This window comes from Rhodopseudomonas parapalustris (genome assembly GCF_053772255.1).
Genome location: NZ_JAMKBZ010000018.1, coordinates 57,412 through 113,663, shown reverse-complemented (window position 1 = coordinate 113,663; position 56,252 = coordinate 57,412). Strand labels below are relative to the sequence as shown.

At 64.9% G+C, this 56,252-nt stretch carries 52 protein-coding genes (1 of these 52 running past the window's edge); 29 read left to right on the top strand and 23 right to left on the bottom strand.

Annotated features, from left to right (window positions below; translation table 11 throughout):
• The first annotated feature begins 80 nt into the window (after nt 1–80).
• The 6 genes from M9H71_RS16595 (at nt 81) to M9H71_RS16570 (ending at nt 5,714) form a co-directional block, all read left to right on the top strand.
• Nucleotides 81–941 carry a MaoC/PaaZ C-terminal domain-containing protein gene (locus M9H71_RS16595; RefSeq protein WP_455406061.1) on the top strand — a complete coding sequence of 287 codons (861 nt, stop codon included), beginning with the start codon at nt 81–83 and terminating at the stop codon, nt 939–941.
• Between the two features lie 223 nt (nt 942–1,164).
• Complete coding sequence (locus M9H71_RS16590) at nt 1,165–2,409, top strand: ABC transporter substrate-binding protein (RefSeq protein WP_455406060.1); 1,245 nt, start codon at nt 1,165–1,167, stop codon at nt 2,407–2,409.
• A 7-nt stretch (nt 2,410–2,416) separates the two neighbouring features.
• A complete protein-coding gene (locus M9H71_RS16585) occupies nt 2,417–3,136 on the top strand; it encodes an ABC transporter ATP-binding protein (protein ID WP_455406059.1) in 720 nt (239 codons plus the stop codon).
• On the top strand, nt 3,129–3,833 hold the full coding sequence (locus M9H71_RS16580) for an ABC transporter ATP-binding protein (protein WP_455406058.1): 705 nt from the start codon (nt 3,129–3,131) through the stop codon (nt 3,831–3,833). The genes M9H71_RS16585 and M9H71_RS16580 overlap by 8 nt, the downstream gene beginning before the upstream one ends.
• Before the next feature lie 10 nt (nt 3,834–3,843).
• On the top strand, nt 3,844–4,707 hold the full coding sequence (locus M9H71_RS16575) for a branched-chain amino acid ABC transporter permease (RefSeq protein ID WP_164607784.1): 864 nt from the start codon (nt 3,844–3,846) through the stop codon (nt 4,705–4,707).
• Nucleotides 4,704–5,714 (top strand): branched-chain amino acid ABC transporter permease, encoded by a 1,011-nt coding sequence (locus M9H71_RS16570; protein WP_455406057.1) that lies wholly within the window; start codon nt 4,704–4,706, stop codon nt 5,712–5,714. The genes M9H71_RS16575 and M9H71_RS16570 overlap by 4 nt, the downstream gene beginning before the upstream one ends.
• 26 nt (nt 5,715–5,740) lie before the next feature.
• Here M9H71_RS16570 and M9H71_RS16565 read toward each other — a convergent pair whose 3' ends face one another.
• The 4 genes from M9H71_RS16565 to M9H71_RS16550 all read right to left on the bottom strand — a co-directional run bounded on the left by M9H71_RS16565 (nt 5,741) and on the right by M9H71_RS16550 (nt 11,281).
• Complete coding sequence (locus M9H71_RS16565; RefSeq protein ID WP_455406056.1) at nt 5,741–8,899, bottom strand: efflux RND transporter permease subunit; 3,159 nt, start codon at nt 8,897–8,899, stop codon at nt 5,741–5,743.
• Nucleotides 8,896–10,290 carry an efflux RND transporter periplasmic adaptor subunit gene (locus tag M9H71_RS16560; RefSeq protein WP_455406055.1) on the bottom strand — a complete coding sequence of 465 codons (1,395 nt, stop codon included), beginning with the start codon at nt 10,288–10,290 and terminating at the stop codon, nt 8,896–8,898. Before M9H71_RS16560 ends, M9H71_RS16565 begins: the two co-directional genes overlap by 4 nt.
• Nucleotides 10,291–10,380: 90 nt before the next feature.
• Nucleotides 10,381–10,776 (bottom strand): FixH family protein, encoded by a 396-nt coding sequence (locus tag M9H71_RS16555; RefSeq protein ID WP_455406054.1) that lies wholly within the window; start codon nt 10,774–10,776, stop codon nt 10,381–10,383.
• A 97-nt stretch (nt 10,777–10,873) separates the two neighbouring features.
• Nucleotides 10,874–11,281, bottom strand: a complete 408-nt coding sequence (locus tag M9H71_RS16550; protein WP_455406053.1) for a hypothetical protein — start codon at nt 11,279–11,281, stop codon at nt 10,874–10,876.
• Nucleotides 11,282–11,821: 540 nt separating this feature from the next.
• Here M9H71_RS16550 and M9H71_RS16545 point away from each other — a divergent pair.
• The 6 genes from M9H71_RS16545 to M9H71_RS16520 all read left to right on the top strand — a co-directional run bounded on the left by M9H71_RS16545 (nt 11,822) and on the right by M9H71_RS16520 (nt 18,595).
• Entirely contained in the window at nt 11,822–12,766 is a 945-nt protein-coding gene (locus M9H71_RS16545; RefSeq protein WP_455406052.1) for a family 2A encapsulin nanocompartment shell protein, read from the top strand.
• Nucleotides 12,753–14,732 carry a family 2A encapsulin nanocompartment cargo protein cysteine desulfurase gene (locus M9H71_RS16540; protein ID WP_455406051.1) on the top strand — a complete coding sequence of 660 codons (1,980 nt, stop codon included), beginning with the start codon at nt 12,753–12,755 and terminating at the stop codon, nt 14,730–14,732. The genes M9H71_RS16545 and M9H71_RS16540 overlap by 14 nt, the downstream gene beginning before the upstream one ends.
• Nucleotides 14,733–14,891: 159 nt before the next feature.
• Nucleotides 14,892–15,839, top strand: coding sequence for a serine O-acetyltransferase EpsC (gene epsC, locus M9H71_RS16535; RefSeq protein ID WP_455406050.1), 948 nt, complete (start codon nt 14,892–14,894; stop codon nt 15,837–15,839).
• A gap of 189 nt (nt 15,840–16,028) precedes the next feature.
• Nucleotides 16,029–17,135: a methionine ABC transporter ATP-binding protein gene (locus tag M9H71_RS16530; protein WP_455406049.1), complete on the top strand. Its 1,107-nt coding sequence runs from the start codon at nt 16,029–16,031 to the stop codon at nt 17,133–17,135.
• Nucleotides 17,125–17,793 carry a methionine ABC transporter permease gene (locus tag M9H71_RS16525; RefSeq protein WP_107343465.1) on the top strand — a complete coding sequence of 223 codons (669 nt, stop codon included), beginning with the start codon at nt 17,125–17,127 and terminating at the stop codon, nt 17,791–17,793. The genes M9H71_RS16530 and M9H71_RS16525 overlap by 11 nt, the downstream gene beginning before the upstream one ends.
• Before the next feature lie 28 nt (nt 17,794–17,821).
• Nucleotides 17,822–18,595, top strand: coding sequence for a MetQ/NlpA family ABC transporter substrate-binding protein (locus M9H71_RS16520; RefSeq protein WP_455406048.1), 774 nt, complete (start codon nt 17,822–17,824; stop codon nt 18,593–18,595).
• Nucleotides 18,596–18,939: 344 nt separating this feature from the next.
• Here the strand turns inward: M9H71_RS16520 and M9H71_RS16515 are convergent, their stop codons facing one another.
• The 4 genes from M9H71_RS16515 to M9H71_RS16500 form a co-directional block, all read right to left on the bottom strand.
• Complete coding sequence (locus tag M9H71_RS16515; RefSeq protein WP_455406047.1) at nt 18,940–20,277, bottom strand: phenylacetate--CoA ligase family protein; 1,338 nt, start codon at nt 20,275–20,277, stop codon at nt 18,940–18,942.
• A 93-nt stretch (nt 20,278–20,370) separates the two neighbouring features.
• Nucleotides 20,371–21,156 carry a MetQ/NlpA family ABC transporter substrate-binding protein gene (locus M9H71_RS16510; RefSeq protein WP_455406046.1) on the bottom strand — a complete coding sequence of 262 codons (786 nt, stop codon included), beginning with the start codon at nt 21,154–21,156 and terminating at the stop codon, nt 20,371–20,373.
• A gap of 244 nt (nt 21,157–21,400) precedes the next feature.
• Entirely contained in the window at nt 21,401–21,592 is a 192-nt protein-coding gene (locus tag M9H71_RS16505) for a hypothetical protein (RefSeq protein WP_110784744.1), read from the bottom strand.
• A 71-nt stretch (nt 21,593–21,663) separates the two neighbouring features.
• Nucleotides 21,664–21,816 (bottom strand): hypothetical protein, encoded by a 153-nt coding sequence (locus M9H71_RS16500; protein WP_455406045.1) that lies wholly within the window; start codon nt 21,814–21,816, stop codon nt 21,664–21,666.
• A 461-nt stretch (nt 21,817–22,277) separates the two neighbouring features.
• Here M9H71_RS16500 and M9H71_RS16495 point away from each other — a divergent pair, with 461 nt between their 5' ends.
• Nucleotides 22,278–23,111: an NAD(+)--dinitrogen-reductase ADP-D-ribosyltransferase gene (locus M9H71_RS16495; RefSeq protein WP_455406044.1), complete on the top strand. Its 834-nt coding sequence runs from the start codon at nt 22,278–22,280 to the stop codon at nt 23,109–23,111.
• 171 nt (nt 23,112–23,282) lie between these two features.
• Here M9H71_RS16495 and M9H71_RS16490 read toward each other — a convergent pair whose 3' ends face one another.
• From M9H71_RS16490 to M9H71_RS16435, 12 genes are all read right to left on the bottom strand, one after another.
• Complete coding sequence (locus M9H71_RS16490) at nt 23,283–23,813, bottom strand: pyridoxamine 5'-phosphate oxidase family protein (RefSeq protein WP_455406043.1); 531 nt, start codon at nt 23,811–23,813, stop codon at nt 23,283–23,285.
• Nucleotides 23,814–23,870: 57 nt separating this feature from the next.
• On the bottom strand, nt 23,871–24,461 hold the full coding sequence (locus tag M9H71_RS16485) for a gamma-glutamylcyclotransferase family protein (RefSeq protein WP_455406042.1): 591 nt from the start codon (nt 24,459–24,461) through the stop codon (nt 23,871–23,873).
• Nucleotides 24,458–25,150 (bottom strand): Fe-only nitrogenase accessory protein AnfO, encoded by a 693-nt coding sequence (gene anfO / locus M9H71_RS16480; RefSeq protein ID WP_455406041.1) that lies wholly within the window; start codon nt 25,148–25,150, stop codon nt 24,458–24,460. The genes M9H71_RS16485 and anfO overlap by 4 nt, the downstream gene beginning before the upstream one ends.
• Nucleotides 25,151–25,232: 82 nt before the next feature.
• Complete coding sequence (gene anfK, locus M9H71_RS16475) at nt 25,233–26,618, bottom strand: Fe-only nitrogenase subunit beta (protein WP_455406040.1); 1,386 nt, start codon at nt 26,616–26,618, stop codon at nt 25,233–25,235.
• Between the two features lie 13 nt (nt 26,619–26,631).
• The gene (gene anfG / locus M9H71_RS16470) at nt 26,632–27,072 is read right to left on the bottom strand and encodes a Fe-only nitrogenase subunit delta (protein ID WP_455406039.1); all 441 of its coding nucleotides are present in this window, start codon (nt 27,070–27,072) and stop codon (nt 26,632–26,634) included.
• A 12-nt stretch (nt 27,073–27,084) separates the two neighbouring features.
• Nucleotides 27,085–28,653 (bottom strand): nitrogenase iron-iron protein, alpha chain, encoded by a 1,569-nt coding sequence (gene anfD / locus M9H71_RS16465; RefSeq protein ID WP_455406038.1) that lies wholly within the window; start codon nt 28,651–28,653, stop codon nt 27,085–27,087.
• Nucleotides 28,654–28,702: 49 nt separating this feature from the next.
• Nucleotides 28,703–29,530, bottom strand: a complete 828-nt coding sequence (gene nifH / locus M9H71_RS16460) for a nitrogenase iron protein (protein WP_455406037.1) — start codon at nt 29,528–29,530, stop codon at nt 28,703–28,705.
• Between the two features lie 527 nt (nt 29,531–30,057).
• Nucleotides 30,058–31,743: a sigma-54 interaction domain-containing protein gene (locus M9H71_RS16455; RefSeq protein ID WP_455406036.1), complete on the bottom strand. Its 1,686-nt coding sequence runs from the start codon at nt 31,741–31,743 to the stop codon at nt 30,058–30,060.
• Nucleotides 31,744–31,746: 3 nt separating this feature from the next.
• Nucleotides 31,747–32,268, bottom strand: coding sequence for a hypothetical protein (locus M9H71_RS16450; protein WP_455406035.1), 522 nt, complete (start codon nt 32,266–32,268; stop codon nt 31,747–31,749).
• 174 nt (nt 32,269–32,442) lie between these two features.
• Nucleotides 32,443–33,273, bottom strand: coding sequence for an amino acid kinase family protein (locus M9H71_RS16445; RefSeq protein WP_455406034.1), 831 nt, complete (start codon nt 33,271–33,273; stop codon nt 32,443–32,445).
• A gap of 9 nt (nt 33,274–33,282) precedes the next feature.
• Entirely contained in the window at nt 33,283–34,095 is an 813-nt protein-coding gene (locus M9H71_RS16440) for an amino acid kinase family protein (protein WP_455406033.1), read from the bottom strand.
• Nucleotides 34,096–34,408: 313 nt separating this feature from the next.
• Complete coding sequence (locus M9H71_RS16435; protein WP_455406032.1) at nt 34,409–35,224, bottom strand: GntR family transcriptional regulator; 816 nt, start codon at nt 35,222–35,224, stop codon at nt 34,409–34,411.
• 93 nt (nt 35,225–35,317) lie between these two features.
• Between M9H71_RS16435 and M9H71_RS16430 the strand changes: the two genes are divergently transcribed.
• The 9 genes from M9H71_RS16430 to M9H71_RS16390 all read left to right on the top strand — a co-directional run bounded on the left by M9H71_RS16430 (nt 35,318) and on the right by M9H71_RS16390 (nt 47,175).
• On the top strand, nt 35,318–35,542 hold the full coding sequence (locus M9H71_RS16430) for a hypothetical protein (protein ID WP_455406031.1): 225 nt from the start codon (nt 35,318–35,320) through the stop codon (nt 35,540–35,542).
• A 9-nt stretch (nt 35,543–35,551) separates the two neighbouring features.
• Nucleotides 35,552–36,592: an ABC transporter ATP-binding protein gene (locus tag M9H71_RS16425; protein ID WP_455406030.1), complete on the top strand. Its 1,041-nt coding sequence runs from the start codon at nt 35,552–35,554 to the stop codon at nt 36,590–36,592.
• A complete protein-coding gene (locus M9H71_RS16420) occupies nt 36,589–37,638 on the top strand; it encodes an ABC transporter ATP-binding protein (protein ID WP_455406029.1) in 1,050 nt (349 codons plus the stop codon). The genes M9H71_RS16425 and M9H71_RS16420 overlap by 4 nt, the downstream gene beginning before the upstream one ends.
• Nucleotides 37,629–39,182, top strand: a complete 1,554-nt coding sequence (locus M9H71_RS16415) for an ABC transporter substrate-binding protein (RefSeq protein ID WP_455406028.1) — start codon at nt 37,629–37,631, stop codon at nt 39,180–39,182. Before M9H71_RS16420 ends, M9H71_RS16415 begins: the two co-directional genes overlap by 10 nt.
• A 52-nt stretch (nt 39,183–39,234) precedes the next feature.
• Nucleotides 39,235–40,191, top strand: a complete 957-nt coding sequence (locus tag M9H71_RS16410) for an ABC transporter permease (protein WP_455406027.1) — start codon at nt 39,235–39,237, stop codon at nt 40,189–40,191.
• Complete coding sequence (locus M9H71_RS16405) at nt 40,188–41,072, top strand: ABC transporter permease (RefSeq protein WP_455406026.1); 885 nt, start codon at nt 40,188–40,190, stop codon at nt 41,070–41,072. Before M9H71_RS16410 ends, M9H71_RS16405 begins: the two co-directional genes overlap by 4 nt.
• A gap of 26 nt (nt 41,073–41,098) precedes the next feature.
• Entirely contained in the window at nt 41,099–42,814 is a 1,716-nt protein-coding gene (locus M9H71_RS16400; RefSeq protein ID WP_455406025.1) for an AMP-binding protein, read from the top strand.
• Between the two features lie 61 nt (nt 42,815–42,875).
• Complete coding sequence (locus tag M9H71_RS16395; protein WP_455406024.1) at nt 42,876–46,184, top strand: carboxyl transferase domain-containing protein; 3,309 nt, start codon at nt 42,876–42,878, stop codon at nt 46,182–46,184.
• Between the two features lie 37 nt (nt 46,185–46,221).
• A complete protein-coding gene (locus M9H71_RS16390; protein WP_455406023.1) occupies nt 46,222–47,175 on the top strand; it encodes a hotdog fold domain-containing protein in 954 nt (317 codons plus the stop codon).
• A gap of 6 nt (nt 47,176–47,181) precedes the next feature.
• Here the strand turns inward: M9H71_RS16390 and M9H71_RS16385 are convergent, their stop codons facing one another.
• A complete protein-coding gene (locus M9H71_RS16385) occupies nt 47,182–47,337 on the bottom strand; it encodes a hypothetical protein (RefSeq protein ID WP_012495088.1) in 156 nt (51 codons plus the stop codon).
• A gap of 136 nt (nt 47,338–47,473) precedes the next feature.
• Here M9H71_RS16385 and M9H71_RS16380 point away from each other — a divergent pair, with 136 nt between their 5' ends.
• From M9H71_RS16380 to M9H71_RS16355, 6 genes are all read left to right on the top strand, one after another.
• Nucleotides 47,474–48,082 carry a cytochrome c oxidase subunit 3 family protein gene (locus M9H71_RS16380; protein WP_455406022.1) on the top strand — a complete coding sequence of 203 codons (609 nt, stop codon included), beginning with the start codon at nt 47,474–47,476 and terminating at the stop codon, nt 48,080–48,082.
• A gap of 26 nt (nt 48,083–48,108) precedes the next feature.
• On the top strand, nt 48,109–48,357 hold the full coding sequence (locus tag M9H71_RS16375; protein ID WP_455406021.1) for a cytochrome C oxidase subunit IV family protein: 249 nt from the start codon (nt 48,109–48,111) through the stop codon (nt 48,355–48,357).
• Between the two features lie 111 nt (nt 48,358–48,468).
• Complete coding sequence (locus M9H71_RS16370; RefSeq protein WP_455406020.1) at nt 48,469–48,921, top strand: c-type cytochrome; 453 nt, start codon at nt 48,469–48,471, stop codon at nt 48,919–48,921.
• A gap of 37 nt (nt 48,922–48,958) precedes the next feature.
• The gene (locus M9H71_RS16365) at nt 48,959–50,305 is read left to right on the top strand and encodes a cbb3-type cytochrome c oxidase subunit I (protein WP_455406019.1); all 1,347 of its coding nucleotides are present in this window, start codon (nt 48,959–48,961) and stop codon (nt 50,303–50,305) included.
• 55 nt (nt 50,306–50,360) lie between these two features.
• Nucleotides 50,361–51,173, top strand: coding sequence for an AAA family ATPase (locus M9H71_RS16360; RefSeq protein ID WP_455406018.1), 813 nt, complete (start codon nt 50,361–50,363; stop codon nt 51,171–51,173).
• A gap of 125 nt (nt 51,174–51,298) precedes the next feature.
• Nucleotides 51,299–53,209, top strand: a complete 1,911-nt coding sequence (locus M9H71_RS16355) for a VWA domain-containing protein (RefSeq protein WP_455406017.1) — start codon at nt 51,299–51,301, stop codon at nt 53,207–53,209.
• Nucleotides 53,210–53,225: 16 nt separating this feature from the next.
• Here the strand turns inward: M9H71_RS16355 and M9H71_RS16350 are convergent, their stop codons facing one another.
• Both M9H71_RS16350 and zigA read right to left on the bottom strand, forming a co-directional pair.
• Nucleotides 53,226–54,104 carry a formate/nitrite transporter family protein gene (locus tag M9H71_RS16350; RefSeq protein WP_455406016.1) on the bottom strand — a complete coding sequence of 293 codons (879 nt, stop codon included), beginning with the start codon at nt 54,102–54,104 and terminating at the stop codon, nt 53,226–53,228.
• A 190-nt stretch (nt 54,105–54,294) separates the two neighbouring features.
• The gene (gene zigA, locus M9H71_RS16345) at nt 54,295–55,503 is read right to left on the bottom strand and encodes a zinc metallochaperone GTPase ZigA (protein ID WP_455406015.1); all 1,209 of its coding nucleotides are present in this window, start codon (nt 55,501–55,503) and stop codon (nt 54,295–54,297) included.
• 325 nt (nt 55,504–55,828) lie between these two features.
• Here zigA and ilvD point away from each other — a divergent pair, with 325 nt between their 5' ends.
• Nucleotides 55,829–56,252, top strand: partial view of a dihydroxy-acid dehydratase gene (gene ilvD, locus M9H71_RS16340; protein WP_455406014.1) — the beginning only. It continues 1,427 nt past the right edge of the window; only the first 424 of its 1,851 coding nucleotides appear in the window; its start codon is at nt 55,829–55,831; its stop codon lies beyond the right edge, outside the window.

Below are 56,252 nucleotides of genomic sequence, written 5' to 3'. Positions count from 1 at the left end.
CAGCGCGAAAATCGATTTCGCATATTGTGCGACCGTCGCCGCGGTGGCAAGCTGCACAAAAAACAAGAGGAAGCGGAAGGATGCCCATCGACCCCGCGCGCTTGCGCAACTGGCCCATTCCCGAGATCGAGCAGAGCTACACCGAGCGCGACACCATGCTGTACGCGTTGGGCGTCGGCTATGGCGACGATCCGCTCGCCGCCGGGCAGCTTCGTTACGTGTACGAGCAGAATCTGCAGGTCCTGCCGTCGATGTCGGTGGTGCTGGGCTATCCGGGATTCTGGCTCGGCAATGAAGAGACCGGCGTCGATTGGCGCAAGGTGCTGCACGGCGAACAGGGCTTCGAGATCTTCAAGCCGCTGCCGCCGAAAGCGACGGTGGTCGGCCGCTCGCGTGTCACCGGTCTGTTCGACAAAGGTGCCGGCAAAGGCGCCGTGCTGCTGTCGGAGCGTGATGTGGTCGACAAGGCGACCGGCGAATTGTTGTGCCGTCTGAGTGCGACCACGATGTTGCGCGGCGACGGCGGATTCGGCGGGCCGTCGGGGCCACTGCCTGTGCCGCACGCACTGCCGGAGCGCGCACCCGATTTGTCATTGCGGATCGCGACCTCGCCGCGCGCCGCGCTGTTGTATCGGCTTTCCGGCGATTACAATCCGCTGCACGCCGATCCTGAAGTTGCGCGCAAGGCCGGCTTCGACAAGCCGATTTTGCACGGGCTGTGCAGTTTCGGCGTGGTGTGCCGCGCGCTGGTCGAGCTGTGCTGCGACGGCGATCCGACGCGTCTGACCAAGATGCAGGCGCGGTTCTCGTCGCCAGTCTATCCGGGCGAAACCATCGTCACCGAAGTCTGGAGCGAGGCGGAGGCGCAAGTTTCATTCCGCGCCAAAGTGGCTGAGCGCGATGTCGTCGTCATCAACAATGGCCTCGCCACCGTTCGGTGACGCAACCGGCATTATTCCGTGTGCAGGGAAATGTCTGCACTAACCTAAGGCGTGTGACGAAGGCGTTTCGCACTCGCAGTCGCGCGAGAACTGCGTCGCCACAACGCTGACTGGTAGTTCGGTCGAATATGTAGTTCGCCGGAGTTTAGAGATGACTTTCGTCGGGCATTGCGTATAAGTCCGCCGACTTCGCAGCAGTAATGAACAACAAAGAGGAACGCCCGTGTCCATTTCCCGACGTTCATTTGGAATCGGTGCGACCGGTCTGGTGCTCGGAACGGTCGCAGCACCTTGGGTTCGCAACGCCAGTGCGGAGCCAGCGCCGATCAAGATCGGTGTGATCAATTCGATGAGCGGCGGGCTGTCCGCCTATGCGCAGGAAGGCAAGCCTGCGTTCGATTACATCATCGATCAGATCAACAAGAACGGCGGCATCAAGAGCAAAGATGGCGCGAAGATTCAGTTGTTGCAGGCCGACGATGCCAGCCAGCCGGCGCGGACCGCGACCGAAGCACGCCGACTGATCACTGAAGAGAAAGTGCCGCTGCTCACCGGTACCATCCTCAGCGCGCAGATGCTGGCCCTGACGCCGGTGCTCGACGAGCTGAAGGTTCCGACGCTGTCGATCTGGGCCGGTGGCGCCAAGTCGACCTACATGTACTCGCTCGGCTATCCCTACGACCGCGGCTACGCCCAGTCGATGCACGACTTCATCGTGTCGCTGCGCGACAACGACAAGTTCGCGATCAAGACCGCGGTGATGTGCTATTCGAACTACGAGGCCGGCCAGCAGGTCAACAAGTTCCTGGTCGAGAAGCTGAAGGCGAGCGGCATCGAGGTGATCGGCGAGGCGCCGCTTGACACCAAGGCGCAGGACCAGACCTCGGCGATGATCCGCATCCGTTCGCTGAAGCCCGACGTCGTCACCGGGCTGGTGACGCCGCGCGACGGCATCCTCATGCATCAGGCGCGCTACAACCTCAACTACCAGGGCAGCCTGTTCGTCGGCGGCACCGGCGGCTATTCGGACCTGTCGCTGTGGAAAGACCTCGGGCCCGAGATCGGCAAGGCGGTGCTGACCCGCAATCTGTTCGGCATGACCGGCTTCAGCCCCGGCGCCAAGATGGAGTCGATGCAGAAGATCATCGCCGAGCTGCGCGACGTCGCCAAGCTCGATCGCATCGGCCAGGGTGCGATCCAATATGCCCAGGGCGCGCGCGTGCTGCAGCAGGTGCTGGAGAACGCCAAGTCGCTCGATCCCGACGCGCTGCTCGACGCGTTCAAGAGCTTCAGGATTCCGTTCGGCGACCCGCATCTCTACGTCGCCAAGCCGAAGGGATTGCAGTTCGCCGACGACCGGCTGCTCACCGACGGTTCGGCGATGATGATCCAGTGGATGCCGGATCAGAGCCAGGAAGTCGTGTACCCGAAGGAGTTCGCGCAGGCAGCTCCGCGTCCCAAGAGCTGATCCGGCCGTGGCCCTTCTCGAAGTCGACAATGTCAGCAAACGCTTCGGCGGCCTGCTCGCGCTGAACGACGTGTCGTTCAGCGTCGAGAAGGGCGAGATCCTCGGCATCATCGGGCCGAACGGCGCCGGCAAGACGACGCTGTTCAGCGTCATCTCCGGCTTTGCGCCGCCGTCGAGCGGCGAGGTGCGGTTCGACGGCCAGCGCATCACCGGCATTTCGCCGGACCGGCTGACGCGGCGCGGCCTGGTGCGCAGCTTCCAGCTCGTCCAGACTTTTGCCGACATGACGACGCTCGAGGTCGTCACCACCGCGGCACTGACGCGACGGCCGATCCGCGAGGCGACCGACTACGCCGCAGCGGTGCTGGCCCGGGTCGGGCTCGGCGGCAAGCTCGACGAGACGCCGGCGACGCTGTCGCTGCAGGACAAGAAGCTGCTCGAAGTCGCCAAATGCGTCGCGACCGATCCGCAGTGCATCCTGCTCGACGAGGTGATGGCCGGCCTCACCATGGCCGAGACCGAAGCGCCGATGCAGATCATCCGCGAGCTCAACCAGTCCGGCGTCACCATCGTGATGGTCGAGCACGTCATGCCGGTGATCATGCGGATGGCCACCCGGATGGTGGTGATCAATTTCGGCGAGAAGATCGGCGAAGGCACGCCGGACGAGATCATCAAAGATCAGAAAGTCATCGACGCGTATTTCGGGGAGCACCTCGATGCTTGAGGTCGAAGGGCTGGTCGCCGGCTATGGCGGCACGCCGATGCTGCGCGACGTCTCGGTGCGGCTCGCCGCCGGCGAGATCGTCGGCCTGCTCGGCGCCAACAATGCCGGCAAGACCACGCTGATCAACTGCCTGTCGGGGATCGTGCAGCCGATGTCCGGTCGGCTCGTGTTCGACGGCCAGGACGTCACCCGCGCCACCGCGCGCGAACGCGTCGAGCTCGGCATCATCCAGGTGCCGGAAGGGCGGCTGGTGTTCCCGGAGATGAGCATCCGCGAGAACCTGCTGCTCGGCGGCTTCTGCGATCGCGCGCGGCCGCATCGGCCGGCGCAGATGGAAAAGGTGCTCGAACTGTTTCCGCGGCTGAAGGAGCGGCTGACGCAAGCCGCCGGCACGCTGTCCGGCGGCGAGCAGCAGATGCTGGCGATCGGCCGCGGGCTGATGGCCGAGGCACGCGTGCTGATGCTGGACGAGCCGTCGCTCGGCCTGTCGCCGCTGTTCGTGCAGTACATTTTCGAGATCATCGACAAGCTGCACAAGGATGGCCTGACCATGCTCCTGGTCGAACAGAATCTCAATCTGACGCTGCGCCACGCCCAGCGCTGCTACGTGCTCGAGCGCGGGCAGATCGCGGTCGAAGGCGACGCCGACATCGTGAAGAACGACCCGCGCACGCGGCAGGCCTATCTGGGACTGTGAGGAGAATGAAGTGAGCGAGTTCTGGCAGGCCTTGGCGCAAGGCGTTCTGATCGGCAGCACCTACGGGCTGCTGGCGCTGGGCATGGGGCTGGTGTACGGCGTGTCCGGCATCGTCAACTTCGCCCATGGCGACTTCATCTCGCTGGCGATGTTCATGTCGCTGGCGCTGTTCTCGGCATTCGCGCTGGATCCTTACGTGTCGGCGCTGATCACCATTCCGGTGATGGCGCTGATCGGCGGCCTGGTCTACCGCTATCTGTTACGGCCGATGGCCGGGCACCAGTTCCTGATGATCGTGCAGCTCACGCTGGGCCTCAGCCTGGTGATTCAGAACGGCATTCTGATGGTGTTCGGCGGACAGCCGGCGCGGACGCCGTCGATCGTCGAGTCCAAGCTGATCATCCTCGGCGACGTCGTGTTGCGGCTGCCGCATCTGATCGCGTTCGTCGTCGCTTTCGCGATGGCGATCGGGTTGTACGTGATGCTGCGCTCGACCGATTTCGGTCGCTCGATCCGCGCGGTGCACCAGAATGCGCGGGCGGCGGCGCTGATGGGCGTTGATGTCGGCCGCGTCCAGGTCGTCACCTTCGCGATCGGCGTCGGCATTCTCGCGGTCGCCGCGGCGCTGCTGCTGCCGGGTACGCCGATCACGCCGACCCAGGGCTTGCAGTACACGGTGATCACGCTGCTGGTCGTGGTGCTCGGCGGCATGACCAATTTCGTCAGCATCATGCTCAGCGGGCTGGTGATCGGTCTCTCCGAAGCGTTCGGTCAGATCTACGTGTCGGACACGCTCGGGCGGTTGGTGCCCTATGCGATCTTCGTGCTGATCATGCTGTTCCGGCCGCAGGGCTTGACCTGGAGGACGTCATGATCGGCAAAGGCTTCTACCAGACCCTGGCGTCGCCTTGGCTATGGGGTGTGTTGGCCGTCGCGGCCTGCCTGCCACTGGTGTTGAACAGCTACCATCTGCATCTTTTGACCCTGGCGCTGGTCTATGTGGCGCTGGCGTCCGCGTGGAACATCGTCGGCGGCATGGCAGGCCAGATCTCGCTGGCGCACAGCCTGTTCATCGGCACCGGCGCGATGCTGTCGACAGCTCTGCTGCTCAAGTTCGGCATCAACATGTGGGCGGGGCTGGTGATTTCCGCGGCGATCTCGGGCGCGCTCGGTGCGATGATCGCCTGGATCGATTTTCGGTTCCAGCTCGGCCATTTGTCGTTCGTGCTGATCACGCTGGCGTTCGCCGAGATGGGGGCGATCATCGTCGAGGGCTGGGAATTCCTCGGCGGCGCTTCCGGCCTGCTGCTGCCGCGTGACACCGGCGACTTGCTGGCGTTCCAGTTCGGTGGCGGCCACGGTGCGTTCTGGGTGATGCTCGGGCTCGCGGCCATCATCGTGCTGGTCAACGTCGCGATCCTCAACGCGCCGCTCGGCTACTATTTGCGCACGATCCGCGATAACGAGAAAGCCGCGCAGGCGATCGGCGTCAACGTGCTGCGCCACAAGATCACCGCGATGACGATCTCAGCGGTGCTGACTTCGATCGTCGGCACCTGCTATGTGCGCTACCTCACTTTCGCGGATCCGTATCTGTTGGCGACGCCGACCATCACCATCGAGATCGTGCTGTTCGCCACGGTCGGCGGGCTTGGCCGCGCCTTCGGTCCGGCGCTCGGAGCGCTGCTGTTGGTGCCGCTCGGCGAGGTGCTGCGCGGCCAGCTCGGCGGCGCGGTGCCGGGGCTGCACTACTTCATCTACGGCGTTGTCGTGATTGTAGTGATCCTTGCCACTCCGCGCGGCCTGTTGCCGCTCGCCGAGCGGGCGTGGCGCGGCCTGCGCCGCCGCGGCTCCGAGCCGCGGTCGGCGTCTGTGTCGTAAAGCCCGAGAGGCTGCGGGCCGGGAGATTATTCTCCCGGCAGCAGTGCTGCTCCCGCGGTGCGGCGGCTCGCGGCGCGGTTCAGTTTGAAGCCTTCGATGAGGCCGTAGATCGCCGGGATCACGATCAGCGTCAGCAGCGTCGACGACACCATGCCGCCGATCATCGGCACCGCTATCCGCTGCATGATCTCCGATCCCGTGCCGCTGCTCCACAGGATCGGCAGCAGGCCGGCCATGATCGCCACCACGGTCATCATCTTCGGCCGGACGCGTTCGACCGCGCCCTCCATGATCGCCCCCTGCAGATCGCGCTGCGTCAGGCTTCGGCCCTCGGCTGCGCACTTCGCCTTGGCGGCGGCGAGCGCGTGGTCGAGATAGATCAGCATCACGACGCCGGTCTCGGCGGCGACGCCGGCCAACGCGATGAAGCCGACCGCCACCGCCACCGAGAGGTCGAAGCCGAGCCCCCACATCAGCCACAACCCGCCGACCAGCGCGAACGGCAGCGACAGCATCACGATCAGCGTCTCGGTCAGCGAGCGGAAGTTCAGGTACAGCAGCAGGAAGATGATCGCGAGCGTCAGCGGCACCACGATCTTCAGCCGCGCGGTGGCGCGTTCGAGATACTCGTACTGTCCGCTCCAGGTCACATAGGTGCCGGGCGGGAAACTGACGCCGGCCTGCACCGCCTGCTTGGCATCTGCGACGTAGCCGCCGAGATCGCGGTCGCGAATGTCGACATAGATGTAGGTCGCGAGCTGACCGTTCTCGGTGCGGATCGCGGTCGGGCCGCGCGTCGGGTTCACCGTTGCGACTTCGCCGAGTGGTACGGCGCCGCCCGCCGGCAACGGCACCAGCACATCGCGGGCGATCGCGTGCGGATCGTCGCGCAGTTCGCGAGGATAGCGCATGTTGACGGTGAAACGCTGCCGCCCTTCGACCGTGGTGGTCACGGTCTGGCCGCCGAGTGCGGTGGCGATGGTGTCGTGTACGTCCTGAATCGCCATGCCGTAACGCGCCAGTGCGGCACGATCCGGGGATATTTCCAGATAGTAGCCGCCGATGGCGCGCTCTGCGTAGGCCGAGGAAGTACCGGGAACGGTCTTGAGCACCTGTTCGACCTGTTTGGCGAGGCGATCGATCTCGACCAGATCGGTGCCCATCACCTTGACGCCGACTGGGGTGCGGATGCCGGTCGACAGCATGTCGATCCGCGCCTTGATTGGCATCGTCCAGGCGTTGGAGACGCCGGGGAATTGCAGCGCCTTGTCCATCTCGGCGATGAGCTTGTCGGTGGTCAGGCCGTCGCGCCATTGCTCTTTAGGCTTGAGATTAATCACCGTCTCGAACATCTCGGTCGGCGCCGGGTCGGTCGCGGTCGCGGCTCGGCCGGCCTTGCCGTACACCGAGACGACTTCGGGGAAACCGCGGATGATGCGGTCCTGGATCTGCAACAGTTCGGCGGCCTTGGTAATGGACAGACCGGGCAGGGTGGTCGGCATGTAGAGCAGCGTGCCTTCGTCGAGCGAGGGCATGAACTCGGTGCCGAGCTGGCGCGCGGGCCAGACCGAGACGCCGAGCACCATCAGCGCCAGCACGATCACCAGCGTCTTGGCGCGCAGCACGCCCCGGATCACCGGGCGATAGATCCAGATCAGCGCGCGGTTGATGATGTTGCGGTGTTCCGGCACGATCCTGCCGCGGACGAAGATCACCATCAGCGCCGGCACCAGCGTCACCGACAATAGTGCCGCCGCCGCCATCGCAAACGTCTTGGTGAAGGCGAGCGGCCCGAACAGCCGGCCCTCCTGCGACTCCAGCGTGAAGATCGGCAGGAACGACACGGTGATGATCAGGAGACTGAAGAACAGTGCCGGTCCGACCTCGGACGCCGCCTCGATCAGGATCGTGACGCGCGATTTGCCCGGCTCGGCGCGTTCGAGATGTTTGTGGGCGTTCTCGATCATCACGATTGCGGCGTCGACCATGGCACCGATCGCTATCGCGATGCCGCCCAGGCTCATGATGTTGGAGCCGAGCCCGAGCAGCTTCATCGCCGCGAACGCCATCAGCACGCCGACCGGCAGCATCAGGATCGCCACCAGTGCGCTGCGGACGTGCAGCAGAAATACGATGCACACTACGGCGACGACCAGGCTCTCTTCCAGCAGGGTGTGCTTCAGTGTGTCGATCGCGCTGTAGATCAGCGTCGAGCGATCGTACACCGGCACGATCTCGACCGACTTCGGCAGGCTGCTGGCGATCTCCTGGAATCGTTTCTTGACGTGTTCGATCACGTCGAGCGCGTTGACGCCGAAGCGTTGCAGTACGATGCCACTGGCGACTTCACCTTCGCCGTTGAGCTCGGCGATGCCGCGCCGTTCGTCCGGGCCTAGTTCGACGCGGGCGACGTCCTTCAGCAGAACCGGCGTGCCGCCGCTAGCCTTGAGCACGATATTGCCGAGGTCGTTGATGTCCTTGATGTAGCCCTTGCCGCGGATGACGTATTCGAATTCGGAGAGTTCGACGGTGCGCCCGCCGACGTCGGCGTTCGAGGCGCGGATGGCCTCGCGCATCCGCGCCATGGTGATGCCGCGATCGCGCATCCGCTGCGGATCGAGCACCACGTTGTACTGCTTGACGAAGCCGCCGATGCTGGCGACCTCGGCAACGCCTTCGGCCTTGGCGAGCGCAAAGCGCAGATTCCAATCCTGGATCGAGCGGGTGTCGGCAAGGTTCAGCTCCTTGGACATTACCGCGTATTGATAGACCCAGCCGACGCCGGTCGCGTCCGGGCCGATGCTCGGGGCGACGCCGGCCGGCAGTCGCGACGCTGCTCCGTTGAGGAACTCCAGCACCCGCGATCGGGCCCAATAGATGTCGGTGCCGTCCTCGAAGATCACATAGACGAACGACACGCCGAAGAACGAGAAGCCGCGCACCACCTTGGATTTTGGTACCGTCAGCATCGCGGTTGTGAGTGGATAGGTGACCTGATCCTCGATCACCTGCGGCGCCTGTCCGGGGTATTCGGTGTAGACGACGACTTGAGTGTCGGAGAGATCGGGGATCGCGTCGAGCGGCAGATGCAGCAGGGCGTAGAGGCCCGCGGCGGCAGCGAAGCCGGTGCCGAACAGCACCAGCAACAGATTGCGTGCCGACCAGGCGATGATGCGGGCGATCATGGCTTGGCTCCGGCGTGATCGTGCTCATGGGTATGGGACGACGCGGGCGCATCGGCGCTCGGAGCGTTCGCGGCTTCGGCAAAGCCCTTGAGCGCCGCCTTCAGATTGCTCTCCGCGTCGATCAGGAAGTTGGCGGAGGTGACCACTGCTTCGCCTTTGTCAACGCCGTCTTTGACTTCGACGATGCCGTCGCCGCGGCGCCCGAGCGTCACGGCGCGCGGCTCGAACCGGCCGTCGCCCTTGTCGATCAGCACGATGCGGCGGCTGCCGCTGTCGAGCACCGCCGATGTCGGAATCGTCAGCACCGGCGCGTCGCCGGCGGTGTCGATCTCGGCATCGACATACATGTCCGGCAATAGCGTCAGGTCGGGATTGGCGAGCTCGACCCGCAGCCGCGTGGTGCGGGTATCGCGATTGACCTGTGGATAGATCACCGCGACCGTGCCGGACAGTGCGCGATCCGGAAAGGCGCGAGCCCTGATCGTGACCTTTTGCCCGACAGACAGCGTGCCGAGATCGCGTTCGGCGACGTCGATCAGTGCCCACACCGTCGAGATGTCGGCGATCCGAAACAGCACGTCGCCGACATTGGCGCGCATGCCCTCGGTGGCGTTGCGCTCCAGCACGAGGCCGTCGCGTGGTGCACGCCATTGGATTCGAACAGGAGCGGTCCGGGTGCGTTCGAGTTCTGCGATGGCTTCCTCGGGTACGTCGAGGTTCAGAAGTCGCTGCCGCGAGCCGCGTCCGTACGCCTCGATGGTGCCGGTGGTCTTCGATTTGATCGTCGACAGATACTCTGCAGCGGCCGAGCTGATCGCCGAGCTGTAGATCTGCATCAGCGGCTGGCCGGCCTTGACGAAGCTGCCGGTGGTGATGTCGGCGATCTTCTCGACGAAGCTCTCGCTGCGCATTGTGATCACCGAGACGCGGCGCTCGTCGAGCTGGATCACGCCCGGCGCCTTCACCAGCACATGGAGTGCGCGGCGTTCGGCCGGTTCGGATTTGACGCCGCTGCGCTGGATTTTGCCGGGGGAGAGCTTGACCGTGCCGTCGGCACTGTCTTCGCCCTCATAGACCGGGACGTAGTCCATCCCCATCGAGTCCTTCTTCGGGACCTTGGAGACGTCGGGCAACCCCATCGGGTTGCGGTAGTACAGGATCTTCCGGCTCGGATCGGGCGCGGGCTTCGGCGCCGGTTGTGCCGAGGGCTCGTCCGCCTCGTAGACCGGCAGATAGGCGCGGCCTTGGGCGTCGGTTTTCGGCGTCGCCGACCACCGTGGTGCCCCGGAGGGATCGCGGTAGTACAGCGGCGACCGCTCGTCAGCGGCGGCCGGCGCGGCGAGACAAAGTCCGATCAGAAGCAGCAGGGATGGTGAGCGCAGCTTAGCCATGACGTGCACCGTCGCGCGCCGCGAGGGCGCAGTTCGAATGTCGGGAGAAGTGAAGGACGGCGGCGCCGCGGTATGCGGCGCCGCGCACGCCTACTTGAACGCCTTGACGATCACCTTGCCGGTGACGGTCTCGGGCTCGCCCTGGACCTTCGCCGACAGCGTGATCAGGTAGCGGCCCGCCATCGGCAGGTCGGTCTTGAAGGCGTACACGCCGGGCTCCGGCGACGGCAGCGCCGTCACCGGCGACACCATGTCGGCCATGTTGTCCGGCGCCATGTCGACGCGGGTCTTGAAGATCACCGCGCCTTCAACCGGCTTGCCGGTGGTCTTGTGGATCAGGCGGATGGCGACGGTGACGTCGTCGCCTTTCTTCATTTCGGCCTTGGTGGCCTCGAACGCGTAATCACCCGCATCGGCCATCGCGGCGTTGGCAAACAGAGTGAGCGCAGCGGCGCAGGCCGCAACGGTGCTGAATTTCGCAGTCATCATGATCTCCAAACGTGTCTGATCTCGCGCCGCGGCCGAACGGCGCGCAGCAGCTATCGACGCGGACGGAATGCCCGCGCGCTTCGTCAGCGGGAGATCAGACGCGAGGAGGCCGGAACGGCGGGCTGCCGGCGTGGTCCGGCACAAACAGATCGGCCGGGGGAAATACCTGGCTGGCGCGCCGGGCGATGAACTTCACCGGTACGGTTGCGACCGGCGAGAAGCCGACCGAGGCGCCGACGCAACAGAACCCGAGCGGGCATTTGGCGGGATGTTGAGGAAGTGACGGCGATTCTGGCGCCGCATCGGCGACGGCGCCATGGCAGGATTCGACGGCAGCTATACCGTGCTGGGCATGCGTGCCGGCGTGATGATCGTGGTGCTGGACGTGCGGCGCCGCTGCGGCCGGGGCCGCGGGCAGCACCACGGCCGACGCCGAGCCGACGGGCAGAGCCGCCAGTGACAACGCCATCATCAGCGCCAAAATCGTCCGAAACAGTCGCATCCAGCTTTCAGTTCGCCATAGGCCTTCGGCCATCCGATAGCACGACGCCAGAGGTAAGACTTGTTGCGCGTCAATTTCAAGACCGAAGCGTTATTGATCCGCGACCATCTCGAATTCGGGCTATTATACCCCTATAGGGTATAATGATGCAAGTGGCCGTTCCGACACCGCCGTTCGCTCGACCCCGAGCCGGCGCTGCATTGGGGCGCCCTGGTGCCGTGACACCTGGAGGTCGCTGGCCGTCGTTATTGCAGTGGCTGCCGGGCCACAATTCCACATCCATCTAAAGAAATATTCTCGTGTCTCGAAGGAGCGCATTCTTCGGCTGCCGCCTTCTAGGAAATTCGCTGCTAATCGCCGGGGCTGAATCGATAGTAATCAGTTGAGTGAATCTATTAGTAGAAATCTATTCTATTAGTTGCGTGTCCCGCGACAGATCGCTGACATGGACACAACTCAAATCTTCTCTTATTCCGCGAAGGTGGTCCATTTGAGCGACGCGCCGGCACTTAGGTGCCGCGGCGCCGAGGGTAGTGATTCATGACTGAAGATACCGAAGTTCGCAGGACGCTCGCTGAAAGCGCCGCGCGCCAACTTGCCAACGCCACCAAGACCCGTGCGCAATGGGGTGGCATCTCCCCGCGCTGGCTGGTGCCGCTGCTGCAATGGACACCGGTCGAGGCTGGTATCTTCCGTCTCAACCGCGTCAAGGAAAATCGCGGCGCGACGGCATCGGCTTCGTTCGATGTCGAATGCAGCCCGCGGCGTGATCGCGATCCGGACCTGCCGGAAACCTTCGTCGACTACGAGGAGCAGCCGCGCGAGTACTTCCTCAATGCGGTGACGACCGTTCTCGACGTCCAGACCCGCGTGTCCGACCTCTACAGCCATCCGTTCGATCAGATCCAGGAGCAGCTCCGGCTGCTGATCGAGAAGGTGAAGGAACGGCAGGAAGGCGAACTGATCAACAACGCCGAATATGGCCTGCTCGCCAACACCGCGCCGTCGCAGCGGATTTCGACCCGGAAGGGTCCGCCGACCCCGGACGATCTCGATGAGCTGATCACCAAGGTCTGGAAGGAGCCGGCGTTCTTCCTGGCGCATCCGCGCGCCATCGCTGCGTTCGGTCGCGAGTGCACCCGCCGCGGCGTGCCGCCGCCGACCATCAATATGTTTGGTTCGCCGTTCCTCACCTGGCGCGGGCTGCCGCTGGTACCGTCCGACAAGGTGCCGTTCAACGAAGCCGGCCGCACCAAGATCCTGCTGCTGCGCACCGGCGAGAAGAAGCAGGGCGTGGTCGGCCTGTTCCAGCCCGGCGTGCCGGGCGAAGTGGCGCCGAGTCTGTCGGTGCGGTTCATGGGCATCAACCGCAAGGCGATCGCCTCGTATCTGATCTCGCTGTACTGCTCGCTGGCGGTGCTGACCGAGGACGCGCTCGGTGTGCTCGATGACGTCGAGGTCGGTACGTATCATGAGTACGCCTGAGCCGACTTTGCCGCATCCCGGCTCGGCGGCTTTGCCGCAAGGCGGAGCGCTGCCGCATCCGGCGTCGCTGGAGCAGGCGTCGGCCGCAGCGGTAGGCGCACCGGATGTCGCCTCGATCGCGCGGTTGGCGAATGCGTTCTTCTCGGCGCTGCCGACCGGGGCGGTTCCGGAGCCCGGCGCCGCGCTTGGGTCGGCGCCGCTGTTTGTGGCCGAGCCGCTGCATAATGCCATCCCCGGCACCCCGGCGCTCTCTCCGTCCTATAAGCCGAACCACAATCCCGGCGCGGCCTCACCGATTCCCACCGTAGGTGCGGCTCGGCCGTCGGGACCGATCTTTGCGCTCGATCCCAACCTGGGACCGGAGCCGACAACGGCGGTAAGCTCGCTGCCGCAGGAACTGAAGGTGCCGCTCGCGGCTCCGCCTGTGGCTCCGCCGCCTCCGTCCGCGCCGGCGGTGCAGCCTGTGTTCGCGCGCGACACCGATCTGGCCGCGCTACCCGGCCGGCTCGACGAATCCCGTAGCTTCGTGCCGCGCACCGCATTGCCGAGCGTGGGGCCGTTCGGGGCCGACGCCGCGGCGACGGCAGCTCCGCTGTACTTTCTCGCGGACAATCCGGCCCTGACGCATGCGACGCCGGCATCAGCCGCGCCGCCCCGTGCCGAGACCTTCGACCTCACGGGACTGGCGCCGCAGCATCGCCCCGACGTGCACGTGCTCGATCTGTCCGGTGCACGGCCGTTCGAGGCCAACGTCTTCAAGCGTGATTTCCCGATCCTGCAGGAGACCGTCAACGGTCGTCCGCTGGTGTGGCTCGATAACGGCGCCACGACGCAGAAGCCGCAATGCGTGATCGATCGGCTGGTACAGTTCTACACGCACGAGAACTCTAACATCCATCGCGCCGCCCACACGCTGGCGGCGCGGTCGACCGATGCCTATGAGGCTGCCCGGGACAAGGTGCGCGGCTTCATCAACGCGCCCTCGGTGAAGGATATCGTGTTCGTGCGCGGCGCCACCGAGGCGATCAACCTCGTGGCGCAGGCCTGGGGCCGCCGCAATGTCGGCGAAGGCGACGAGATCGTGGTGTCGCATCTCGAGCATCACGCCAACATCGTGCCGTGGCAGCAACTCGCGGCCGAGAAGGGCGCGCCCTTGCGCGTTGCGCCGGTCGACGATCACGGCCAGATCCTGCTCGACGAATACGAGAAGCTGCTCGGGCCGAAGACCAAGATCGTCGCGTTCACGCAAGTCTCAAACGCGCTCGGCACGGTCACCCCGGTCGCCGAGATGACCGCGCTGGCGCATCGCCACGGCGCCAAGGTGCTGGTCGACGGCGCGCAGGGCATCTGCCACCTGCCGGTCGATGTCCAGGCGCTCGACGTCGATTTCTACGCCTTCTCGGGCCACAAAATGTTCGCGCCGACCGGGATCGGGGTGCTGTACGGCAAGGCCGACGTGCTGGACGCGATGCCGCCGTGGCAGGGCGGCGGTAACATGATCGCCGACGTCACCTTCGAAAAGACGATCTTCCAGGGGCCGCCGGATCGGTTCGAAGCCGGCACCGGTAATATCGCCGATGCGGTCGGGCTCGGCGCGGCGATCGATTACTTGACCCGCATCGGCATGGCCAACATTGCGGCGCACGAGCACGAGCTGCTCGCCTATGGCACCGAGCACCTGCTGACGGTGCCCGGCCTGAAGCTGATCGGCACCGCGCGCGAGAAGGCCGGCATCCTGTCGTTCGTGCTCGACGGCTGCCGCAGCGAGGATGTCGGCAAGGCGCTCGATCGCGAAGGTGTCGCGGTGCGCGCCGGCCATCACTGCGCCCAGCCGATCCTGCGCCGGTTCGGTCTGGAAAGCACGGTGCGGCCGTCGCTCGCTCTCTACAACACCCATGACGACATCGACGCGCTGGTCGACGCGTTGCGGCGATTGCAGAGTGGGCGAGGTGTGCGCGGGAGCTGATGGGAAGATGTCGCGTCTGAGGATGTCGTCATTGCGAGGAGCGAAGCGACGAAGCAAGCCAGCTTCGGGCACTGAGCTGGATTGCTTCGCCTTCGGCTCGCAATGACGGGGAGAGATTGTCACTGAACGCTGTAAGCCCAACTCACCGGAGCCGCCCGCATGTCGCAATCCGCCGAGCCCCGTGTCGTCACTGAGCCAGCATGGGACCTCGGCGAGATCGTCGCCGAACTCGCAGGGCTCCGCGCCATCTCCCAGCGGCGGCGCTATCGCAGCCGATCGCTGCCGGAACTGCCGTCGCGCGAAGCGGTCGCCGGTATCGTCGATGCTTTGGTGGCGGCGCTGTATCCGCGTCATTTCGGGCCGGCGGGGCTGTCGGAAGACAGTCTCGACATCTTTGTCGCCGACACCATCGAGCAGGCGCTGCGCCGGTTGCGCCGCGAGGTCGGCCGCGAACTGCGCCTTGCCGATCTCGACGGCGCCGCCAAGCCCGGCGAGATTGAACAGCAGGCGCTGACCATCGCGGCGGATTTCGCCCACGACCTGCCGCGGATCCGGGCGCTGCTCGACAGCGACATCCGCGCCGCGTTCGACGGCGATCCGGCAGCGAAGAGTCTCGACGAGGTGGTGTTCTGCTACCCGGGCGTTGCCGCGATGATCCGGCATCGCATCGCCCATCGGCTGTACGTGCTCGGGGTGCCGATGCTGGCGCGGATCGTCGCCGAGATCGCCCATGCGCAGACCGGCATCGACGTCCATCCCGGCGCGACCATCGGCGAGAGCTTCTTCATCGATCACGGCACCGGGGTCGTGATCGGCGAGACCGCGCGGATCGGCAAGCGGGTGCGGCTGTATCAGGCGGTGACCCTCGGCGCCAAGCGGTTCGAGACCGACGAACACGGCCGCATCGTCAAAGGCGGCGACCGTCATCCGATCATTGAGGACGAGGTCGTGATCTATGCCGGCGCCACGGTGCTCGGGCGGGTCACGATTGGGCAGGGCTCACAGGTTGGCGGCGGCGTTTGGCTGACGCGCGATGTGCCGCCGAACAGCGTCATCACCCAGGCCAAGGCGCGCTATGACGCCTTCGAGGACGGTGGCGGTATCTGAGGTAGCAAGCGTGCGAAAGAATTTTCTCCCATTTTGCCATTATGGATCAAATCTAAGTCGTGATGTGTCGTTTCTTCGACCTGCGCGTTGTTTTTATTCTCCGGGCATTGCGGTGCGCGGTGCTGGCCGGTAGTCGATAGGGAACGCCGCCACGCGGGCGGCCACCTGGAATCGATGAACGAGCCCATTATGAATGCTCCCTGGCAACCGCCCGCGGGAGAGCGCCCCGCCTTCGTATCGACGCAGCCGACAACCGGTATCCTGATCGACCGCGTCCGCAAGGTGTATTCGGCACGGAAGAGCAGCGCCGAAGTGGTCGCCCTCGACGATATCAGCCTGACCGTGCCGAAAGGCTCGATCCTCGGCGTGATCGGCCGCAGCGGCGCCGGCAAGTCGACGCTGATCCGGCTGATCAACGGGCTGGACAAGCCGTCGAGCGGCCGCGTCGTCGTCAACGGCGTCGAAATCACCGCGCTGTCCGAGCGCGATCTACGCACCGCGCGGCGCTCGATCGGCATGGTGTTTCAGCATTTCAACCTGTTGTCGTCGCGCACAGCCTACGGCAATGTCGCCCTGCCGCTCGAGATCGCCGGTACGCCGAAAGCCGAGATCGAAAAGCGCGTGCTGCCGCTGCTCGACATGGTTGGGCTCGCCGACAAGCGTGATCGCTATCCGGCGGAGCTGTCCGGCGGCCAGAAGCAGCGCGTCGGCATTGCCCGCGCGCTCGCCACCGAGCCGTCGGTGCTGCTGTCGGACGAAGCGACGTCCGCGCTCGATCCGGAAACCACCGACCAGATTCTCGAGCTGTTGAAGCAGATCAATCGCGATCTGCATCTCACCATCCTGTTCATCACCCACGAGATGGCGGTGGTGAAGGCGCTGGCCGACCGCGTCGCGGTGATCGAAGGGGGCCGCATCGTCGAGGACGGCGCAACCTTCGATGTGTTCGCCACCCCGCGTCATGAGGTGACACGGCGGTTCGTTTCGTCGGTGACCGGCAGCGGCGCGCCGGACTGGCTCTTGGAAAAGCTGCAGCCGCATCAGCCGCCGGGCGGGCAGGCGGTGCTGCGCATCACCTTCAAGGGCAGCGACGCCAACCAGCCGCTGCTGTCGCGGGTGTCGCGCGACCTCGGCGTCAATCTCAACATTCTGTCGGGGCAGGTCGAGATGATCGCCGGCCATCCGTTCGGCACGCTGATTGTGTCGCTCGACGCCGCGCCCGAGGTGCTGCGCCAGGTGATCGCGCAACTGTCGGCCGGCAACAATCTGGTGGAGCAGCTCGGCTATGTCGCCTGAACTCATTCGCATGATCGCGTCGTCGACGCTCGACACCCTCTACATGGTCGGGCTGGCGGGACTGTTCGGCACGCTGATCGGCCTGCCGCTCGGCATCTTCCTCGCCACTTCGCAAGCCGGTGAGCTGTTCGCCGCGCCGATCGCCAATCGCCTGATCGGCGTCGTCGTCAATGCGACGCGCTCGACGCCGTTCATCATCCTGGTGGTGGCGATCGTGCCGCTGACCCGGCTGATTGCCGGAACCTCGATCGGCACCGCGGCGGCGACCGTGCCGCTGACGATCGCGGCAATTCCGTTCATCGCCCGCGTGATCGAGGCGGCGATCCGTGAAGTCGATCACGGGCTGATCGAAGCGGCGCGTGCGTTCGGCGCCAGCCCGCTGCAGATCGTCCGCAAGGTGCTGCTGCCCGAAGCGATGCCGGCGGTGACGATGGCGCTGACGCTCACCATCGTAAGCCTGCTCGGCTATTCGGCGATGGTCGGTGCCGTCGGCGGTGGCGGCCTCGGCGACCTCGGCATCCGCTACGGCTACCAGCGCTTCATGCCGGAGGTGATGCTGACCGTGGTGCTGGTGCTGATCGCGCTGGTGCAGGGCGTGCAGACGCTCGGCGACACCCTGGCGCGCAAGCTCGATAAGCGCCGCATCCGCCGTCACTGATTTTCGCTGTTCAGACCAGGAGTATCCGATGCGCCGTCTTGCCGTTTCCCTGATCGCGCTGGCCTTCGCCGGCGCCGCCCATGCCGAGACCATCCGGGTCGGCGTCACCGCCGGCCCGCACGCCGAGATCCTCGACGTGGTCAAGAAGGTCGCCGCCGAGCGCGGCCTCGACATCAAGCCGATCGAGTTCACCGACTACGTGGTGCCGAACCAGGCGCTGGCGCAGAAGGAGCTCGAGGCCAATTCGTTTCAGCACGAGCCGTATCTGAAGGCGCAGGTCGCCAAGACCGGCTGGAAGATCGTCAAGGTCGCCAACACCATCGCGTCGCCGCAGGGCGTCTATTCGGTCAAGGTCAAGGCGCTCGCCGACCTCAAGCAAGGCGCCACCGTGGCGATCGCCAACGATCCGTCCAACGGCGCGCGCGGCCTGCAGATCCTGGCGCTGCACGGCCTGATCAAGCTGAAGGACGGCGTCGGCGCGACCGCGACCGTCGCCGACATCACCGACAACCCGAAGAAGCTGAAATTCGTCGAACTCGACGCCGCGCAGTTGCCGCGGTCGCTGCAGGACGTCGATCTTGTCTCGATCAACAACAACTACGCGGTGCAGGCCGGCCTCGACCCCTCCAAGGACGCGCTCGCCCGTGAGAGCGTCGAAGGCCCCTGGGTCAACATCATCGCGGTGCGCGAGGAAGACAAGGACAAGCCCTGGGTCAAGCAACTGATCGACGCCTACCACTCCGACCCAGTCAAGCAGTTCGTCGAGACGCGATTCAAGGGGACGTATATTCCGGCGTGGTGAGTTGGATAGAATTGCGCGCAAACCACAGAGACCACCGTCATCCCCCGCGAAAGCGGGGGATCTCGTATTGCAGTGCTTCAGTGATTGATGCGAAGTGCTGCAATAGCAACTCTCTGGGATACTGGGTCGCCCGCTTTCGCGGGCGATGACGGCAGGGATCGGCATGCGCGCCTGCTTCGCTGGTTAATCACGTCCTCTCCCCGTCATTGCGAGCGCAGCGAAGCAATCCAGATGCCTCGTGCGCGGAGCTGGATTGCTTCGTCGCTCCGCTCCTCGCAATGACGGAGAGGGCAAGGCCGCGGCGGAGCGCTGACAACTCCGCCGCCTGTCCTCAGTCCTCTTCCTCAGCTCCACACCCCGCTGCGCCGGTCCTCGACCCGCTTGGCCTTGTGCGTGGCGCGCGGCAGGGTGTCGGGCTTCAGCACCGAGACCGCGGCCGAGACGCCGGTGATGGCCTTGAGCTTGCGTTCGAACCTTTCGGCGAGGGCGTAAGTCTCGCCGTTGTAGCCGTGGATGTGTTCGACCTCGACGGTGAGACGATCGAGGTGATTGATGCGGTCGACCACCAGCCGATATTCGCCGGTCAGCTCGTGATCCTGCCGCGCCACGGCTTCGACGTCGCTCGGAAACAGATTGACGCCCTTGATGATCAGCATGTCGTCGCGCCGGCCGTGGACGCCGTTGAGGCGGATCGCGGTGCGGCCGCAGCGGCACGGCTCCGGATTGAAGCTGACGATGTCGCCGGTGCGGAAACGGATCATCGGCCGCGCCGTCTTCTGCAGCGTGGTCAGCACCATTTCGCCGCGATCCCCCGGCTTCACCGGTTCGCCGCTGTCGGGATCGATCACTTCGACCAGGATGTGATCTTCGGCCCAGTGCAGTCCGTCCTTCTGCTCGCACATCCCGGCGCAGGAGCCGAAGATGTCGGACAGACCGTAATAATCGTACACCGACGCGCCCCACAGCTGCTCGATGCGGTCGCGGGTCTCCGGGATCGAGCCGCCGGGCTCGCCGGCGACGAAGATCCGGCGCACGGCCAGATCCTTGCGGAGATCGTAGCCTTCCTTGATCGCGGTCTCGCCGAGATACCAGGCGTAAGACGGCGTGGTCCAGATCACCGTGGCCTGGAATTGGCGGAGAATCTGCAGCAGCCGGTCGGACGGAATCGTGCCGGCGTGGATCGTCAGCGCGCCGAGCTTCTGCGCGCCGAGCACGCACGGCCCGCCGATGAACAGCGAGAAGTTCAGCGAATGCACGTAGCGATCGGTCGGCCGCATTCCGGACGACCAGAACTGCCGTGCCTCATAGTCGATCCAGCCGTCGAAGTCCGATTGCGTGAACGGCGAGGCGGTCGGGACGCCGGTCGAGCCGGACGACGCGGAGATATAGACGATGTCGCGCTCCGGCACCGCGACGAGGTCGCCGAACGGCGGCACCGCGAGCTGGCGGTCACGTAGCGTGCGCTTGTCGATGAACGGAAAGCGGCGGATGTCGCCCAGCGATTTGATCTGGCCCGGCGAGACCTTCGCGGCGTCGAACGCGGCGCGATAGGCCGGCGAGCCCGCATAGGCGTGGGCGACGTGCTTTTGCAGCAGCGACAGTTTCAGCGCGTCCCAGTCGGCGCGCGATTGGGTTTCGAGCTTGGCGTCCCAGTACGGGCGCTCGTCGGAAGTCGCGGTCATGTGCGGTGGTCCTGAATGCGGACGACCGGCCGTGGGGCCGGTCGCGCTATTTATGGGAGGATGAACAGGCGATCGTTGCGACGGCGTCCGGTGTCACCAGGTGGTGAGAATGGTGCCGTTGAAGCGTTGCTCGGTGAAGGCCTTGACCTCCGGCGAGCGATAGATTTCGACGAACTTCTTCAGCGTCGCATTGTCCTTGTTCTTGGCCTGTACCGCGAAAACCAGGTTCCAGTTGGTGTCGGCGCCTTCGAGCAGCAGCGCGCTCTTCGGGTCGAGCCCGGCGCTGAGCGCGTAGTTGAGATTGACCGCGGAGAAGTCGAGGTCGTTCAGTGAGCGTGGCAACTGCGCGGCATCGAGTTCGACGATCTTCAGATGCTTGGGGTTCTCGGCGATGTCGGTGATCGTCGCCTTGATGCCGATGCCGGGCTTCAGCTTGATCAGCCCGGCCTTCTCGAACAGCTGCAACGCGCGGGCACCGTTCGACGGATCGTTCGGGATCGCGGCACTGGCGCCGTCCTTGATGTCGGCCAGCGTCTTGACCTTGTTCGAATAGATCCCGATCGGCACGATGATGCTCTTGGCGATCGACACGATATCGTAGCCGCGCTGTGCCACCTGGTTGTCCAGATAGGGCTGGTGCTGGAAGTTGTTGATGTCGAGGTCGCCCTGCGCCAGCGCAGCATTCGGCACCGTGTAGTCGGTGAATTCGGTGATCTTCAGTTCGATGCCCTGCTTGGCGGCGAGATCGCCGGCATAGCGCAGGATCTCGGCATAAGGACCGGCGGTGGTGCCGATCCGGACCACTTCGGTGCTGTAGGCCGGAGCCGCGGCGGTGAGCGCGGCGAAAGCTGCCGCGGCGAAAACGAGTTTACGTGCCATGGGAATTCAACCTCGAGACGTGACCATCTTGCTGGTCGTGGTTTGCGGGGAAACTACCGGCCGCCCGAACCAGCGGCCATTTCGAAATCCGCGACGACACGAGATCGGGATTTCCCGATCTGCCGCCATCGCAGAAAATTCGTGTCGCGTGTGCGACCCGTGATGCCCGTCGCACCTTCGCGCCGCGCGCGACGCGAAGGTGGCTTGGGCGCCGTTTGGGTGACGAGAAGCTGGCCGCTGCTGGTTACTGCAGCCGCGGGCGGACATCTTTCGCGCAGCGGGTCGCGGCCTTCTGGGCGGCGACCAGCGAACCGAACGACTGTCGCTCCAGGCTGTTGAAGTCGTGATGGGCCGCGAAGAAGCAGAACTTGCGTCCGTCCCGGACGACGATGCCGGCGGTGCGGGCGTGAACTTCAATGACGTAAGCGTCGGACATGACTCTCCCACTGGCAAAGCCAGCGCCTTCTGATCTCTGATGATGTCGGTGGTGTCGAAACGGTGTCGGCGTCAGCCGAGGATCATTCGACAGCGACAACAGAGGCCGGAGCGGGGAAGAGAAAGTCGGGCGGATGTCGAGCCCGGCGCAATCGCACGCAACGAAATGGTTGCGCGATGGTCGGAGGCAGGTCGTTCAACAATGATCGAGATGATGGCGTTCATGAGCCGATCTCCGTCAACAAAGGAGCCCACGAGCCGTGTCGTGGCGCTTTAGCGATTAAACCCGCGGCGCAAGCTGCTCCGTCAAATCCCGCGATCCGAGCCCACCAAGAACGTCGGACGAGTCAAATCTGCCAGACGCCGATGTGAAGTCAACGCGTGCCAAAAAATAAGATCGATTTGGCGCGGGAACGCGCGAATGAGAAAGCGCCGTGGTCTGCTCCATCGGATGAAGAGAACTTCCTGCTGCAGCGCGCACATGCGCGATCCAGCCCGAGGCAGGCACTCGGTTCGCGAATCTCTGTTGCGCATGGAATGGCTACTCACCAGAAGCCGTGGCATCCAGGAGAAGTTGCGAGCCACTCCTGATCAATGGCTGCGCGCCCCCCTCCGACAGGCGGGCTTGATGATGGGCTAATGTCTCGATCAAATGCCGCGTCGGCACTCCGGTCTCGCAGCCTCGCATGGACGAACTCCACCCTTCTCCTCCGGTGAGCGAGGATCCAGAACGCTGGTACTGCACCAATATGGTGGGCGTACCGGTCCGGCTGATCGGCTCGACCGCGTTCAATCGCTGTTTGCGTCGGATCACCATCCATGGCACCCGCGAGACGCACCCAGGTCTGTTCCGGCTGCTCGCCGCCTGCGAATATCCGGCGACCGCCGCCGAGGTGTTCGAGCATTACATGGAGCTCGAGTTCGGCCTCGCGCCGGGAGCGCATGGCCCGTCAGCCGCGCGGCACCCGACCAGCTATCTCGATCTGCTGCGCGGCTGGGGCGTCGAATCCGATTGCCCGAAGGCGGCGGTGCTAAAGGGCTGGGTCGAGAGCCGGTTCGGGCTGATGCCGACCTTCCACAAGCAGCGGCTCGGGCTGTTTCCGTCTGCGGCGTGGGCGACTTACTTGCAGGAAAAGACCGACGCCCGCTTTCACAACAACTGCATCTTCCAGCAGTTCGACCTGCTGTACGAATACTGCCAATGGAGCATCCGCCACTTCAAGACACCGGGCCCGCGCTTCGTCCGGCTATGGCGCGGCACCAATGATGTCGAGGATCAGTTGATCGATGGTGATGCCCGTAGCCGTCTGTGCACAGTGCGGTTGAACAATCTGGTGTCGTTCAGCGATTCCAAGGAGCGCGCCGAGGAATTTGGTGATTGGGTGCTGGAGACCGAGGTGCCGACGGCGAAGTTGTTGTTCTTCCCCGGCCTGCTGCAGCGGCAGGTGCTCGGTTATGAAGGCGAGTTTCTGGTGATCGGAGGAAACTACAAGGTGCGGGCGTATCACGGATGGTTTTGAGGACGCGCTGCGTCCTCGCAGCTATAAAGTGTCCCACGCTTCCACGAGTCATTCCGGGGCGCGAGCGCAGCTCGCGAACCCGGAATCTCGACGTTCAGAGCACCTCGAGATTCCGGGTTCGCGGCCCTTCGGGCCGCGCCCCGGAATGACAGCGTTGGGAGGCTGATCCGATCAATCGGTCTCGCCGGGCTGCTCGGGGCGCGGTTCGCCGAAGCCGTAGGCTTTGCCCTTGATGCTGTCGATGTCGATCCGGATTACCTTGGTGATGCCGAGCTTTTCCGCCGGATAGTCGAACTTGCGGTCGGTGAAACGGCTGACGATCAGGTCGAGCGCCTTGGTCTTTTCGGCGACGTCATCGACGAAATTGGCGCGGCCGAAGCCGATCACGGTGCGGTGCTTGGCTTCGAAATCGCAGGGCGCCTCGGCGGTGACGACGCCGTTCTCGGTCGTCACCTCGAAGCAGACGCGGTTGTTGGTCTTGAGAATCTCGATCTTGGTGCCGGCGCTGGCCGAATGAACGTATAGCGCCTTGCCGTCGAAGCCGTAGAACACCGGCACCAGGAACGGCACATTGTCCCGCGCCAGCGCCAAATGCAGCACCTTGTCGCTCGCCAGGATCGCGTCGATCTCGGTGCGATCGGTGATTTCGCGGCTGCGCCGCCGCATCGGTCGGGACAACAGGTCGGAAGCGGGTTCGGTCATTCCAGGTCTCCTAGATGCGCGGCGCTCCGGCTTCACCGGGACCGCTGGATCGGATCGTCAGCAGGCGCAGGACAGCTTCGAGGCCAGCGCTTTGATGTCGGTGTTGATCTTCGGCACCGGATAGCGCGGCTGGACCGCGGGGCAGGCTTCGAGCGCTGCGATCGCGGGCGCAGGCAGGCCGCGAATGCGTGCACCGGCGAGGATGAAGTCGAGATAGTCGCGGCTCGGCGGCTGTTGCTGCCCCATCTCGGTCTTACGGTGAAACAGCGCGTCGAGGACCTGGCCGTTTTCGTCGATGAATTCGACCGGGTAGTGGAAGTACGATCCGCCGCCGTCGAGCTTGACGCCCTGCCAGGCATCGAAGCGGTCGAGCTCGGTGGCCGACAGCTCGTAGAGCACGCCCCACACCTCTGCGCCGGGCTCGTCCACCAGGGTTTCGAGGCCGCTGTCCCAAACTTCCGAATGGCCGTGGAAGCCCAGCCGGTAGTCCGGCAGCCGGGCGATCGCGCGGATCTTCGGCTGGCACAGCCGCACCATGATGTGCTCCGGGTTCAGCGTGGCCCCATAGGCGAACAGCAGCGTGGTCGGACGGCGGGCCGGCTTGGCGCGCGGCGCGGTCGGGAGCGGCGTGGTGAGCGTCGGGGTCATGTCGCTTCTGCCTGTTGCTTCGGGGTGATGGTGGCGGCGACGCCGAGGCCGGGCAGCTCCATGATCTCGGCGTCCATATCGAGCGCGCGCATCGCGCGGGAAAACCAGCGCGGAATGTGATCGCAGACGAGATCGAGCTGACGGAACGGTGTGCCGGTGAGGAACGGGATCAGGATGTCCCAGGAATTCAGGCCCGGATCTTCCTGCAGCAGCCGCACCAGATCGAGCCGGAAGTGACCGCTGTCGTCATCGCCGACCAGCACCGGCTTGATCTCGTCGAGATCGCTGCCCGAATCGTCCTGACGACGGCGCCGTCGGCGCGAGCGCCGCTCGGCGCGTGCAGCCCTGGCGCTCTGCTGCGCGCGCTCGTTCTCCTTGCGGGCGATGGTTTCGAGTTGGGTGAACAGCGGGCCGCGCGACTGCCAGGTCTGCACGCCCATCTCCTGCAGCAGCGAATTGACCACACCGCGCACGCTCCTGGAGAGAAACAGCCGGCAGTCTTCCAGCTCGGGCACCATTGCGGCGAGGGATGCGTGAATCTCGGCAAGCCCATCGTCCGGCCGCACCGCGAAGCGGATCGTCTTGCGAACCTTCCAGACTTCGCCGTGCTGTTCGAACAGCAGGATCACGCCCTTGTCCGAGACCTTTGTGATCTCGCCCTCGGCGTCGACATAAGCTGCGATCTTCATCGGTTGTCTCGCGGCCGTCAGGAGAAAGAAGAGTCCGGCGACGGACATGGCAAACCGTCGCCGGACCAGACCATGACCGTGATCACCACACGTTCAGGATCCATTCGCGGTTCTTCTTGACCTCCATGTCGCCAAACAGCGTGTTGGCCATCTGTTCGGCGAGCCAGGTCGCGCCTGCGTAGCCGACGACGGGATAGCGATACAGGCCGGCGCGGTCGTAGGTCGGGAAGCCGACCCGCAGCATCGGGATGTTGTAGTCGATCGCGACGAACCGTCCCTTGGAGTGGCCGAGGATCAGATCGAGTTCGAGGCCGTTCTTGATGCGGTCCTCGAGCTCGAACAGGTCGGCGTTGGTGATGATCTCCATCGGGTAGTCGACATTCTCCTTGATCGCCGCGATCCGCGGGTCCTTCTCGTAGCCGGCGTTCTCGTCGCCGAGCAGCAGCAGCACCGGCTTCATGCCGAGATCGAGGCAGTATTCGGCGAGACCGAGCACGAGATCGGGGTTGCCGTAGATCGCCACCTTCTTGTCGGCCAGGAACATGTGGGCGAGGTCGGTGATGGCGTCGAGCGCGACGCCGCGTTCCTTGACCAGCGATTCCGGGATCGGCTTGCCGGTCATGTCCTTGACGTTACGCAGGAAGGTGTCGGTGTTGCGGATCCCGATCGGGGTCGGGCCGATCACCGCCGGCACGTCCCAACGGGTCTGCAGCCAGGTCGCGGCTTGGCCGCCTTCGTAGCGGTTGAGCGCGATCGTGCCTTGCGCGTCCGCAGTCGCAGTCAGCTCGGCAATCGTGGTCGAGCCGTGCGACACCGCGCTCTTGTCCGGCATCAGCGGACTGTCGAAGCTCTCGATCTCGAACAGCACGTTGGCCTCGACCTGCATCTCGGCCAACAGATGCTTGAGCTCCTTGACGTCGCCCGGATTGACCCAGCCGGTGATCAGATTGATCTTCAGGCTCGGCTTGTCCTTCTTGGAGAAGTGCTTGACGAAATCGCGCACCGCGACGTCGTAGCCCGTCACCATGCTGCCGACGAAACTCGGACAGTGGATCGGGATCAGATGGACCTCGCGGTCCGGATACTTCACGTCGAGCAGCTCTTCCTGCAGCTTGGTGACGACGCCGTCGACGTCGTCGCCGATCACCTCCGTCGAGCAGGTGGTGATGATCGGCACCACCTTGACGTGGGGATAGCGCATCAGCAGGACGTCGACCGCTTCCTCGACGCGGTCGAGCGCGCCGAACACCGCGCCGTCCTCGTGCACCGAAGAGGAGGCGATTTCGAAGCTCTCCTTGAGGTGCTGCGAAATCAGCAGGCGGACGAACATCACGCAGCCCTGGCCGCCGTGGACGATGCCGATGCAGTCCTTGATGCCGATCGAGGCGTATTGCGCGCCGGCCGGCTGACAGGTGAAGATCGGATTGATGGTGCCGATCCGGTCCTTCGGCTTGAATTGACAGTTCATGGCGAGGGTCCAATCAATAGTGCTTGTCGGTGAGCTCTTCGTTGAGCGAGCCGGTGACGGTGAGATAGTCGATACGGGCGTGCAGCTCTTTCATCAGCGCCTTGATGTCCTCTTTGGACATCTCGGCGAGCCACGGACAGGTGGCCTGATAGGCGCGCTGCAGTGTCACCGAATCGACCCAGTAGCAGCGGTCTTCCGGCGTCTCCGGCGTGAACGGCTCGCCAGCGAGCAGTTTGGCGGCGATGCCGAGGATGCCCTCGTTCTGCCGCTTGCGGTCCCAGGCCCGCGAGTGGAATTGCCAGAGGCAGTTCTTCATGATCCAGTCGACCATCTGGTCGACCCGGGCCTTGGTGACGTTGTCGAGCGCCTCATAGGCGGCGAGCGAGGCAGCCGCCGCGGCGGCGTCGGCCGGGAACGGATGCTCCGAGGTGACTTTGTAGGTGATCTTGGTCATGGGGCTCTCGTCTCACTCGGCCGCTTCGGCTTTGACGATCGGTGTGAAGTAGGGCGGGTTCTTCTTGCGCAGGTCGGCGATGATGTCGTCCTTGCCGGTGTAGCGCCGCAGGCTCTCCGACTTGGCGATCTCCTCCGGCAGGTGCGCGTCGGACAGCATCCGCTGCGTGACGAAGCCGCGGTCGGTCGGGATCTCGTCCTTCGAGATGTCGAGGCCCGAGAGCTGATGCATCGGCGAGTAGATGCCGTTGTAGATGTCGCGGGCGAACCGCACCCAGCCTTCGAAGCCCTTGTACGGGCCATTGTGATAGGCGTGGGCGTTGAGGTAGGGAACGCGCACCTTCTTGGCGACTTCGCCGGGGCGCTTGCCGGTGAAGATTATGTCCGGCTGCAGCTTCTCCAGCGCCTCGAGGCCTTCGAGCTCGTTGGGGTCGTCGATCGCCAGCGCATCCTCGCCGCAGCGCGCGATGCCCTTCTCCATGTCGCCCTGGTGGCCGAACTTGGTGTAGACCGAGACGACCTTGACGCCCATCTCCTCTTCGATGACGTGGGCCCAGTGCCACAGCTTGGAGCCGCCCGGCCACAGGCAGACCTTCTTGCCCTTGAGCCGTTCTTTGTACCAGTCGAGCTCGGGCTTCCAGCGCGCGGTCTCTTCGGCGATGATCGCTTCGGCGCGATCTTCGATGCCGAAGAACATGCCGATCTTGCGCAGCGACTGCGACAGTGGTTCGAAGCCGAAGCCGTCGATGTCGAGCCGCGGAATGCCGTAGCGCACGCGCAGCTCGTTGCAGATGTATTCGGCCGAGCGGGCGCATTCGAGCACGTTGAGATGCGCGCGGTGCATCGCCCGCAGCCCGTCGTAAGTGCCGTTGCCGGTGAAGGTCGACAGCACCTGGATGCCCATCCGGGTGAAATAGTCGAGCATCACCTCCTGGTCGCCCTGGATGTTGTATTCGCCGACATAGTTGATGACGTAGTACGAGGTGATCTCGGGCTCGACGTTGCCGACCTTGTCGTTGATCCAGGCGATGTTGATCTTGTGGTGGCCGCCGGACTGGCTGGGGCCGCCGAAGCCGGGCGAATTGCAGGTGAAGATGTCGACGTCCGGCATCTCCTCCATCACCTCGGCGGCGACCGCGTTGATGTCGTCGCCGATCAGTGCGGTAGCGCAAGTCTGGTAGATCGTCATCCGCTTGATGTCGGGGCAGGCCTTGAACGCCTCGATGATGTTCTGCTTCAAGAGGCCCTCGGCGCCGAACACGATGTGCTTTTCGCGAACGTCGGTGGCGAAGGTGTATTTGAGCTGGAAGTTGTTGTTGTCGGAAATGTAGCGCTTGGTCTGCCAGGTGTCGTAGGTGCAGCCGACGGGGCCGTGACTCATGTGAATCACGTCTTTCATCGGCGTGCCGATCACGTGCTTGGCGCCGCAATAGGCGCAGCCGCGCTCGGAGATCGATCCCGGGATGGTGTTGAGATAGCCGAGCGGAAGCGCGGTAGCGAGATTGTCGCCGGTGCCCTTGGTGACGGCGTGCTTCTTACGTTCGGGGAGACATTTCGAACAGTCGAACTCGTGATATGGCATCTTGTTGTCCTCGTGCGGGAAGTACGCCGTCAGGCGCGGGGTGCGCAGGTCAGTCCATCAGGCCGTATTTCACGACCATCTTTTCGAGTTCATCCATCGTCAGCGGCTTCGGAATCACGAAGTCCTTGTTGTCGATGATCGCGGCGCCGAGCTGCTTGTATTCGAGCGCTTGGTCGGCGGCGGGATCGAACTCGGTGACGGTCTTCTTGTTGAACTCGGCCTTCTGCACGATGTTGTCGCGCGGCACGAAGTGGATCATCTTGGTGCCGATCGCCGCGGTGAACTCCTCGAGGAATTCGCGCTCGCCGTCGACCTTGCGGCTGTTGCAGATGATGCCGCCGAGCCGCACGCCGCTCTGCTTGGCGTATTTGACGAGGCCCTTGCAGATGTTGTTGGCGGCGTAGATCGCCATCATCTCGCCGGAGGCGACGACGTAGACTTCCTGCGCCTTGCCGTCGCGGATCGGCATCGCGAAGCCGCCGCACACCACGTCGCCGAGCACGTCGAAGAAGATGAAGTCGAGATCGTCGGTGTAGGCCTGGTTGGCCTCCATCAGGTCGATCGCGGTGATGACGCCGCGGCCGGCGCAGCCGACGCCCGGCTCGGGGCCGCCGGATTCGACGCAGCGGATGTCCTTGAAGCCGCTCTTCACCACGTTCTCGAGCGTCACCTTCTCGGCGCCGAGGGTGCGCAGCGTGTCCATCACGGTGTCCTGCGGCTTGCCGCCGAGGATCAGGCGGGTGGAGTCCGCCTTGGGATCGCAGCCGTGAATGAAGATGTTCTTGTCGTGATAGAACGCGAGCGCTGCCGCCGTGTTCTGAGTGGTCGTCGATTTTCCGATGCCACCCTTGCCGTAGATCGCCACCTTGCGCGTCATCTGCTGAAACTCCTGCGATGAGTTGATCAGGACGATGAGTTGTCCATCGCCTCGCTATCGTTAAGAGCAACGGGCGTGCCAACGTGCGCGCACGCCTTGGCGCAAAATCGGAAGTACGCGAAAGGGAAAAAAGCCAAATGCGGGCTGCGGGCGACGGATGCTAAGCGTTCGCAGGCATCCGAGATGATGCGATGACGAAGTTCGGCGAGGGAGCTCCGAAAACGCCCGTGGATTGGTCACTGTGTTCGGCGGCGACGACGACCCGGAAAGGGCTGCGGAGGCGGCGCCTCAACTCTCCATCGCGAGTCGGCAATCGAAATGTTCGTCTGACGTAAATTCTGGAAGAGGCGTGACGCGAGCCGTAACTTCCGGCCGGTTTGCGCCGGGCTCGGGGAAATTCACGTCTGGCGTAAATTTCGGTGCGGAGAGTTACCGGGCGGTCGATTGCGCGGACGCTCTGCACCAACGCAAAACGGCGGCCCGTGAGAGCCGCCGTTGGAAATGTCGATGCACAAGACGAGAAGGCGTCAGTTCCGCGGCCGGAGCCCAGCGGTGCGGAACGTCTTGTAGGTCAGGCCGTGGCGGTCCATCCGAAGGCCGAGCATCCGCCGCGTCAGACCGAGCGCGGTGGCGGCCTGGCCGACATTGCCGTTCGATGCCTTCAGCGCCTCGACGATCATTTCGTATTCGACCGCCGTGACACGGTCTTCCAGCGTGCCGCTGAAGCCTGTGCCTGTCTCGGTCGGCGTCTGCAGCGATGGCGGCAGATCGTAACCGTGGATCACGCCTTCGTCGGCCAGGATTACCGAACGTTCGATCACGTTCTCCAACTCGCGGACGTTGCCGGGCCAGTGATAGCTCATCAGCATGTTGATCGCCGGCGTCGAGATCCGCTTGATCGGCTTGCCGATCTCGGCCGAATAGGTGGTGACGAAATGGTCGGCGAGGGTGATCACATCGGAGCCGCGATCACGCAGCGGCGGGATCGTGATCGGGAACACATTGAGCCGATAGAACAGATCTTCGCGGAAAGTCCCCTCGGCGACCATCTCGGCGAGGTTGCGGTTGGTGGCGGCGATGATCCGAACGTCGACCTTCACCGGCTTGGCGCCGCCGACCCGCTCGAACGTGCGTTCCTGCAGCACGCGGAGCAACTTGGCCTGAGTCGGCAGGCTGAGCTCGCCGACTTCGTCGAGAAAGATCGTGCCGCCGGAGGCCTGTTCGAAATAGCCCTTGTGGGTGGCGACCGCGCTGGTGAAGGCACCGCGTTCGTGGCCGAACAGTTCGCTTTCCGCGAGCGCTTCCGGCAGCGCCGCGCAGTTCGCCTTGATGAAGGGGCCGTCGGCGACCGGGCTGTTGTAGTGCAGGGCGCTCGCGACCAGCTCCTTGCCGACGCCGCTTTCGCCGAGCAGCAGCACGGTAGCCTTGGTCGAGGCGACCTTGTGCACCATGGCGTAGACGTCCTGCATCGGCTTCGAATTGCCGATGATATTGGCCGGTCGAAAACGCTGTTTCAGCTCGCTTTTCAGCCGGCGGTTTTCGGCCTCGAGCCGCACCTTGTCGACATTCTCGATCAGATAGAGTTCGACCGCCGGCGCGATCAGTGAGGCGACCATGGCGAGCAGCTCGGCGTCCTGCTTCAGCAGGCGCTGATTCATATAGACGCGCTCGGCGCAGATGGTGCCGAGGACCTTTTGGGCGAGCACGATCGGCACGCAGAAGAACGCCAGCTTGTCCTGCTTGCGGCCCTTGTTGTGGGCGCGGGTGCGATCGAGGAAATCCGGGTTGTCGATCACCCGCGGGATGATGATCGGCTTGCCGGTCTCGACCACCTTGCCGGTGATGCCCTCGCCGGGTGCGTAGATGCCTCGGCCACGTTCTTCCTCGGTCAGTCCGAAGCTGTCGTGGATGAAGATCGCGTCGGAGTGGCGGTCGTACAGCATCATCACGCCGCGCTGCATCCGCATCTGCTGGCGCATGCCGTCGAGAATGATCGACACCAGCGTGGCGAGGTCGGCGTTCTGTGTCAGCACCTGATTGATGCGAAACAGGATCTGCAGCACGTTGACCCGGCATTCGCCGGTAAAGCAGTGGGTGAATTCGTCGACGAATCCTTCCGGTTCGCCGCCGAGGTCCAGCGGTGCGAGGCGTTTGGGGGGCTCGGGCGCGATGGGGGCAGCAGGAGCTCGGCGGGATTTTTGGGCCATCGGCATCGCTCACTCCACCGGCAGGATTGTCAGCGTGATCGTTGAGGTGCTGATGCCGCTGAGTTGCAGCAGCAACTCGCCGCTGGACAGCTCGTAGCGCACCAGCTTGCGGATCCCATCGCAAGTCGGGGCACCGCTGAAGCCGGTCGGCTTCAAAACATGGTCGCTCTCAACGGCATCGACCCAACCGGCCGCGGACAGCGCCACCGTGTAGTTGCCGGCAGTGCCGACCTGCTTAACTCGGAAAAAGCCGGCGAAGCGCTCCGGCGCGGAGCTACGTCCGGGCTGCTTTGGCAGAGCGGCTTCCACGGCCGGCTTCAAGGACAGGACGATCGCCCCGCTCGGCAGTGCGTCCAACGTCTGACCCGAGTGAAGTTGCGTCCGATCGGGCGCGGAGAAGCTCGCGCGCTCCCGATCGATCGGCCATTTGAAGGCGGCGCAGCCGCTCGGCTCCGCGGCCACAGCCGTGATGGTAGAAAGTCCGAGAAGGATCAGAATGATCGCGGCCTTCCGGGCGCGTGCGATCGACATCATACAGACTCCAACCGTCGACTCGCAGAACATGCGGTCGAGTTGCAGATGGTTGGAACCCTCGTTCCTGATGACGGCGGGCGCTTACGGCGCGGCACCGTCATCAGGATAGCAAAAGCGACGCGAGATGGAAGCGCGCTGCATCAAAAGCTGCGCGCCTCCGTGTCGCAAGCGTCAGGCCGGCTGCGCGCCGGTCTTGATCACGGTGCCGACGTGCTGGCCGCGCAGCGCCGCAGTGAGCTTGCCGGGCTTCAGGCCGTTGACGACCTGCACCCGCTCGATGTGGCGGGCATTCGCCATCACGTCGAACAGCGCGCGGTCGAGTGGCAGCGTGCCGTCGTGCTTGGCCAGATCGGCATAGCTGGTCTCGGCGATCAGCTCGGCATTGTCGCCGCCGGGGCCGTTCGGATCGGCGCTGTACACGCCATCGACGTCCTCGACGATGGTGAGCCCGGCGGCCCCGAGTGCGTCCGCGAGCAGGAAGGCGCCGACGTCGCAGCGATGCGGCGGCAGCCGCGCGCCTGGGAATTCGTGATTGTGATAGGGCGGGAAGGCGCTCGCAACCACCGCGCGGGTTGCGGCGAGGTGGATCGCGAGCTGGTTCGCCACCGTCGGCTTCTCGACGTCGGACACGCCCTCGGGCGCCAGCAACGTAGCCAGGATGTGACCGTTCTGGCCGGCTTCGCTGGCGGCGAGCGGTGCGAGCGAGCCGACCGGCAGGCCGAGATCGAGCGCGACGCTGTAAAGATGCCGCGCGCGGACGCCGGCGCCGGTCAGGATCAGCAGACGATGCTCTGGCAGCAGCGACCGCAGTTCGTCGACGATCGGCAGGATCGCCTCCGCGCCGCGATCCATGATCGAACGACCGCCGATCTTCACGACCTGCAGCCAGGGCAGAATGCGGATCGGCTTTTTGCCGGCGACCGGGCGGGTGAGGTTGTTGTCGAGCAGCGTCTGGCGCGCGAGCGGCGAGGCGACGTGCTTGATGTGGTTGGTATCAGCCATGGTCGATCCTCAGTTCGCGGTGATGATGGTGCCGACGTGCTCGCCGGCGAGCGCGCGCGTCAGATTGCCCGGCACCAGGCCGTTGATGACCTGGACCTGGCGTACATGGCGCGATGACTTCAGCAGGTCGAGTACCGGGAATTCGAGGATCGAATCGTGCAGGCCCTTGGCCTTCATTTCGTCGACTGAGATCTTCGGGATGAAGGTCGCGTTCTTGTCGGTCTTGGGATTGCCCGTGTAGAGGCCGTTTTCGTCCTTCACATAGATCATCGCCTTGCAGCCGAACTGCTCAGCCATCAGATAGCAGCCGGCATCGGTGCGGTACGGTGGGATCACACCGTCGGCGGAGGAGCGCATCCACAGCCCGTAGGGCGGCATGCCCGAGAACACCACTGCGTTGACTTCCTTCAGGTACAGCGGCACCGCCGACAGCCCGGCGTCGCCAACCGATGAGATGCCGTACTTGGCGAGGAGTTGACCAAGCATCTCGGCGTTCTGGCTAGCGACCGAAGCTCCTAACTGCGACAGCACGCCGGCCGGAAGGTTCAACCCCGCCGCGATCGAGTACAGATGTCGCGCACGGGTGCCGGCGCCGGTGCCGATCAGCAGCTTGTGGTCCTTGCGCGCCGAAACGATCTCCTCGACCAGCGGATAGACGGCGGCGCGACCGCGATCGATCATGCTCTGGCCGCCGATCTTGATCACTGTGGCGTCCGGCAGGATGCGGTAATCTGCGGCGGCTTCGGTGGCAGCCAACAGCTCGGGATCGGACATCGATCGCTGCATCAGCAGCGCTTCGAGCTCCGCAGGGGAATGGGCCATGAAAGTTTCCTTATGAATACAAACGGCAATGCCGGACGCCGACATCGTCCGGAACGGCTTCTCTCAGAGGTCTTCGGGGAGGCATCGCCTCGGCCGTCGTGGCAGCAGCGGCCGCCACGCTCGCATCGGCGTAACGGAGGTTCCGCAAGGGAACGGCTGAAACCCTGCCGCGAAATGGCTATTCCGTCAATTGGGAATACGAACTATTTGTGAGTAAATTCAATGCGTTATGTAGCTGTCGGTGATGACGCCTGCCTCGAGTACCGCCGCGTGTCGTGCTGACGATGAAATCGCCGCTTGCCGAGGGATACCGTCAGGGTTGGGCCGATGGACGGCTTGGCGCGCGCGCCTTCGGCGGCGTTGTCACGGCGCTGTCCGCGGGCGCAATCCCGCTGAAGTCGATCGCTTCGCCGCGCATCCGTGACAGAGTCGCAAGCGCCCGATCGCGGTCGCCTTCGAGCAGTTCGCGGTAGTGCGTCTCGGCTGCATTCGGGCGGCGCTGCCGGATCGCGCGGAGCGTCGCGGTCATCAGGTCGGCGCTGTGTCGGCGGATCTTGCGGGTCTGGTAATCGAGCGGTGATTTCCAGATCGTGGTCCACACCGTCTGGTTGGCAAGGTCGGCGAGCAGCTCGACCAGCAGCTCGTTTCCGGAGCCGCGCGCGATGGTTCTGACCGCGCGGGTCGTGGTGCGCGCGAAGCTGATCGGATCGTCGATCTCGACGCCCGCGTTCAGTTCGTCGCAGCGCCGCGCCAGCGTCTCGACGAAGCTCTCGATCGGCGATGTCGCCATCGTGCGTACCGCGAGCATCGACAGCGCGGTGCGGACGTTGAACAGATCGGCGACCGACTTCAGCGACAGCGGTTTGACGTAGGCGCCGCGCCGCGGGTTGAGTTCGACCAGGCGGCGCCGTTCGAGAATGCGGATCGCTTCGCGGATCGGGCCGCGGCTGACGCCGAAGTCGCGCGCCAGGTCGAGTTCGACGAGACGCTCGCCGGCCTTGCGTCGTCCGGAGACGATATCTGCGCCGAGCTCTTCGGCGATCTGATCGGGCAGCGTGCGCAAAGAGAAACGGCCCGCCGGCATGGTTTCATCGTCGGTCACCGGCCTGCGATAGTTGGTCGCTGCCATGATGTCTCCTCGGCTTTCCAGCGGCGGCACGCGTTGCACTGCCTTTCGTAGCGCGACAGTCGATTGTTGACAATCGACAACCGGTGCCCTTTGATGGCGATGCCGTCGCCGGACGGAAATCGGCGCGAAGCCGAAACGGCGACGGTCCCGCGCGTTCAAGATGCGGATCAAGGGAGGTCGATGGCGATGACGTTCGCGCAGATGCGAAACCGCACCCGGAATGCCGGGCTCGAGGCGCGGGCGCCATTCGCCGTATCGCAAGAAGCTTCCGAAATCGAACTGATCGCGGCTGTCGTCGCCTGCGCCGTCGTGAGCTGACGCGCGGTGATGTCGGTTGCTCAAACCATCGACCAGCAGCGCGCGTCCGTTCCGGACGGGGCCGCATCGCCGCTTCTTGCGGTGCGCGATCTGTCGCTGTCGTTCGCCACCGCGAGCGGTTCGCTGCCGATCACACGCAACGTTGGCTTCTCGATCGCGCCCGGCGAACGTGTCGGGCTGGTCGGCGAGAGCGGCTGCGGCAAGACGGTCACGGGTCTGTCGCTGCTGCGATTGTTGCCGGCGCACAACGCCCAGGTGCGCGGCGCGATCATGTTCGACGGTGTCGATCTGTTGAAGCTGTCGCCGCGGCGGATGCGAGCGGTGCGCGGCCGCGACATCGCGATGATCTTCCAGGAGCCGATGAGCGCGCTCGATCCGGTGTTCACCGTCGGCGATCAGATCAGCGAAGCCTATCGGGTACACTTTCCGGTGAGCCGGGCCGAGGGCCGTGACCGAGCGATCGAGGCGCTGCGCGAGGTCGGCATTCCGGCGCCGGAGCGGCGCTGTGACGAATATCCGCATCAACTCTCCGGCGGCATGCGGCAGCGCGTGATGATCGCGATGGCGCTGATCTGCAAGCCGAAGCTGCTGATCGCCGACGAGCCGACCACGGCGCTCGACGTCACTGTGCAGGCGCAGATCACCGATCTGTTGCGGTCGCTGAGCGAGCGCACCGGCACCGCGTTGATCTTCATCACTCACGATCTCGGCGTCGTCGCCGAGACCTGCACCCGGATGATCACGATGTATGCCGGCGAAGTCGTCGAAGATGCGCCGGTCGACGACGTGCTGACGCGGCCGCGCCATCCTTATACCTCCGGCTTGTTGCGTTCGTTGCCAGGGCTCAGCGCCCGACGCGGTGTGCTGTCGTCGATCCCCGGCCGGGTGCCGTCGCCGAATGCGATGCCGGCCGGCTGCCGCTTTCGCGCGCGCTGCGCCCATGCGGCGGTCGGCTGCGAGCGCGAGCAGGCGATGGTCGAGGTCGATGCCGGCCATGCCGCACGTTGCTGGCGCGCGACCGAGTTGGCTTTGCGGGGAGCGGTGAATTGACTCATCCAGCCCCTTCCGATCCGAGCGAGATCATCGCGGTGCGCGATCTGCGCATCCTGTTTCCCACTCGTGACGGCCACGACACCGTCAAAGCCGTTGACGGCATGGACTTCGAGGTTCGCACCGGCGAGACCTTCGGCATCATCGGCGAATCCGGGTCGGGTAAAACCACGCTCGGCCGCGCCCTGGTGTCGCTGTTGAGGCCCACCGAAGGGCAGATCCTGCATCAGGGAGTCGATCCCGCCGCGCTCGGCGCCAAAGCGTTCCGCAAGCATCGCCGCGACTACCAGATCGTGTTTCAGGATCCCAACGCTGCGCTCAACCCGCGGATGACCATCATCGACAGCGTGATCGAGCCGCTGGAGATCGTCGGCGAGGGCGATGCGGCGTCGCGCCGCCGCCGCGGCATCGCGGCGCTGGAGCGGGTCGGCCTATCGCCGGAAGCCGCCGATCGCTATCCGCATCAGCTCTCCGGCGGACAGAAGCAGCGCGTCAACATCGCGCGGGTGCTGACGCTGCGTCCCAAAGTGATCGTCTGCGACGAGGTGGTAGCGGCGCTCGACGTCTCGATCCGCGGCGACGTGCTCAACCTGTTCGCCGATCTGCAGCGCGAGTTCGGCCTGACTTACGTGTTCATCACCCACGACATCTCGGTGGTGTCGCACATCTCGGATCGGATCGCCGTCACCTATCTCGGCAAGCTGATGGAGCTCGGCCCGGCCGAAGACGTGATCGAGCATCCGCTGCATCCGTATACGCGCGCGCTGCTGTCGGCCGAGCCGATCCCGCTGCCGTCGCATTTGCGGGTCGATCGCCGCATCATTCTCGAAGGCGAGATTCCGAGCCCAGTGGCGCCGCCGTCCGGTTGCCGGTTTCGCACCCGCTGCCCCTCGGTGCAGGAGCGCTGCGCCGCCGAAGTGCCGGCGTGGCGCGAGGTCAGGCCGGGACACCGTGTTGCCTGTCATTTCGCGACCGCCGACGGTCCGCCGCCCGATCAACGACAATCAGAAAAGACAACAATCATGGGAGGACCAACATGCGTGTGATCGATCTGGGAAACCGCACTTTACGCCGTCGCGATGTTCTGGCGCTGTTCGGCGGCGCTGCCGCGGCTGGCGTGATCGGGTTGCCGCGCGAAGTGCTGGCCGCCAAGACCGGCGGCATTCTCAAGGTTGCTGCGCCCGCCAATCCGTCGTCGCTCGATCCAGCGACCGGTGGCGCCGGCTCCGATCACAGCATCCTGTGGACGATGTACGACACGCTCGTCGAATGGGACTACGACACGTTGAAGCCGAAGCCCGGCATGGCGAAGTGGTCGTATCCCGATCCCACGACCATGGTGCTGGACATCTCCGAGGGCATCAAGTTCCACGACGGCACGCCGCTCGACGCCGAGGCAGTCAAGTTCAACCTCGATCGCAATCGCTCCGACCAGCGCTCCAACGTCAAGTCCGATCTGCTGACGATCGAATCTGTCGACGTTACCGGCCCGCTTCAGGTGACGTTGAAGCTGAAAAATCCCGACACCTCGCTGCCGGCGATCCTGTCGGATCGCGCCGGCATGATGGTGTCTCCGACCAACATCAAGGCGCTCGGCAACGAGACCGATCGCAAGCCGGTCGGGGCCGGCCCGTGGAAGTTCGTGCGCTGGAACGACAACGAGATCATCGTCGTCGCCCGTAACGAGAGCTACTGGCGCAAGGGGCGGCCGTTCCTCGACGGCATCGAGTTCAACATCATCCCCGAAAACGCCACCGCGCTGCGCTCGGTCGTCGCCGGCCAGAACGACATGACGTTCCAATTGCCGGCGCGGCTGAAGCCGGTGATCGAGCGCGCCAAGGACCTCAAGATGGTCTCGTCGCCGACGCTGTACTGCATTCAGGTGTATTTCAACTATGCGCGCGCACCGCTCGACAACGTCAAGGTCAGGCAGGCGATCAACTTCGCGCTCGATCGCGAAGCCTTCGTCAAGGCGGCGCTGAGCGGCCTTGGCGAACCGGCCCGGATGACGTTGCCGAGCACCCACTGGGCCTACGCCAAGGACGTCGCCGGCACCTATCCGCACGATCCGGAGAAGGCGAAGAAGCTGCTCGCCGAAGCCGGCTACAAGGACGGGCTGGAAATGACCATCGGCGGCTACACCGATCAGGACTCGGTTCGGCGCGGTGAAATCATCCAGGACCAGCTCGGCAAAGTCGGCATCAGGCTGAAGTTCACCCGCGGCACCATCGCCGAGATCAGCGCGCAGTTCTTTGCCCAGGAGAAGAAGTTCGATCTGTTGGTGTCGGCCTGGACCGGTCGGCCCGATCCGAGCATGACCTACGCGCTCGGCTTCGACAAAGGCGCCTACTACAACGCCGGCCGCACCGCCGATCCGGAGCTGTCGAAGCTGATCCAGGAGAGCCGCGCCAGTCAGGATCTCGCCGAGCGCGCTGCGGTGTTCGCCAAGATCCAGCGCATCACCGTGGGACAGGCGCTGTCGGCTCCGCTGGCGTTCCAGTACGAGCTCGATGCGCTGTCGGCGAAGGTGAAGGACTTCCAGCCGAACCTGCTCGGCAAGCCGAAGTTCGAGAACATCTCGCTCGCCTGATCGCCCGGCGCCGCGATCGATCGCGGCGCCCTTTCTCTGGACTGGTTTCGCCATGTTGAACGCTCCGCGCCTGCGCATCATCGGTCGCCGTCTGTTGCACGCGGTGCCGGTGGTGGTGCTGTCGACCTTCATCGTGTTCGGGCTGCTCAAGCTGGTGCCGGGCGATGTCGCGGTGACGCTGGCGGGCGACAACGCGTCCGAGCAGCGCATTGCCGAGATCCGCGAACTCTACGGACTGAACCAGCCGTTCCTGGTGCAATACGGCTCGTGGCTGTCGAAGGCGGTGCAGGGCGACCTGTCGACTTCGCTGGTATCGAGCGAAGCGGTGCTGACCTCGATCGAGCGCTGCCTGCCGCACACGCTGCTGATCGTGGCGCTGGCGCTGCTCACCGCACTGGTGATCGGCGTGCCGCTCGGCATCGCCGCCGCGGCGAAGCCGGGTTCGTGGATCGATGGCATCGTGATGGCGGTCGCATCGCTCGGCGTCGCGGTGCCGAACTTCTGGCTCGGCATGCTGCTGGTGGCGTTCTTCTCGCTGCAGCTCAATTGGCTGCCGGCGACCGGCGCAGTGTCGCTGATGAAGGATCCGGCCGCAGCGCTCAGCCACGCCCTTCTTCCGGCATTGGCGCTCGCCTCCGGCGGCATCGCCGAGGTGGCGCGGCAACTGCGGTCCTCGCTGGTCGAGATCATGTCGTCGCAGCAGGTCCGCACGCTGCACGCCAAGGGACTGCCCCCGTCGTCCATTCTGTGGCGGCATGGGCTGAAGAACGTCAGCGTCAATCTGCTCACCGTGATCAGCCTGCTCGCCAACCGGATGCTGGCGGCGACCGTGGTGGTGGAGGCGGTGTTCGCCATTCCAGGGATGGGCGGTCTGATCGTCAACGCCGCGATGAACCGTGATTTTCCGGTGGTGCAGGGGGTGGTGTTCACCATGGTGCTGATCGTGGTGGCGCTCAATCTGCTCACCGACATTCTCTACAGCGTGCTCGACCCGAGGATCTCGTCATGACGACGGTCTCGCTCACCGCTCCGCAGCACCAGCACCGCCGGCGTCGGCTTCGCCGGTTCCTTCGCTGGTTCGTCTCCGATCTGCGCGGCGCCATCAGCCTGACGTTCCTGCTCGTCCTGCTGGTGATCTCGTTGCTGGCGCCGTGGATTGCGCCATACGATCCGGTCGCCCAGGATATCGATGCGGCGCTAGCGCCAATGTCGGCGCAGCATTGGCTCGGAGCCGACGATCTCGGTCGCGATACGCTGAGCAGGCTGATCTACGGCGGCATGGCGTCGCTGTATGCGAGCTTCCTGGCGGTTGCGATCGCCGTGCTGATCGGCGTGCCGGTCGGCATCCTGGCCGGCTACCTCGGCGGCTGGGTCGACACCATGATCAGCCGCGTCATCGACAGTTTCCTGTCTTTCCCGGCGATCGTGCTGGCGATCGCCGTGACCGGCGCGCTCGGCATCGGTCTCACCAACGGCATGATCTCGGTCGGCATCGTGTTCGCGCCGCAGCTCGCGCGTCTGGTGCGGGCGCGCACGCTGGTGGTGCGGCAGGAGCTGTATGTCGACGCCGCGCGCTGCTTCGGTGGCTCGACCGGCCGCATCTTGTGGCGTCATGTCCTGCCGAACGCGATCCAGCCGGTCATCGTGCAAGTGACGCTGCTGCTCGCCGCGGCGCTGCTCGCCGAGGCCAGCCTCAGCTTCCTCGGCCTCGGCATTCAGCCGCCCGATCCGAGCTGGGGCGCGATGCTGGCGCGCGCCTATCAGAACATGGAGATCGCGCCGGAGCAGATGTATCCGCCGGGGCTCGCCATTCTGTTCACCGCGCTCGCCTACAACACGCTCGGGGAATCCTTGCGAGCGGCGCTCGACCCGACGATGAAACGCAACTGATCAATCAAGAAAAGCAAGGACGGGACATGACCGTGGACGCCAAGGAAGCCGACTATCTGGCAAAGCTGCACGAGCTGTGGGCCAAGGCGTGGCCGAAGGGCACGCCGCGCGAGCCGCAGTATCTGCACGGCGAAGTCGCGCTCAGCGAGTACTTGCGCGCCTGGGCGAAATCGGCACCGCAGCGGCCGGCGGTGATCTTCTACGGCCACGTCACCACCTATGCGGATCTCGACGAGCAGAGCGACCGTTTTGCTGAATTGTTGATGCAGAAGGGCGTGAAGAAAGGCGATCGCGTCGCGGTGTTCATGCCGAACTGTCCGCAGTTCCACATCGTATTCTTCGGCATTCTGAAGCTCGGCGCGATCCATGTGCCGGTCAGTCCGCTGTCGCGGGCATTCGAACTGTCCTACGAGCTCAACGACACAGACGCCGAAGTGATCGTGGCGCTCGACCAGCTCGCCGGCGTGGTCGAGCAGGTTCGCGGCGAAACCTCGCTGCGCGAAGTGATCGTCACCAGTTTCGCCGACGTGATCCCGGCCAATCCGACGATCCCGGTGCCGGATTCGGTCAGCGGCCCGCGGATAGCGGTGCCGGGCGCGACCGACCTGCTGCCCGCGCTTGCCGCGCTGCCGAAGCCGGAGCCGCTGCCGCCGGCCTCGCTCGACGATGTCGCGGCGCTCAACTACACCGGCGGCACCACCGGCATGCCGAAGGGCTGCGTCCACACTCAGCGCGACATGGTCTACACGGCGGCCGCCAATCACGGCATCTCGGTGGTGGCCGATCAGAACAGCGTGTTCCTGTCGTTCTTCCCTGAGTTCTGGATCGCGGGCGAGAATTTCGGCCTGATCTTCCCGTTGTTCACCGGCGCCACGCTGGTGCTGCTGGCGCGGTGGGATACGCTCGGCGTGCTGAGCGCGATTCAGCGCTACAAGGTCAACGTCACCGCGATGCCGGTCGACGGCGCGGTCGAATTGATGGATCACCCGCGCTTCAAGGAGTTCGATCTGTCCTCGCTCAGCCAGGTGCGGGTGGTATCGTTCGTCAAGAAGCTCAACCCGACCTACCGCAAGCGCTGGAAGGATCTCACCGGCACGATCCTCACCGAAGCCGCCTGGGGCATGACCGAGACCCACACCTCGAACACCTTCACGGCAGGCTTTCAGGGCGACGATTTCGATCTGGTGTCGCAGCCGATCTTCGTCGGCCTACCGGTGCCGGGCGCTGAGTTCAAGATCACCGATTTCGAGACCGGCGAACTGGTGCCGCTTGGCGGCGAAGGCGAAATCCGGGTGCGCACGCCGTCGCTCTTGAAGAGCTACTGGAATAAGCCCGAGGCGACCGCGGAATCGCTGGTCGATGGCTGGCTGCGCACCGGCGACATCGGCACCATCGATTCCGATGGCTTCCTCCACTTCCTCGGTCGCCGCAAGGAGATGCTCAAGGTCAAGGGCATGAGCGTGTTTCCGCCGGAGATCGAAGCATTGCTCGGCCAGCATCCAAAAGTGCTCGGTTCGGGTGTGGTCGGGCGCGACGATGCCAGCAAGGGCCAGGTGCCGGTTGCCTTCATTCAGCTCAAGCCGGAGGCCGAGGGCACGATCACCCCGGCCGAGCTGCAGGCCTGGTGCGCCGAGCGCATGGCGGTCTACAAGGTGCCCGAGATCCGTATTATCGATGCGTTGCCGATGACCGCGACCGGCAAGGTGAAGAAGCAAGAGCTCAACGCCAACGCGGCGCTGTGAAACGAGACGGCCGGCGACGCGAAGGCGTCGCCGGCTCATGCGACCTGCCGAGGAAATCCCAATGTCGTTTCGAAAACTGCTGATCGCCAACCGCGGCGAAATCGCGATCCGTATCGCGCGCGCCGCCGCCGAGTCCGGCCTGACCACAGTGGCGATCCATCCCGCCGATGATGCGGCGTCACTGCACGTCCGCATCGCCGATCACGCCGAGCAGATTCCCGGCCGCGGCGCGCGGGCCTATCTCGACATCGAGGCGGTGATCGCGGCGGCGAAAGCGGCTGGCTGCGATGCGCTGCATCCCGGTTACGGTTTCCTCAGCGAGAATGCCGACCTGGCGCGGCGCTGCGCCGAGGAGGGCATCACCTTTGTCGGGCCGTCGCCCGAGGCGCTGCGGCTGTTCGGCGACAAGGTGGCGGCCAAGGAACTCGCCAAGCGTTGCGACGTGCCGATTATCGCCGGTACCGCTGGTCCATCGACGCTGGAGGAGGTTCAGGCATTCTTCGCATCCCTCGGCGACAAGCCGGCGGTGATGATCAAGGCGATGGCCGGGGGCGGCGGCCGTGGCATGCGTATCGTCGAGCGCGCCGAGGATCTCGCCGACGCCTATGTGCGCTGCCAGTCCGAAGCCAAGGCGGCGTTCGGCTACGAGGGCGTCTATGCCGAGCGGCTGATCCGCAACGCGCGGCATATCGAGGTGCAGATCATCGGCGATCGTCACGGCGGCGTCAGCCAGCTCTGGGAGCGCGAATGCACCATTCAGCGCCGCAACCAGAAGCTGATCGAGATCGCGCCGAGCCCGTCGCTGTCGGAGAGCCTTCGCACCAGAATCGTCGAAGCCGCCAAGGCGCTGGCCTCGATGGCGAATTACGACAGCCTCGGCACCTTCGAGTTTCTGGTCGACGGTGACGCCGGCGAAGGCGCCGGCGTCTACGCGTTCATCGAGGCCAATCCGCGGCTGCAGGTCGAACACACCGTCACCGAAGAGGTGCTGTCGATCGATCTGGTGCGTGCCCAGCTCGCGGTCGCGGGCGGCGCGACGCTGGCCTCGCTCGGCCTCGATCAGCCCTCGGTGCCGCGGCCGCGCGGGTTCGCGATCCAGCTCCGCGTCAACATGGAGACGATGGACGCCAAAGGCGCGACCAAGCCGACCGGCGGCACGCTGGCGATCTTCGAGCCACCATCAGGGCCGGGTGTCCGCGTCGATACGTTCGGCTATGCCGGCTACACCACCAGCGCTTCCTACGATTCGCTGCTCGCCAAGGTGATCGTGCATGGCCGCGGCGACTGGGCCGAGGCGGTCGCAAAGGCCGCGCGGACGCTTCGCGAATTCCGCATCGGCGGCGTTGCTACCAACGTGCCGTTGCTGCAGGCGATCCTCGCGCACGCCGATTTCAAGGCCAATCGGGTCAGCACCAGCTTCATCGATCGCCATGTTGCCGAGCTGGTCGAGGCTGCGCAGCAATTCGACCATCCGCTGATCGCGACCGAAGGCGCCGACCCGCGCGGCAGCAGCCCGACGGCTGCTTCGGAGCCGGTCCCCGAGGGCGCGGTCGCGATCGCTGCGCCGCTGCAGGGCACCGTGGTGGCGATCACGGTCGCGGAAGGCGACGTGGTGCGGCCAGGGCAGCAGCTCGCGGTGATCGAATCGATGAAGATGGAGCATCTGGTCGCGGCCGAGCAGGGCGGCCGCATCCGGCGCATCGTCGCCGCCGATGGCGTGACGCTGATGCAGGGCGAGCCGATCCTGTATTTCGAACCGCAGGACGTCGAAGGCGATCACGTCGTCGCCGAACAGGATGTCGATCTCGACGCGATCCGGCCCGACCTCGCCGAGATGCTGGCGCGGCAGGCCAACACCCTCGATGAGAACCGGCCGGACTCGGTGGGGCGGCGGCGCAAGACCAATCAGCGCACCGCGCGCGAGAACATCGCGCAGCTCGTCGACGACGGCTCCTTCATGGAATACGGCAGCCTGGCGATCGCCGGCCAGCGCCGGCGCCGCTCGCTCGACGACCTGATCAAGAACACCCCGGCCGACGGCCTCGTCACCGGCATCGCCACCGTCAATGCCGCGGAGTTCGGCGAGCATGCCGCGCGCTGCATGGTGATCGCCTACGACTACACCGTGCTGGCCGGCACCCAGGGCCACATGAACCACAAGAAGATCGACCGGATGCTGACGCTGGTCGAGCAGTGGCGGATGCCGCTGGTGTTCTACGCCGAGGGTGGCGGCGGCCGGCCCGGCGACACCGACCGGCTCGGCATGACCGGGCTCGACGGCCCGTCCTTCGTGCAGTTCGCCAAGCTCTCCGGCCTAGTGCCGGTGGTCGGCGTCGTCTCCGGCTATTGCTTTGCCGGCAACGCCGCGATGCTCGGCTGCTGCGACGTCATTATCGCCACCCAGAACGCTTCGATCGGCATGGGCGGACCGGCGATGATCGAGGGCGGCGGCCTCGGCGTGTATCACCCGGCCGAAGTCGGCCCGGTGTCGTTCCAGGCGCCGAACGGCGTGGTCGACATTCTGGTGCAGGACGAAGAAGAGGCGACCCGGGTCGCGCAGAAATATCTGTCCTATTTCCAGGGCGCGGTGAGCGAATGGAAGGCGCCGGACCAGCGCCTGCTGCGGCAGGCGATTCCGGAGAACCGGCTTCGGGTGTACGATATCCGAAACGTCATCGATCTGATCGCGGACGAAGACTCGGTGCTCGAACTGCGCCGCGATTTCGGCGTCGGCATGATCACCGCCTTCATCCGGATCGAGGGCAAGCCGTTCGGCCTGATCGCCAACAATCCGAAGCATCTCGGCGGCGCGATCGACGCCGACGCCGGCGACAAGGCGGCGCGCTTCCTGCAGCTCTGCGATGCGTTCGACATTCCGATCGTGTCGCTGTGCGATACGCCCGGCTTCATGGTCGGTCCGGAAGCGGAGAAGACCGCGATCGTCCGCCACGTCGCGCGGATGTTCGTCACCGGCGCCAGCCTCACCGTGCCGCTGTTCGGCATCGTGCTGCGCAAGGGCTACGGCCTCGGCGCGCAATCGATGATCGGCGGTGGTTTCCACGCCTCGTTCTTCACCGCGGCCTGGCCAACCGGCGAATTCGGCGGCATGGGGCTGGAAGGTTACGTCCGACTCGGCTTCCGCAAGGAGATGGAGGCGATCGCCGATCCGGCCGAGCGGGAAGCCTATTACAAGAACAAGGTCGCGGAGCTGTATGCCAACGGCAAGGCGGTCTCGATCGCCTCGGTGTTCGAGATCGACAATGTGATCGATCCGGCCGAGACGCGGCGCTGGGTCATGGCCGGGCTGCGCTCGGTGCCGACGCCGCCGGAGCGCACCGAGCGCAAGCGGCCCTGCATCGATACCTGGTAGCAGCCGACGACTGTCCGAACGCATTGGGAGTGAGACGATGACGCAAGCCGCTTTCGAGACGCCGATCGACGATACCGGCGAGGCGCTGGCCGGGCCGTGGCGACAGCCGCGGCAGATGCTGCACGCGCAGGTCTACGACTCGCACGCCTCGATCCACGACGACGCCACCGCGCAGAAGCTCGGCTTCAAGGGCGGCACCATCGAGGGCCCGACGCATTTCAGCCAGTTCGCGCCGCTGTGCGAACGGCTGTGGGGCAAGGAGTGGTTCGAAACCGGCTGCATCTCGGCGCATTATCGTAACGCCGCGTTCGAGGGCGAGGACGTGCAGGCGATCGTCGACAAGCCGGTGGCCGGCGCGCGCCATACCACCATCCGCATGGTCAAGCGCGACGGCACCGAAGTGCTGCGCGGCACGGTCTCGGTCGGCCGCGACGCGCCGGCTTCGGCGCTCGATGTACGGCTCACCGAACTGAAGCCGCTGGCCGACCCGGTGATCCTGCGCGACGTCTCGGTCGGGATGACGACCAAGACCCAGGCGGCGCAGATGGACCATGAGCAGATCATGGGCGAGCTGTATCCATTCTCGCTGGCACAGAAGCTCGAAGTCATCACCGAGCCGTCGCCATATTATCGACCGGGAGGCGGTTCGCCGTGGGGCAAGGCAATTATCCCGCTGGAGATGCTGAGCGTACTGTTCCAGTATCTCAGCAAGCAGGACGGATTGCCGGTGCGCGGACCGGTGGTGGGCCTGTTCGCCGATCAGGAGATCCGGCTGATCCACGGGCCGCTGTTCGTCGGCGAGCCGTATCGGATCGAGCGCAAGGTGGTGGCGCTGTCCGGCAGCAAGCGCACCGAAAGCATGTGGGTGCGCAGCGAAGCCTATGACGCCACCGGCCGGCTGGTTGCCACCATGCTGCTGAACTCGGCGACGCTCAAGGATTCCTACGCGCCCTACGCGCAGGAATACGCCGCGCTGTATCCGGCGGGCTAATCCTGCCTATTGGGTCAGGAACAGGCTGGCGGCAATCGCCACCGTGATGATCGCGGTGGCGACCACGCCCGTGGTTTGCAGTGCGCCGAACCGGCGCATCGCGAACGCGAAGGCGATGATGATCACCGAGACGACGATCAGCCCAAGTTTCGCTTCGGTCATGGATCCCTCATGCTCTGACGGGAAATCTTAGCAACAGCCGGGAAACGCAGTTTGTCGGCGAGCAAGCTTCGGTGAATTGTCTTGCGAGTTTGTCGCGGCACAACGTTCGAGCGGGGCTCGCCTCTATCGTCGCGCCATGACCGACGCGATTGCAGCGGGCGGACCCGCTTCGTCCCAAATGGCCGATGCCACGTCAGCACCCGAGGCGGGCGCGCTCGACTCGCTGCCCGGCCATCTGATGATGTGGGTGCTGATCTTCAGCGAACTCGCGGCCTTCGGCGCGTTGCTGATCGGCTTTCAGGTCGCGCGGGGGCTGCAGCCGGAGACGTTCGCCGCCGGGCAGGGGCAGCTCGATCCGGCGCTGGCGGCCGCCAACACGCTCTGCCTTGTGTCGAGCGGCTGGTTCGCGGCCAGAGCCAGCGCGGCGGCGCAGCTCGGCGACCGCCGCTCGGTCTGGCGCCGGTGCCTGGGCGCCTGCACGCTCGGCGGCGCCTTCATCGCCATCAAGCTGTTCGAATACGCCGGCGAAATCGGCCGCGGCGCCGATATCGACGGCAGCACGTTCTTCACGTTGTACTTTCTCCTCACCGGATTTCACCTGCTTCACGTCGCGCTCGGCGTGGCGATTCTAATCGCCGTCGCCTGGCGTGCGGATGTTCGCGCGGTCGAGAGCGGCGCATGCTTCTGGCACATGGTCGATCTGGTCTGGCTGGTGATGTTCCCAATCGTCTATCTGGTGCGGTGAGGTCGATGATCAGGCTCGTCCATCGCTTGGACCGCAGCGCGATCACGCTGCTGCTGCTCACGATCCTCGGTGTCGTCCTCAGCCGCGGGGCCGCGGCGGCTTTTGCCGGAGGCGCCGTGCTGATGGTGGTCGCTGTGTTGAAGGCGCGCTTGGTCGTGCTCGATTATTTCGGATTTCGCGGCGCGCCGGCGCCATGGCGAGCCGTGCTGTTCGGTTGGATCGCGTTGGTGGCATGCGGCGCGCTGATCTCCCCGGTGGTTCAGGCCTTGCGCTAATCGCTTCGGAAGTTGTGCCAGCACAACGTTGCCGCATCGCGCTCGCTTAGTTTTACCGATGAAGCTGCAGCGCCGCACCTTCGCCTCACCAACATCAAAAGGAATCAAGTGATGGCTGAACGCCTCACCAAGTCAGCCGCGCGCAACGTGTTCTTCGGCGGCTCGGCCTTCTTCTTCGCGATCTTCGTCGGGCTCACCGCCCACAGCCACTATTACATCGCGACCCGCTCGACCGACGCCTCGACGCTGACCCCCTCGGTCGCCCGCGGCAAGCACGTCTGGGAACGCAACGCCTGCATCAACTGCCACACCCTGATCGGCGAAGGGGCGTATTTCGCTCCTGAACTCAGCAATGTCTGGGTGCGCTGGGGCGGCGACAAGGATCCGGCCCAGGCCCGCGAGATGCTGAAATCCTGGATGGCGTCGCAGCCGTCCGGCGTGCCCGGCCGGCGGCAGATGCCGCAGTTTCACCTGACCGACCAGGAGGTCAGCGACCTGGCCGACTTCCTGGAATGGACCAGCAAGATCAAGACTCAGCATTGGCCGCCGAACGACGCCGGCTGATCCGACCTTCACGCATCCGCATCAGAAAGACCTCGTGATGAAATATCAAACCCAAAAGGTCGCGTTGCTTTACTTCTACGGCGCGTTGACGCTGTTCCTGGCACAGGTGTCGTTCGGCGTGCTCGCTGGCACCATCTACGTGTTGCCGAACACGCTGTCCGAGCTGCTGCCCTTCAACATCGTCCGGATGATCCACACCAATGCGCTGATCGTCTGGCTGCTGATGGGGTTCATGGGCTGCGCCTATTATCTGGTGCCCGAAGAGGCAGAGAACGAGCTGTTCAGCCCGCTGCTGGCGAAGCTGCAGTTCTGGCTGTTCTTCGGCGCCGCCGGTGCCGCGGTGGTCGGCTATCTGTTCCACTATCACGAAGGGCGGGAATTCCTCGAGCAGCCGTTCGTGATCAAGATCGGGATCGTCGTGGTCTGCCTGATCTTCCTGTTCAACATCACCATGACGGTGCTGAAGGGGCGCAAGACCACCATCACCAACATCCTGCTGTTCGGGCTGTGGGGTGTGGCGATCTTCTTCCTGTTCGCGTTCTACAATCCGGCCAATCTGGCACTCGACAAAATGTACTGGTGGTACGTCGTGCACCTCTGGGTCGAGGGCGTGTGGGAATTGATCATGGCGTCGGTGCTTGCGTTTCTGATGATCAAGCTCAACGGCATCGATCGTGAGGTGGTGGAGAAGTGGCTCTACGTCATCATCGGCCTTGCACTGTTCTCCGGCATTCTCGGCACCGGTCACCATTATTATTGGATCGGCGCGCCGGGGTACTGGCAGTGGATCGGCTCGTTATTCTCGACGCTCGAAGTCGCGCCGTTCTTCACCATGGTGGTGTTCACCGTGCAGATGACCTGGAAGGCCGGCCGCAAGCACGAGAACCGCGCCGCCCTGCTGTGGTCGGTGGGGTGCTCGGTGATGGCGTTCTTCGGCGCCGGCGTGTGGGGCTTCCTGCACACGCTGTCCTCGGTGAATTACTACACTCACGGCACCCAGGTCACCGCGGCGCACGGCCATCTCGCCTTCTTCGGCGCCTATGTGATGCTGAACCTGGCGATGATGACCTACGCGATCCCGCAGCTCCGCGGCCGGGCGCCGTACAATCAGGCGCTGTCGATCGCGAGCTTCTGGCTGATGTGCACGGCGATGAGCGTCATGACCTTCGCGCTGACTTTCGCTGGTGTCATCCAGGTGCATCTGCAGCGCGTGCTCGGCCAGAGCTACATGGAGGTGCAGGATCAGATCGCATTGTTCTACTGGGTGCGGCTCGGCTCCGGCGTCGCCGTGCTGATCTCGGCGCTGATGTTCGTCTGGGCGATCCTGGTTGTCGGACGCGACAAGCAGGGCGCGCTCAACGGCGCCTTGCAACCGGCCGAATAGGCCGCTGGCGGCCACGGTGATCCGTGGCCGCCGCTTTCCATTCACGGAGATCGCCATGAAACCCGCTCTGCACGCCATCGATGTGAAGCTGCCCGCTCCGCCGCTCTACACCCCCGCCGGCAACGAATGCGCGCTGTTCGAACACGCCTGGAAGCGGCGGGTGCCGCTGCTGCTGAAGGGGCCGACCGGCTGCGGCAAGACCCGTTTCGTCGCCCATATGGCGGCGAGACTTGGCTTGCCGCTGTTCACCGTGTCGTGCCACGACGATCTCACCGCGGCGGATCTCACCGGCCGCTACCTGCTGAAGGGCGGCGAAACGGTGTGGGTCGATGGTCCGCTGACCCGTGCGGTTCGCGAGGGCGGGATCTGTTATCTCGACGAGGTGGTGGAGGCGCGCAAGGACGTCGCGGTGGTGCTGCATCCGCTGGCCGACGATCGTCGCGTGTTGCCGCTGGAGCGCACCGGCGAGGAACTGCAGGCACCGCCGCACTTCATGCTCGTGGTGTCCTACAACCCTGGCTATCAGAGTCTGCTCAAGGCGCTGAAGCCATCGACCCGGCAGCGCTTCGCCGCCATCGAATTCGGCTTCCTGGCGCCCAAACAGGAAATCGCCGTGGTGGCCGCCGAGAGCGGCCTGCCGAGTGAACGCGTCGCGCCACTGGTCGCGCTCGCCGGCCGGCTGCGCAAGCTCAAGGGCCACGATCTCGAAGAGGGCGTCTCCACCCGGCTATTGGTATATTGCGCCAGCCTGATCAGCGAGGGCCTCCCGGTGGGCGATGCCGTGCTCGCTGGCCTGATCGAGCCGCTGACCGACGATGCGGATGTGAAGGCCGCGCTGATCGAAGTCGCCGGCGCGGTGATTGGGTGATGCGTCTCCTCCGTCATTGCGAGCGAAGCGAAGCAATCCAGTTCACTGCATGGCCATGGATTGCTTCGTCGCTTCGCTCCTCGCAATGACGAGTCGATGGTCCGAACTCCGCTGAGAGGCCTGCCATGCTCGACTTCCTCGAACTCGAAGAGACCGTTGGCCGCGCCTGGCATCGTCTGGTGGGGCACGCGGCAAGCTATCCGGAGCATCCTGAGCACGCCGCAACGCTGAGCGACTGCCGCGCCGTGCTCGGCGTGATGTATCGCGGGCTCGGAGGAGAAACGGCGGTGCAGCTTGCCGGCAGCAGCGCGCGCACCTCGGGGCACCGGCTCGGTTGGCGGCAACGCATCGGGCTCGGCGAGGAGCGGCTGATGCAGCCCGGGCGCGACGACGCCACGTTGTTTCTGCCCGATCGGATCGCGCTGTTCGCCGATGTTGCGCTCAATCGCGCGCTGTATCGCTGGCTGGCGGCGTGGTTTGCGGTGGCTCCCTCCGGCACCGTCCGCGAACCGGATCCGCTGCGGTGTGACGTGCTGGCACTGCGCCGCGCCCACACGACAACGCAGCAGGTGCTCACGGCCTATCCCGGCCTCCGCGGTTGGTATCAGCAACTTGCGTCCGCGACGGCGGCGGCGCGGCCGAGGCGCGCACTACCGCGGATGGAGCACGATCTCGAAACCGCGATCCAGGCACTGCTCGGCGCGGACGTGGCGCCGGACCCCGAGCTGTGGCGGATGATCGTGACCGATGGCGAGATCTCGGTCCGGTCGCCGCCTGGCTATCAGCCATTCCTGCCGTGCCCGCTGTGGGGCGAAGTCTGGACGCGCGACGTCGAAGTGCCGGTCAGCGACGCCGATGAGACCGACGAGGCGGCGTCCAAGCCGTGCTCGCAGCCGCGGCGCAAGGCGGCGAAGCGGAAGGCGGACGATGGTCCACAGCGTGATCCCTTGGCGCTCAATCGGTTCGAGAAGATCCTGGCGATGGCCGAGATGGTCAATGTCGATCGGCCGACGGATGAGGACGATGACGAACACGCCGACAAGGCCGCCGACGATCTCGACGAGATAACCATCGGCAAATCGACCAAGAAGCCTGCCAGCAAATTCCGGTTCGATCTCGATCTGCCGCCGCAGGCGATCGAACACAGCCGGCTCACGGCAGGACAACTGTATCCGGAATGGGACTATAAGCGCGGCGCCTACCTCGCAGACCATTGCCGGGTGCTGGCGCAGGCGGCACCGGAGCAGGGTGAGGCGTGGGAATACAGCGATGCGACGCGGGCGTTGATCCGGCGGGTTCGGCGCCAGTTCGAAGCGTTACGGCCGCGCCACGAGGTGCTGCGGGCGCAAGCCGACGGCCATGATCTCGACCTCGACGCGCTGGTGCGCTCGCGTTGCGAGATCGCCGCCGGCGACGGCGGCTTCGACCGTTTCCACCTTGCAGCCCGGCCGCAGGCGCGCGATCTGGCGGTGACGCTGCTGGTCGATGTCTCGCTGTCGACCGATGCCTGGATCGACAACCGCCGCGTACTCGATGTCGAGAAGGAAGCTCTGACCGTACTGGCCCACGGCATCGAAGCGTGCGGCGATCAGCACAGCATTCTGACCTTTACCTCGCGGCGCCGCGATTGGGTGCGGGTCGAGGCCGTGAAGGACTTTGGCGAGAGCATGGGGCCGCTGGTTGAGCGGAGGATCGCCGCGCTGAAGCCAGGCTACTACACACGGATCGGCGCGGCGCTGCGCCATGCCAGCGCCGAACTCGCCAAACGGCCGCAGCGCAAGAAGCTGCTGTTGGTGCTGACCGACGGCAAGCCGAATGATGTCGATCACTACGAAGGCCGGTTCGCGCTCGAGGACAGCCGCAGGGCTGTGCAGGAAGCGCGCCGCAGCGGCATCGCGGTGTTCGGCGTCACCATCGATGTCGATGCACAGGCGTATTTCCCGACGCTGTTCGGCCGAGCCGGCTATGCCATCGTCGGTCACATCGGACGTTTGCCGGCCGCGCTGCCGGGCATCTACCGCAACCTGATGGGATGAACTGCGGGCCGGCGCGCTATTCCATCTCCTTCATCACCTGCGCGTAAGTCAGAAGCGCGAACATCGCGGTGCCGCCGAGCACATTGCCGATCAGCACCGGGGCGATGAACCCGCCGAACACCTGCTGCACGCCGGCCGAGCCGCCCCACATCAACATGAAGGCCTCGGTACTGCCTGCGACGATGTGCAGGAAGCCTCCGGCCGAGATCAGCCAGGTCATCACCACGATGATCCAGACCTGGCCGCCTTCCGCGCTCGGTAGCAGCCACACCATCGCGGCGATCAGAAATCCGGCAGGGATCGCCTTGACGACGGAGGCGGACCAGCCATATGCGAGCACATGCCGACTGATCTCGATCATCTCGTGCTTCAATTCGGGCGAGACAGCAGGTGTGAAGCTGCAGAACGCGGAAGCGAACAGCGTCCCGGCGAAATTCGCAGCCAGCACCACCACCCACAGCCGGGCGGCGCGACCGAGACTGCCGCGCGACCAGTCCGCCATCACCGGCAGCACGACCGTGATGGTGTTTTCGGTGAAGAGCTGCTGACGGGCCAGCACCACGATCAGAAAGCCGATCGAATAGCCGAGGCTGGTCACCAGCGGTCGCCAGCCGGTCGGGTCGAGATGCTGCTGCAGCAGCGCCTGGGCCAGCAGCGAGAAGCTGATCGACAATCCGGCGGCGAGCCCTGACCACCACAGCGATACCACCGGCCGAGCCATCTCGTCTTCGCCGATCCGGCGCACGATCTCGTAAATCACCGGCGTTCGCGGGCTCGATCGCGATTCCACATCCTCTGCCTCGCGCTTGGAGATCGGCGCCTGGTTGGCGGGTGTTTCGGCGGAGGCCCGATGCGATGATTGCGAGGTGGGATGGTGATTTGATGCTGACGCCATCAATGACCCTCTGTTCGGGCGAGGGCGCAAGCAGAGGATCGCCCGTTGCCCTCGGGAACCAAGCCAAGCGTGACCGGCGGTTGAAGTTCCCGCACCTCCCACAACGGATCGCTGCGGCATTCGCTCCGAATTGAGGCCCGCCGGTCGTCAGCGCGGCTCTGCTGTCGTTCGCCGTTGGTGGCGGCAATCGTCAGGCCTGGGCGGCGGCCCAGCTCGGGAACGGATCGGGCAGTTGCTGCCACGCATCCGGCGTGAACTGCGCATCTTCACCGACGAGGCAGAGGTCGAGCTGACGGCGCAGCGTGGCTTCGTCCATCTCGCCGGTACCGATGAACACGATTTCCTGGCGGCGGTCGCCCCACACCGGATCGAAATACGGCTTCATCGCCTCGTGCCAGTCGGCGTTGTCGGGCCAGCGCGTCTTCGGCACCGCCGACCACCACAGTCCGCGCTTGGAGGTGCGGACCATCGCGCCGGCCTGTGCAATCTCGCCGACATGCTGCGGCCGCGTCGCCAGCCAGAAGAAGCCCTTGGCTCGAACGACGCCCGGCCAGCTCCGGTTGCAGAACGACTGGAAGCGGAGCGGATGAAACGGTCGCCGCGCGCGATACACGAATGAGCGGATACCGTACTCTTCGGTTTCGGGCACATGATCGGAAAAGCCGTTCAGCTCCTTGAACCAAAGCGGATGCTGGTGCGCGCGTTCGAAATCGAACAGCCCGGTGTGCAGCACCGACGACAGCGGCACGTCGCCGAAATCGGCTTCGATGATCTTCGCATCCGAATTCAGCGCCCTTACGATCGATCGCGCGGTTTCGCGCCGGCTCGGCGACGTCGCCGACACCTTGTTGAGTACGATCACGTCGGCGAATTCGATCTGTTCGACCAGCAGATCGACCAGCGTCCGCTCGTCGTCGTCACCGGCGACTTCGCCGCGCTCGCGCAGAAATTCCTGGCTGGAGTAGTTCGCCAGCAGGCTGGCGGTGTCGACCACCGTCACCATGGTGTCGAGCCGGGCGACGTCAGAGAGGCTGTCGCCGTTCTCGTCGCGGAATTCGAAGGTGGCCGCGACCGGCAGCGGCTCGGCGATCCCGGTGGATTCGATCACCAGCGCGTCGAACCGGCCGCTCTCGGCCAGCTTGCGGACCTCGACCAGCAGATCCTCGCGCAGCGTGCAGCAGATGCAACCGTTGGTCATCTCGACCAGCGATTCCTCGGAGCGCGTCAGCCCGCCGTCCTGCCGCACCAGCTCGGCGTCGATGTTCACCTCGCTCATGTCGTTGACGATCACCGCGATCCGCCGGCCTTCGCGGTTGGCGAGCATCCGGTTGAGCAGAGTGGTCTTTCCGGCGCCGAGAAAGCCGGACAGGACGGTGACCGGGAGCAGGGAGTGATCCATGGCGATGGGCCTTCAGTTGAGGGTATCCGAGGATTGATTAGGCAATGTTATAACATTACATTCAACTCAGGCAAGCGACCGGGTCCCAGCCGAAGTGCCAGCCATTCAATTGATCGTGCGCGGAACGGCGCCCCGGGGCGGAGCTACCGATTGCGGCGTCCTGCGCCACGCTCGCGCCCGCCTGCGCGCCTACGGCCATTGAGAGGCCGTCGGTTCTGCAGTAAGGCTTGTCGATGGTCGCTTTGCTTCGGCGCGCCTTTCACTGAAGCCTGTTTTCGGCCGCCGGCGCGCCTTCCGGCGACGGACATTTTCACGGAACAGTTCAATGCCTGCTTATCGCTCGAGAACGACGACCCACGGCCGCAACATGGCCGGCGCGCGCGGCCTGTGGCGCGCGACCGGTATGAAGGATTCCGATTTCGGCAAGCCGATCATTGCGGTGGTCAACTCGTTCACTCAGTTCGTGCCCGGCCACGTCCATCTCAAGGACCTCGGCCAGCTCGTCGCGCGCGAGATCGAAGCGGCCGGCGGCGTCGCCAAGGAGTTCAACACCATCGCGGTCGACGACGGCATCGCGATGGGCCACGACGGCATGCTGTATTCGCTGCCGTCGCGCGAACTGATCGCCGACAGCGTCGAATACATGGTCAATGCGCATTGCGCCGACGCGATGGTGTGCATCTCCAACTGCGACAAGATCACGCCCGGCATGCTGATGGCGGCGATGCGGCTCAACATTCCGGCGGTGT

What these genes read in the sequence shown, in the direction of transcription:
- M9H71_RS16550 (WP_455406053.1), bottom strand. Translation starts at nt 11,281, where the DNA reads ATGCGACTGTTTCGGACGATTTTGGCGCTGATGATGGCGTTGTCACTG.
- M9H71_RS16520 (WP_455406048.1), top strand. Translation starts at nt 17,822, where the DNA reads ATGCGCCGTCTTGCCGTTTCCCTGATCGCGCTGGCCTTCGCCGGCGCC.
- M9H71_RS16500 (WP_455406045.1), bottom strand. Translation starts at nt 21,816, where the DNA reads ATGAACGCCATCATCTCGATCATTGTTGAACGACCTGCCTCCGACCAT.
- epsC (WP_455406050.1), top strand. Translation starts at nt 14,892, where the DNA reads ATGTCGCAATCCGCCGAGCCCCGTGTCGTCACTGAGCCAGCATGGGAC.
- M9H71_RS16395 (WP_455406024.1), top strand. Translation starts at nt 42,876, where the DNA reads ATGTCGTTTCGAAAACTGCTGATCGCCAACCGCGGCGAAATCGCGATC.
- M9H71_RS16390 (WP_455406023.1), top strand. Translation starts at nt 46,222, where the DNA reads ATGACGCAAGCCGCTTTCGAGACGCCGATCGACGATACCGGCGAGGCG.
- M9H71_RS16495 (WP_455406044.1), top strand. Translation starts at nt 22,278, where the DNA reads ATGGACGAACTCCACCCTTCTCCTCCGGTGAGCGAGGATCCAGAACGC.
- M9H71_RS16445 (WP_455406034.1), bottom strand. Translation starts at nt 33,273, where the DNA reads ATGGCTGATACCAACCACATCAAGCACGTCGCCTCGCCGCTCGCGCGC.
- M9H71_RS16410 (WP_455406027.1), top strand. Translation starts at nt 39,235, where the DNA reads ATGTTGAACGCTCCGCGCCTGCGCATCATCGGTCGCCGTCTGTTGCAC.
- M9H71_RS16595 (WP_455406061.1), top strand. Translation starts at nt 81, where the DNA reads ATGCCCATCGACCCCGCGCGCTTGCGCAACTGGCCCATTCCCGAGATC.
- M9H71_RS16455 (WP_455406036.1), bottom strand. Translation starts at nt 31,743, where the DNA reads ATGCCGATGGCCCAAAAATCCCGCCGAGCTCCTGCTGCCCCCATCGCG.
- nifH (WP_455406037.1), bottom strand. Translation starts at nt 29,530, where the DNA reads ATGACGCGCAAGGTGGCGATCTACGGCAAGGGTGGCATCGGAAAATCG.
- M9H71_RS16380 (WP_455406022.1), top strand. Translation starts at nt 47,474, where the DNA reads ATGACCGACGCGATTGCAGCGGGCGGACCCGCTTCGTCCCAAATGGCC.
- M9H71_RS16425 (WP_455406030.1), top strand. Translation starts at nt 35,552, where the DNA reads ATGTCGGTTGCTCAAACCATCGACCAGCAGCGCGCGTCCGTTCCGGAC.
- M9H71_RS16570 (WP_455406057.1), top strand. Translation starts at nt 4,704, where the DNA reads ATGATCGGCAAAGGCTTCTACCAGACCCTGGCGTCGCCTTGGCTATGG.
- M9H71_RS16515 (WP_455406047.1), bottom strand. Translation starts at nt 20,277, where the DNA reads ATGACCGCGACTTCCGACGAGCGCCCGTACTGGGACGCCAAGCTCGAA.
- M9H71_RS16505 (WP_110784744.1), bottom strand. Translation starts at nt 21,592, where the DNA reads ATGTCCGACGCTTACGTCATTGAAGTTCACGCCCGCACCGCCGGCATC.
- M9H71_RS16510 (WP_455406046.1), bottom strand. Translation starts at nt 21,156, where the DNA reads ATGGCACGTAAACTCGTTTTCGCCGCGGCAGCTTTCGCCGCGCTCACC.
- M9H71_RS16540 (WP_455406051.1), top strand. Translation starts at nt 12,753, where the DNA reads ATGAGTACGCCTGAGCCGACTTTGCCGCATCCCGGCTCGGCGGCTTTG.
- M9H71_RS16525 (WP_107343465.1), top strand. Translation starts at nt 17,125, where the DNA reads ATGTCGCCTGAACTCATTCGCATGATCGCGTCGTCGACGCTCGACACC.
- M9H71_RS16485 (WP_455406042.1), bottom strand. Translation starts at nt 24,461, where the DNA reads ATGACCCCGACGCTCACCACGCCGCTCCCGACCGCGCCGCGCGCCAAG.
- M9H71_RS16415 (WP_455406028.1), top strand. Translation starts at nt 37,629, where the DNA reads ATGCGTGTGATCGATCTGGGAAACCGCACTTTACGCCGTCGCGATGTT.
- anfK (WP_455406040.1), bottom strand. Translation starts at nt 26,618, where the DNA reads ATGAACTGTCAATTCAAGCCGAAGGACCGGATCGGCACCATCAATCCG.
- M9H71_RS16360 (WP_455406018.1), top strand. Translation starts at nt 50,361, where the DNA reads ATGAAACCCGCTCTGCACGCCATCGATGTGAAGCTGCCCGCTCCGCCG.
- M9H71_RS16435 (WP_455406032.1), bottom strand. Translation starts at nt 35,224, where the DNA reads ATGGCAGCGACCAACTATCGCAGGCCGGTGACCGACGATGAAACCATG.
- M9H71_RS16530 (WP_455406049.1), top strand. Translation starts at nt 16,029, where the DNA reads ATGAATGCTCCCTGGCAACCGCCCGCGGGAGAGCGCCCCGCCTTCGTA.
- M9H71_RS16385 (WP_012495088.1), bottom strand. Translation starts at nt 47,337, where the DNA reads ATGACCGAAGCGAAACTTGGGCTGATCGTCGTCTCGGTGATCATCATC.
- M9H71_RS16560 (WP_455406055.1), bottom strand. Translation starts at nt 10,290, where the DNA reads ATGGCTAAGCTGCGCTCACCATCCCTGCTGCTTCTGATCGGACTTTGT.
- M9H71_RS16430 (WP_455406031.1), top strand. Translation starts at nt 35,318, where the DNA reads ATGGCGATGCCGTCGCCGGACGGAAATCGGCGCGAAGCCGAAACGGCG.
- M9H71_RS16490 (WP_455406043.1), bottom strand. Translation starts at nt 23,813, where the DNA reads ATGACCGAACCCGCTTCCGACCTGTTGTCCCGACCGATGCGGCGGCGC.
- anfD (WP_455406038.1), bottom strand. Translation starts at nt 28,653, where the DNA reads ATGCCATATCACGAGTTCGACTGTTCGAAATGTCTCCCCGAACGTAAG.
- M9H71_RS16355 (WP_455406017.1), top strand. Translation starts at nt 51,299, where the DNA reads ATGCTCGACTTCCTCGAACTCGAAGAGACCGTTGGCCGCGCCTGGCAT.
- M9H71_RS16350 (WP_455406016.1), bottom strand. Translation starts at nt 54,104, where the DNA reads ATGGCGTCAGCATCAAATCACCATCCCACCTCGCAATCATCGCATCGG.
- M9H71_RS16555 (WP_455406054.1), bottom strand. Translation starts at nt 10,776, where the DNA reads ATGACTGCGAAATTCAGCACCGTTGCGGCCTGCGCCGCTGCGCTCACT.
- M9H71_RS16405 (WP_455406026.1), top strand. Translation starts at nt 40,188, where the DNA reads ATGACGACGGTCTCGCTCACCGCTCCGCAGCACCAGCACCGCCGGCGT.
- M9H71_RS16580 (WP_455406058.1), top strand. Translation starts at nt 3,129, where the DNA reads ATGCTTGAGGTCGAAGGGCTGGTCGCCGGCTATGGCGGCACGCCGATG.
- M9H71_RS16370 (WP_455406020.1), top strand. Translation starts at nt 48,469, where the DNA reads ATGGCTGAACGCCTCACCAAGTCAGCCGCGCGCAACGTGTTCTTCGGC.
- M9H71_RS16565 (WP_455406056.1), bottom strand. Translation starts at nt 8,899, where the DNA reads ATGATCGCCCGCATCATCGCCTGGTCGGCACGCAATCTGTTGCTGGTG.
- M9H71_RS16450 (WP_455406035.1), bottom strand. Translation starts at nt 32,268, where the DNA reads ATGTCGATCGCACGCGCCCGGAAGGCCGCGATCATTCTGATCCTTCTC.
- M9H71_RS16545 (WP_455406052.1), top strand. Translation starts at nt 11,822, where the DNA reads ATGACTGAAGATACCGAAGTTCGCAGGACGCTCGCTGAAAGCGCCGCG.
- M9H71_RS16365 (WP_455406019.1), top strand. Translation starts at nt 48,959, where the DNA reads ATGAAATATCAAACCCAAAAGGTCGCGTTGCTTTACTTCTACGGCGCG.
- anfG (WP_455406039.1), bottom strand. Translation starts at nt 27,072, where the DNA reads ATGACCAAGATCACCTACAAAGTCACCTCGGAGCATCCGTTCCCGGCC.
- anfO (WP_455406041.1), bottom strand. Translation starts at nt 25,150, where the DNA reads ATGAAGATCGCAGCTTATGTCGACGCCGAGGGCGAGATCACAAAGGTC.
- M9H71_RS16400 (WP_455406025.1), top strand. Translation starts at nt 41,099, where the DNA reads ATGACCGTGGACGCCAAGGAAGCCGACTATCTGGCAAAGCTGCACGAG.
- M9H71_RS16440 (WP_455406033.1), bottom strand. Translation starts at nt 34,095, where the DNA reads ATGGCCCATTCCCCTGCGGAGCTCGAAGCGCTGCTGATGCAGCGATCG.
- zigA (WP_455406015.1), bottom strand. Translation starts at nt 55,503, where the DNA reads ATGGATCACTCCCTGCTCCCGGTCACCGTCCTGTCCGGCTTTCTCGGC.